Below are 57,054 nucleotides of genomic sequence, written 5' to 3'. Positions count from 1 at the left end.
TTCACTGGAAGCGCCGGCCTGGCGACTGTTCGGCTACTTCTTCCTGGGCGCCATACTGGTGGCGCTGCCCTCCTTCCTGGCTTTCGGGGACCGCGAGATGCTGCCCGCCACGCCCTGGCAGTGGCTGGTCCTCGGCTGGCTGGGCTTCGCCGCCTCCGGGGCCGGACTCTTCTTCTGGAACCAGGGAGCGCGGAAAGTGGATGCGGGGACGCTGGCGGTCATGAACAATGCCCTGGTACCGGCGGGGCTGCTGGTGAACCTGCTGATCTGGAACCGGGATGCCGACCTGTTCGCCCTGGCTCTCGGCGGTGGGCTGATTGGCGTCTCGCTCTGGGTTAACCAGCATTTCCGTCCTCGCCTGAAGGAAGCGGCGGCATGAGCACCGGCATGGACGAGCCCACCCGGGTCCACACCCTGCGGACTCCGGATAACCGGCAACTGGTGGGACTGGAAGCTGGCGCGGAGGCTGGCATCCCGGTGGTCTACGCGCACGGCATGCCCGGCTCGGCGCTGGAGGTCCTGTTCTTCCATGAACAGGCCCGGATCGCCGGGTTGCGGGTCCTCGCCCTGGACAGGCCCGGCATCCGCGGCTCCAGCTACCAGCAGGACCGGATACTGCTCGACTACCCCCGGGACCTGGCCCTGTTCCTGGATCACCTGGGTATTGAGCGCTGCGTCCACATGGGCTGGTCCAGCGGCGGATCCCGCACCCTGGCAGCCGCCCATGAACTGCCCGGGCGGATACGGCTGGCGGTACTGCTCTCCAGCTATACCCATTTCCGGGAGATGGCGGGCGCCCGCCGGCTGCTGCTGCGCACGCTCTGGCCCGGCCCTCTCATCGCGGACATCAGTCAGGCCCTGTTCCGGGCGACTGTCGCGCTGATCACCGCCATTGCCCAGCGGCGGCCGGACTTCTACATGGCCCGGGCACGCAGCCTGTTCAGCGATGCCGACCACGCCATACTCGCGGATCCGGGCCAGGTCCGGCGCTTCCGCGCCAGCCAGCTGGCCTGCCTCAATTCAGGCGCCCGCGCCATCGCCACGGACCTGCTCACGGAAATGGGCGACTGGGGGTTCCGCCTCGGTGATATCCGCACGCCGACACTGATCCACCAGGGGGCCGAGGACCAGCTTCTGCCCCCGGCCTATGCCCGGCACCTCGCCGCGACACTCCCTGATGCCGAACTCACCATGCTCCCCCACTCCGGCCATTTCTATCCCCTGAGCCGGCCCTTCCAGGGGGATCTGTTCCAGCGTATCCAGGAAGCGCTCAGCGCACCTCCCGTTCACCGATGAACAGATAGTAGGCCAGCGGCACCACGATCACCGTCAGCAGGGTGGACATGGCCAGGCCGAAGATCAGCGAGATCGCCAGACCGTTGAAGATCGGATCCGTCAGGATGAAGAACGCCCCCAGCATCGCGGAAACGGCAGTCAGCGCTATGGGCTTGATGCGCACGGCGCTGGCCATGACCACCGCCTCCTCCAGCGGCCTGCCCTCGTGCAGCAGGTCCCGGATGAACACCACCAGCAGGATGGAGTTGCGCACAATGATACCGGCCAGCGCGATCATGCCGATCATGCTGGTGGCGGTGAACTCCTTACCCAGCAGCGCATGGCCCGGCATGATGCCGATGAGCGTCAGGGGGATGGGCATCATCACGATCAGCGGCAACCCGTAGGAGCCGAACTGCGCCACCAGCAACAGGAAGATGGCAACGATTCCGACCCCATAGGCGATGCCCATGTCCCGGAAGGTCTCATAGGTGATCTGCCATTCCCCGTCCCACTTGATGGCGGCCTCGTCCGGCCACTCCGGCTGCTGGATGTAGTACTGCGGGAGGTCCTCCAGCTCACCGGACAGGCGGAACATGCCGTACAGGGGAGAATCCACCTCGCCGGCCATGTCGGCAGTGACATAGGTGACCGGCATCAGGTTCTTATGATGGATGACACCGGGCCAGCTGCTGGGTTCGATCGAGGCCACCTGCGCCAGCGGCACCATATCCCCGGAACGGCTCCGCACCTTGAGGGACAGCAGCGCTGCTTTCTGGGCCCTGTCGCCTTCATCCAGGATCACCCGTATCGGAACCGCGTATTTGGCGTTCGGATCGTGAAAGTATTCAAGATTGCGCTTGCCCAGTGTGGCGGAGAGCAGATCCACGACCTGGGCCTGGGAAACGCCCAGGGTGGCGGCGCGCTGGCGATCCACCACCACACGCCAGCGTTCCACGGGGGCCTCCACCGTGGTGTCGATATCCACCAGCCCCTCGACACCTTCCATGCGCCGTGCCAGTGACGCCGACTCCCAGGCACGCACCTCCGGACTGGGGCCGTAGACCTCGGCAACCAGCGGCGACAGCACCGGAGGCCCCGGCGGCACCTCAACCACCTTCACGGCGGCCCCGTAACGCTCACCGATCTCAGTAAGTGGGCTTCGCATGGCCTGGGCGATATCGTGGGAGGCCTTTTCCCGCTCGTCCTTCAGGTTGATCTGGAGGTCACCCTGCCAGGGTTCCTGGCGTAGATAGTACTGGCGCACGAGTCCATTGAAGTTGATGGGGGAAGCAGTGCCGGCATAGGCCTGCCAGTTCGTGACGGCCTCGTGGCCCTCCAGGTAACCGCCCATCTCCGTGAGAACCTTCTGGGTGGTCTCCATGGGGGTGTCCTCCGGCATGTCCACCACCACCTGAAGCTCCGACTTGTCATCGAAGGGGAGCATCTTGAGGATCACCAGCATGAACACCGGCAGTGCGGCTGCGCCCAGCGTGAGCGCGATGACCCCGGATGCCAGCCCGTGGCGCCGCCAGGGATGATTGCCCATGAAGGGCGTCAGGACTCGGCTGAAGAGACGGTAAAGGCGGGGGTTCACTTCTTCCGCTTCGACGACCTCCGTGTCTTTCGCCCGGTCACGGGGACGGACTAGCCGCAGTGCCAGCCAGGGAGTCAGGATGAACGCCACCAGCTGCGAGAGCACCATACCGGCCGAGGCATTGATGGGAATGGGGCTCATATAGGGGCCCATCAGGCCGGTCACAAACGCCATGGGCAGGAGCGCCGCCATGATGGTGAGGCTCGCCATGATGGTGGGGGTCCCAACCTCATCCACTGCCGTGGGAATCACCCGGATGGCCGGGTCATCAGAGTTATGGATGCGCCGGTTCACGTTCTCGACGATCACAATGGCGTCATCCACAAGGATCCCGATGGCGAAGATGAGCGCGAACAGCGAGACCCGGTTCAGGGTGAAGCCCCATGCCCAGGAGAACACCAGCGTCAGCAGCAGAGTCAGAAGCACCGAAAGGCCGACCACCATGGCCTGGCGCCACCCCATGAACGCCAACACCAGCAGCATCACCGACAGGGTGGCCATGATCAGGTCCGAGATGAGCTTACGCGCCTTGTCGCTGGCGGTCTGGCCGTAGTTGCGTGTGGTGAGCACTTCCACGTCGTCCGGAATCACCCGGCCCCGCAGCTGCTCCAGCCGGTCTGAGACAGCCGTGGTCACATCGATGGCGTTCTCGCCGGTTTTCTTGGCCACAGCCAGCGTCACTGCCGGATAGCGTTCTCCGGGCTTACGCTCACCTGCCGGCCCGAAGCCCAGCTGCACCGATGCATCCGGTACAGTCCCGCCACGGCTGACTGAGGCCACATCCGACAGGTGAACGGAAGCCCCATTGTTGCGCGCCACAACCAGCGACCTCAGTGCCTCAACCTGCTGGAGCGGCTCCCCGGGCTGTACCGGAATGGACAGGCCTCCGCGGGTAATCCGGGTTTCCTGGCCGGTGGCATTGGCGGCCCGGATCGCTTCCCGCAGATCATTGATGCCCAGGCCATAACCGGCCAGGCTGGCCGGCTCAACCCGCACATCGATGCGATCCGGCACACCACCGACGGTGTAGATATCCCGGGTACCGGGCACCCGCTTGAGCTCCGTCTCCAGGGTGTGGGCGAGGCGGGTCAGGTCCTCGCCACTCTGGCGCCGCTGCGGGTCATAGAGGGTCAGGGTCATGACCGGAACATCATCAATGCCCCTTGGCTTGACCACGGGTTCCCCCGCCCCCAGCCCCTCGGGGAACCAGTCGCGATTGGACTGGACCTTGTTGTGGATGCGGACCAGTGCTTCCCGCCGCGGCAGCCCCACCTCGAACTGCACGGTGATAACCGCCTGGCCCTGGCGTGACACCGAATAGATGTCCTCAACGCCCCGGATCTCGTCCAGGATCTGTTCGCCCGGGGTGGCGATCAGGCTCTCCACCTCCCGGGCACTGGCCCCGGGAAAGGGCACCATGACGTCCACCATGGTGACGTCAATCTGGGGCTCCTCCTCCTTGGGCGTGACGATGACGGCAACAATGCCGAGCAGCAGCCCGATCAGCGCAAGTAGAGGGGTAAGGCGGCTGTTCTGGAAAAGCCGCGCGATCTGTCCGGAGGGCCCCAGATTGCCATGCGGTGCCATCAGTACAGAGCCTCGCGACGCACGGATTCGCCCTCACTGACACCGGAGAGTACTTCGATCATCCCGTCCCGACGGCTTCCAAGACGCACCTGGCGCAGACGGGGCTCGTCATCCGGCCCCCGCACGAACACGGCGCGCAGTTCACCACGCTGGTAGATAGTGGATTCAGGCACCCAGAGTGCCTCGCGGGTTCCCGTCGGTATCCCCACACGCACCAGCATTCCAGGGAAGAGACGGCCTTCGGGATCGGCAAGCTCAAGCCTCAGCCGGAAGCTGTGGCTCTGCTGATCCGCATAGGGGTAGAACGTCATCCCGTCGGTTTCCAGCTGCTCACCGCTGTCGAGTGTAACCACCGCCTCGCGCTCGGAGCGCACGCGCTCCGCATACCGCTGGGGAAGAGCGACCACCACCCGAAGCTGCTCCAGCGACAGGCCCCGCATCAGCGGTTGGCCCGGCGAGACGGACTCGCCAACTTCGACCATGCGTTCGGTCACGATGCCGCTGTAGGGCGCCTTCACACGGGTGTAACTGAGTTGCTCCCGGGCTTCGGAAAGCGCGCCTTCGGCGCGTGACACACGGGCTTTGGCTGCATCGAAACGGTTGCGGGCCTGATCCAGATCCTGCCGGGTGGCGACATCACGTTCGTGCAGCTGCTCCACCCGGTCCAGGTTCTGGCGGGCATCGGTGAGCTCGGCCTGAGCCTCTTCCCGGCTGGCGCGTACCTGCTCCACGCGGGCCTGCTCATCGCTGTCCTCGAGCCGGACAATCAGGTCGCCTTCCGGAACAGTGTCGTCCACGTCATAGGGGAGCTCGACAACGGTTCCCGCTGTCTGGGCCGAGACCGTACTCTCACGCACCGCCTCGATCATGCCATCAAGGCGGAGGGTCTCGGTCAGGGTTTGCCGCTTCACCTCCACCCACTGCGCCGGGGCGGCCTGAGCTGCGCCCAGAAGGCAGAAGAAACAAACCATAAGGGCCCGGCGCATGCCTGCCTCCTTAAAATTAGTGTAACCTAATATTTAAGTCTAGCAGCCGCACGGCCAGGCCGGAAGGTCGCTCAGGCCACTTCCGGGCAACCTGAACGGAGATTTCTACCCACAGAGATTGCGGCCCGCATCGCCGTCCCCGGCACGGGCACAGATCCGGCTTCGCAGGAGCGTCAGCATAGCGCCGTAACCGATGAACAGGTACCCGAAAAGCTCGAGCCCTTCCTGGATCGCGCTCTTGTACTCGTGGCTGTAATTCGGCCCCATAAGGTCTTCCCAGAGGACGTTGCCACTGCCGAAAAGCCGGCTGAATATGATGACCGTTATAAGCCCGAACAGGGTAAAGAGGTAGGGCTTGGACTGCAGATAGAGCCGGAATGGCACCAGGAACGGGTGTTTCCGGGCAAACAGGGTGGCTGCGACAAAGGTGAGCAGCACCGGCCAGACCCAGAATCCCTGCCAGATGTAATCGAAAAGGTAGTCAAGCTCACGCAGGAGCATGCAGCCGAAAAGCCCCGCGGCAAGGACCAGAAAACCCCGTTCTTCCGGCCGGCGGTAACCGGCATAGAGAACGCTGCCCACAACAGCCAAAAGAATGAGTTCCTGAAGCGTTTCAGTTACTGACGCATCGGGTACACCATGACCAATGACGGCGAAATCCAGATAGAGCGCGAAAGGCACAATCGCCACCACCAGTGACAGGGCAACGCCTTCCATGAGAGCCCAACTGATGGAGGTAGATTCCCCGGCAGGGAACAGGCGCAACGCCCCTTTTCCCCTGCGCAGGGTCTCCGAAACAGGCTCCGGGTTCTGCGGACTGGAAAGTGGCGCCTGTACTGGCCCTTCCTGTACCTCACGCTGAGGCATCGACATATCGTCACTCCTGAACTTGATGGGCCAGCAAAGGGCCATCATCCAGTAACACCGGCGCCGCATTGCCACGGGCCGGCACGGTTAAAATCAGGACACACCAACAGACGCTGTGTTACCACTATACCGGTGGATTCCAGCGTCCTGCTCAGGAGTCTCCGCTCTCCGGATCAACGGCTTGGCCATCGGCCCAGCCGCCGCCCATCGCCTTGAACAGCGTGGCCGTGGCATTGAGCCGGTCACGTATGGCATTGGTGAGGGTCAGCTCCGCATCCAGCAGGACCCGCTGGGTGTCCTGTACGGTCAGGAAGTCCGTCAGACCTTCCTGATAGCGCAGCTCCGCCAGTTCCAGCGTTTTTTCCAGCGCCGCCACCTGATCCCGGAGCCGGCTCACCCGTTCATCCGTCGCCTCATACACGGCCAGTGCATCACGGACCTCGCTGAACGCCTGCTGCAGGGTCACCCGGTACTGGGTTTCGGCCTGGTCCCGCAGGCTTTGGGCCGCCTCCACACGTGCTTTATTACGACCAAAATCGACGATGGGGCCCAGCACGGAAGCGCCGATTTCCCAGGTTTCCGCGGGGCCGGTGAACAGGTCGTCCGACTCAATGGCAGTACTGCCGAAGGACCCACGGAGGTTGAAGCTGGGCAGGCGCTGGGCCTGGGCGACGCCGACCTCCTCAGTCGCCGCAATGATGGCCGCCTCGGCCGCACGGATGTCCGGCCGGCGCTCCAGAAGATCCGAGGGCAGCACTTCCGGAACCTCCTCGGGCAGCGTGATGTCACTGAGGCTGCCTTCGCCGAAATCCAGCTCGCTGGTGAGTTCGCGCGGGCTCATGCCCACGAGCACACCCAGGGCTGTCTTCAGCTGGGCGACCCGCTGACGCTGCTGGGGCACCAGTGCCCGGGTGGCTTCCAGCTCGGACTCGGCCTGACGCAGGGTCAGCTCGTCGGTATCGCCACCCTCGTAGCGTGCCCGCTCGATCCGCACGGTTTCCTCGCGGGTCTCCAGGGTGCGCTCGGTGATGGCAAGGGACCGCTGGGCCGCGCGCAGCTCCGTATAGGTGGCCACCACGTCCGCGATGGTGCTCAGACGTACCGAGTCATGGGTGAACACCGACTCCTGCAGCGCCGCCTCGGCAGCATCGCTCTGACTCTCCAGCCGGCCCCACAGGTCCACCTCATAGCTCAGCAGGCCGGTTACCGAAAACATGTTGTCGGTGGTACCGCCACCCAACGGGTTGGCAGCACCGGATTCACGCCCCCGGGCGGCATCGGCCTGGCCCTCGATGGTGGGCATCTGCTTGGCATCCGCCAGCCCCAGCTGAGCGCGGGACTCCTGCAACCGCTGGTACTGGAGCTGCATATTGAGGTTGTCATCCAGAGCCCGTTCCACCAGGCGGTTGAGCACGGGGTCGTCAAACCGGTGCCACCAGTTGGACCAGTCCGCACGCTCCTCGCCGGTCAGCAGAACCTCATCCGGCCACTCCTCCGGCAGGTCCACCTGCGGCTTCTCATACTCCGGGCCGACGGCACAGCCGGCCAGAAGCAGTGGAAATGTCAGTGTTGCAAGCAGCGCCCTACGCATCAGAAACCTCCCTGGAGCTGTTTTTGCTCCCACGATTGCTCAACCAGATCGAGAACTCCTCGAACAGGCGATAGAACAGCGGTACGAAGAACAGCGCCAGGGTACTGGCAACGATCATGCCGCCGACTACCACGGTGCCGATCTCCTGCCGGCTGGAAGCACCGGCGCCGGTCGCCACCACCAGTGGCAGGGACCCGATGATGAACGTCAGCGCCGTCATCATGATGGCCCGGAAACGCTGCTGGGCCGCGGCTATGGCCGCATCCTTGGGCGAAAGCCCTTCCTTGCGGTTCTGGGCCGCGAACTCCACGATCAGGATGGCGTTCTTCGCGGCCAGACCAATCAGGACAAGCAGCCCCACCTGGAAGTAGATGTCATTGGGGAAACCGCGCAGCAGGGAGGCCAGCGCCGCACCGAAGACACCGAACGGAATCGCCGTGGCCACCGCCAGCGGCAGAGTCAGGCGCTCGTACTGGGCCGCCAGGATCAGGAAGACCATCACCAGGCCGAGGGCAAAGGCAATGGTGCCCGCCTGCCCGGCCGCCTGGAGCTGGTAGCCCTGGCCTATCCATCCAAGCGGTGTGTTGGCGCCCAGGTTCTCGTCCGCCACCTCGCGAAGCGCGTTCATGGCATCGCCGGTTGTATAACCCGGTGCCGGATCCGCAGCAACATTGGCCGCGGGGTAGACGTTGAACCGGTTGATGATGTCCGCCCCGGTCTCACGGGTCAGCGTCACCAGCGAGCTGACCGGGATCATCTGACCGCTGTTGGAGCGTACGAAAACCCGCCGCAGATCCTCTGGGCGGCTGCGGAACTCGCCCTCGGCCTGCATGTTCACCTGCCAGTTGCGCCCCTGCATGGTGAAGTCGTTGACGTAAAAGGTGCCGAAGGTGCTCTGCATCGCGGAGAACACCTCACTGACTGGAACATCCAGTGCCCTGGCCTTCTGGCGATCCACCTCCGCCTCATAGCGCGGAATATTCACATTCAGGTCGGTTCGGGCATTCGTCAGCATCGGATGCTCATTCGCCGCCGTTACCACCTTCTGGGCAAGCGCATGGAGCTCCTTGGTGCTCATACCGCGTTGATCCTGGATGAACGCCTCGACGCCGCCGGTGAGCGACAGCCCCTGAATCGGCGGTGGGGAGAACGACATGACATTCGCCTCTTCCACACCAGCGCCCATGCCCATGATTTTCCTGGATACCGCAGATGCCGACTGCCCGGGCCCCTGACGTTCAGCCCAGTCCTTGAGCGTTACGAACGCGATTCCGGCATTGGAGCGGCTCGCTCCGGCAAGCAGGTCGTAGCCGGCAAAGGCCACGATGTTCTCGACTTCAGGCAGGTTAAGCACCTTCCCGACCAGCTCCTCGCGAACAGCCTCGGTTCGCCCGAGCGCCGATGCCGGAGGCAGGTAGGAGGCCATCAGCACATAGCCCTGGTCCTCCTGGGGCACCAATCCCGAGGGCAGACGATCCAGCATCCAGAGGGTGCTGGCGATGATCAGGAAGAAGAGGGCCACGCCAATGACGGCATGGTTCAGGATCCAGGTCACGCCCCCGACGAAGCCATTCGTGATCTTCTCGAACCCCGTATTGAACCACTGGAAGGGCTTTGAAACGTCCTTGGGTTCACCGTCCAGAAGACGGGCACACATTGCCGGAGTCAGTGTCAGCGCCACGATGCCGGAAATAACGATGGAAACCGCGATGGTTACCGCGAACTGGCGATAGAGCTCACCGGTCAAACCGCCTAGGAAACCAACAGGCGCAAACACCGCCACCAACACAAGGGTGGAGGAAATCACGGCGCCGGAGACCTGGCCCATGGTTTCGACGGAGGCCCCATGCGCCGTCATGCCGTGTTCCTGCATGAGCCGCTCGACGTTCTCCATGACGATGATGGCGTTATCCACGACGACGCCAATGGCCAGGATCAGACCAAACAGGGTCAGCAGGTTGACCGAGAACCCAAGCAGCGTCATGCCTGCAAAGGTACCGATCAGCGCCACCGGGATGGCGGCCAGAGGCACCAGCGTTGCCCGCAGGTGCTGGAGGAAGAGGAAGGTCACCAGCGACACCAGGACCAACGCGATGACCAGGGTGATCAATACCTCCTGAATAGAGGTCTCGATGAAAGTGGTCGTGTCGTAGGGAATGTCGTACTGGATGTCCTCCGGGAACCGGTCCTCCAGATTCTGGAGTGCTTCGCGCACATTGGTGGCCGTCTCGAGCGCGTTGGCACCGGGCTGCAGGTAAACCCCGACAGGGACGGCCGCCTGCCCGTTGAAGCTGGCCGTAAAGTCATAGTTCTGCGCGCCCAGCTCGACTCGTGCCACGTCCCCGAGACGCAACGAAGCGCCATCGCTCGTGGTCCGCAGCATGATGTCCTCGAATTCGCTGGGATCGCTCATCTGTTGAGGTGTGGAGACACTGAAGGTGAAGGCCTGGTCCATTGGCGCCGGCTGCCCGCCGAGGCGGCCCGCCGCGTATTGGGCGTTCTGGGAACGCAGCGCGCTGGCCACATCCATTGGGGAGACATCGTATTCCGCCATCTTGTCCGGCTGCAGCCAGATGCGCATGGAATAGTCCTTGGCACCGAAGAGCGAGGCGTTACCCACACCAGGCGTGCGGACCAGCTCATCGATGACGTTCAGAAGCGCGTAGTTGGAGATCTCGATGGTATCGGTGTCGCCCGACTTGGAGGACAGCGTCACCACCTGGAGGATGGACGTGGAACGGGCCTCGACCGTCACGCCCTGATCGCGCACAGCCTGGGGCAGGCTGGACATCGCCCGTTGGACCCGGTTGTTGACGTTGATCGTCGCCTGGTCCGGATCCGTGCCCACCTCGAACGAGACCGTGATCTGGACGCTGCCGGCATCGGTACTGCCGGACTCCATGTAGATCATGTCGTCAACGCCGTTGATCTCCTGTTCAAGCGGCGCGGCCACACTGTCCGCCAGGACCTCGGCGCTCGCCCCCGGGTAGCTCGCCTCGACCACCACCTCGGGCGGGACGACGTTCGGGTACTGCTTCACCGGCAGCCCCATGAGCGAGGCCGCGCCGGCGATCAGGATGATGATGGAGATGACCGCCGAGAAAATCGGGCGGTCAATGAAGAATCGGAACATCAGTTACTCTCCCCGCCGTTCTCGCCGTCTTTCTGGCCATCTTCACCGCCATCTTCGACTTTCACCTTCATGCCGGGCTGGCGGATACCGGCCATGCCTCCGATCACCACACGGTCACCGGCTTCGAGCCCATCCGTGATGATCCGGCGGCCATCAACCACCTGGCCGGTCTCAACCTGGCGTGGCTGCGCTTTGTTATCCTCGTCCAGCACAAAGACCTGAAGGCCACCGTTCTGACCGTCGCTTACAGCCTTGGCGGGCACGGTCACCACATCCTTGAGCGTCTTCAGCGTCACACGGATGCGCACAAACTGACCCGGCACAATGCGCTGCTCTTCATTGGGAAATACGGCACGGGCGGTGACGGTACCGGTCTCCACATCGATGGTGCTAGCGGTGAAGTCAATAGTACCCGTGTGTTCGTACTCGGAGCCGTCCGGCAGGATCAGTTTCGCGGTACTGCGGTGGTCGCCATTGCCTTCCGACTGCATGGCTTCCCGTGCGCGCCGGCGTGCCGCGGCATCGTTCTCCGGCAGCGCAAAGCGCACATGGACCGGATTCATCTGGGTGATGTGGGTGAGCTCGGTACCGCGCTCGATCAGGTTGCCTTCGGACTGGGTCTCGAGGCCGGTCACACCGGTTACGGGCGCCTCCACATCGGTATAGCCCAACTCAAGCTCGGCCCTTTCGACCTCAGCTTCGGCTACGGCCACCTGGGCCTGTGCTAATTCAAACGCGGACCGGGCGTTATCACGTTCACGTTCACTGATCGCGTTCTGCTCATACAGGCTGGAAACCCGGTTCCATTCCCGTTCGGCCTGATTGAGATCCGCCTGCGCGGACTGGCGCTGGGCTTTTGCGGCCTGGAGGGCCACTTCAAAGGGTTCCGGGTCGATCCGGAAAAGGGGCTCGCCCTTCTGAACCACCTTGCCCTCGTTGTAAAGACGCTCCTCCAGAACGCCCTCCACACGGGCCCGAACGGCCACTTCACGGGCACCCCGGACACGCCCGGCATAATCCTCGCGGATGGTGACATCCTCGGTCTGGACGTCAGTAACCGAAACCGGTGGAGGCGGCGTCCCACCGCCCTTCTGGCCCTGGCCACTGCCGCCACAGGCCGCCAGCCCCAGCATCAGTACCAGCACGGTACTAACTCCGCCAATACGACGGGCTCGGCTGCCCCCTTTGACTTCTGTCCGGGTTAACTGATTCATGGTTCCTTTCTCCGCAAAGTGACAATCGGTGTGGTAAAAAGTGGTTCTCAGCCTGAGTGGGAATCCGGCCTGAGGATGCCCCGGAAGAGCAGATCAACGATCTCGTCCGCCTTCCGGGAACGGGACTCCCGGTCACCCGCCAGGCGCTGCGAGAAGACAGCGCCATAGAGCAGATCGCTGAACACTTCCTGGGCCAGCGCCGGCGACATGTCGGACCGCATACGTCCCTGCTCAATCAATGTCTCGAATCGCTGGCGCCACTTTTCCCTGTGACTTTCCTGATAGACGAAATAGAGCGGCTTGCCGTTTCTGGGGAACTCAGCACGCTCCTGAATGAACAGCTCCACCGTCTCCGGGTTCTGCTCAAAGAACTCCAGATAACGGTGTATCCCCATCCGGAGCTGCTCCAACGGATCCTCCAGCGGATCCACGACGTCATTCACGTAACAGGTCAGATCCTCAAGTGCCTTTTCCACCGTGGCCATGAACAGCGCCTCCTTGCCCTGAAAGCAACGGTAAACCGTGCCCTTACCGGCACCGGCGCGTTCGGCAATACGATCCATCTCCGTACAGCGGAACCCCACCTCCGAGAATACCGCCGCGGCCGCCTCAAGGACCTCCCTGCGGCGTTGTTCCGGGCTCTTATGGATGCGTGTGGGGCGCTGTTGATCGTTCACGGGTTTGACACTTCCTAAGGTGGACTGACCAGTCCGTCTAATAATACGGAGTTTAATTTGGACTGACAAGTCCGTAATCCGGACAAAGGCTTTCTGGTAGAATCCGCACAAACCGATACACCCACCATGGAGCCGCCATGACGCCGGATTCTTTTACCCAGCGCTTCGGGGGCATGGAGCGCCTCTACGGCCAGGACACCGCCCGATCCCTCGCGGACGCCCATGTCGCCATTGCTGGCGTCGGCGGCGTGGGCTCATGGGCGGCCGAGGCGCTCGCCCGCAGCGGCATCGGCGCCCTTACCCTGATCGACATGGACGACATCTGTGTTACCAACACCAACCGCCAGGTCCACACGCTGGCGGACACCGTGGGGCGCCCAAAGGTTGAGGTGATGGCCGAACGGCTGCGCGCGATTAACCCGGAATGCCGGGTCACCTCGGTAACGCAGTTCGTCACGATACGGAACATGGACCAGGTGCTGCCCAGTGACTGTGATGCAGTGGTGGACGCCATCGACAGCGTCAACCACAAGGCCGCCCTTCTGGCTTACTGCCGCCGGCACAAACAATGGGTGATCTGCGCCGGCGGCGCCGGGGGGCAGATGGACCCGACCCGTATCCGCGTAGCCGACCTCAGCCGTACCACCCAGGACCCGTTGCTGGCCAAGGTCCGCAATCTGCTGCGCCGTGAATACGGCTTCTCCCGCAACCCGAAGCGACGCTTCGACATCCCGGCCATCTACTCCGAGGAGCAACTCACCTACCCGACGCCGGAGGGCGGCACCACCCACGAAAAACCCGGCGACGGCCCCACCCGGCTGGACTGCAGCACCGGCTTTGGGGCTGCCAGCTTTGTGACCGGCACCTTTGGTTTCGTGGCAGCCTCCAGGGTGCTTGAACACCTGGCCCGCCGCCATGAAAGAATGCGCAGAGCAATAAAAGAGGAAGGCGACTGATCATGGCCCGTGCTCCGGAGAGCCTCACAGCGCAACTGGATACGCCTGTTGCCACCACGCAGCCGATCGGCGGCGGCAGCATTAACGATGCCGCACGGCTGACACTTGAGGACGGCCGGATCCTCTTCCTCAAGACCCACCCCTCGCCACCGGCCGGCTTCTTCGAAGCGGAGGCGGCCGGCCTGCAGGCACTGGCCTCAGCCAATGCCGTGCGCATCCCCGAGGTCGTTGCGGTTGCCGAAGAAGGCCTGATCCTGGAGTGGCTTGATGGCCGGCCGGGCGGGGACTTCGCGCGCCAGCTCGGCGAACAGCTGGCGCAGCTGCACAGCACCACCGCCAATGAGTTCGGTTTTGAGCGCGACAACTACTGTGGCCTCACCCCCCAGCCCAACCCCCGGATGCGCGACGGGTTCCGGTTCTTCGCCGAGGCCCGGCTGCTGCACCAGGGGCGGATGGCGCGGGACAGCGGCCGCCTCGGCCAGGCGGATATCCGCCAGCTGGAATGGCTCGCCGGGCGCCTGGACCGCTGGATTCCGGAACAGCCCGCCAGCCTGATTCACGGCGATCTCTGGTCCGGCAACATCCACTGCGGCCCTGCAGGTGAGCCAGTCCTGATCGACCCGGCCACCCATTACGGCTGGCCTGAAGCCGATCTGGCCATGACAACGATGTTCGGCAGCCAGCCCCGCGGGTTCTATGAAGCCTATCTGGCCAACAGTTCCGTGGCTCAGGACTGGGAAGAGCGGGCGCCGCTGTACAACCTCTACCACGAACTCAACCACCTGAACCTGTTCGGCGGCCCCTGGGCCGGTGGGGTCCGGAAGACACTGAAACGCTTCAGCGCCTGACTGCTCCAGCAGTCATCTGGATGAGCATATAGTTGCAGCATTGAACCATCCTGCCTAGCCTTACGTAGATACAGCCGTATACGTAGTGGACATAAGCGCATGCAGAACCCCGCCATTGGCTGCCTCACACGAACTCCCGAGACACTTCCCACCAGGGGCGGACAAGGCTTCACCTCTGTCCAGTCACTCCTCGAGGCTGATGATGGTTTCGATATCATTCTGGTGGACCTTGAACACGACGCCGCTGCGGATGCGGTCTTTCTCTTGCGCTGTGACCCGCGCTATCGGCTGAGCCTGATCCTGGCCGGAAAGGGGGCAACCAACACACCCGCTCTCAGCGATGGCCCGGTTCCGGACGACCCTCACAGCATCACATCCTCCTGGCAGCGCCTGCATGAGCGCCTGGCCGCCTTCAATCAGGGCAATGTGCCGGAACGGTTTGACGACCATGTGCTGGCATGGCTCTGGAGCCGACCGGAGGGCACACTCCGCCCTCTGCGTCACCCCCATCACCCGCAGTTCTATTACTACCCACTGCTGAGCGCCTTTGCGGATGACGAACCGGTCAATGAAATGGTCTGGCTGCAACTCATGACCGAACAGGGATGGCTTGAGAGCCGCGACCTGGTGGACCGGATCAGACTCTGTACCCATTGCGGCTCCGCACGTCTCAACTATGTCGATGTGTGCCCGGACTGCCACGCGCTTGAGATCAGCCGCGAGCCTTCCCTGCACTGCTTTACCTGTGGCCACGTAGCGCCCCAGGAGCATTTTCTCAAACAGGGTCTGATGCTTTGCCCCAACTGTCTGACCCGACTGCGTCATATCGGCAGCGACTACGACCGGCCCCTTGAAAACTACCGCTGCCGGGCGTGCCAGAGCTTCTTTGTGGATGCCGAGGTGGAAGCCCGCTGCCTGGACTGTGACACCCACCACACCCCGGATGAGCTGCGGGTTCGCGAGATCCGGAACTACCGGCTTTCCGAACAGGGCCGGCTGCGCTGCCGCCGGGGCTTTTCCGGGGATGCCCAGGTCGAAAGCCACTTTGGCCGCCTCAACCTGATCAGCCCGGCAGCGTTCACCAACCTCCTGAGCTGGCAGATCCAGCAGAGCCGCCGTTACGGCGCTGACGCCACCGGTTCGGTGCTGCTGCTGCGTTTCGGCAATCTCGGGGAAACACTGGGGCAGGCGCGAGGAACGGCACTGCTCGAAAGCCTCATCGACCGAATCCGGGAAACCATCCGAGAAACGGATCGCTGCACCCGTATACAGGATGAACTGCTCTGGCTGCTGCTTCCCCACACGGGGCGCGCCGGCATGGATCGTCTGCGTGAGCGCCTTGCGGAACTCAACCGGCTATTCCACGAACAGGACCATGTCACCATTGATCTGCGAAGCAGCGGCCTCACGCTGCCCGACGAGCTCCTCCCACAGGAGGATGGTGAACTGCTGATGGCACGCCTCGGTGGCGAGGTAAGTTGATGCTGGAGGCCGTGACGGTATTCCTCGCAGAGATGGGTAGTGCGGGCACGGACGGGCTTGTCCGGCTGTTCCTTATGCTTTTCCCCTTTTTTGTACTTCTGGAACTGCCCCTGAGCCTGCTGGTAATCGGGGGAGTCATCCGCTGGTACACCCGGAATCTCGCCATAACACCCCGAACCAGCCTCTATCGCCCCCGCGTCTCCTGCATCATCACCTGCTACAGCGAGGGCCGGGACGTTGAGAAAACCCTGCTCAGTCTGTGCGAGCAGCTCTATCCAGGCGAGGTCGAACTCATACCAGTCGTTGACGGCGCCTCGATCAACACCCTGACCATGCAGGCCGTTCGGGACTTCCGCATTGATCCCGTGCGCTACCCCAACCGTTTCCTGAAGCCCATCGCCAAATGGCAGCGTGGGGGGCGCGTATCCTCGCTCAATGCCGGCCTGCAGCATGCCACCGGGGAAATCGTCTTTGCCATGGATGGAGATACCTCCTTTGACAATACCGTGATCGAGTCAATGGTGCGTCATTTTGAAGATCCCGCTGTCCCCGCCGTATCGGGGAGCCTTCGGGTGCGGAATACCTGGCATTCATTCGCCACCGTCATGCAGACGCTGGAGTACTTCCTGTCCATCCACACCTCCAGGGTCGGCCTGAGCGAGTGGAACACCGTGAACAACATCTCCGGTGCCTTCGGCGCCTTCCGGACTTCATTCCTGCGCCATATTGGGGGTTGGGACACGCACACAGCCGAGGACCTGGATCTCACACTCCGGATCAAGAGCTATTTCGGCCGTCACCCCCTGCGCATTCCCTTTGAGCCGGCCGCGATCGGCCACACTGACGTACCGGATACCCTGAAAGGGTTCTTTACCCAGCGTCTGCGCTGGGACGGCGACCTGTTCTTTCTCTACATCCGCAAACACCGACACAGCATTACCCCCCGCGTCCTGGGCTGGCGCAACTTCCTGATGACGCTGTTCAGCGGCTTTTTCTTCCAGCTGGTGCTGCCCTTCCTGATCGTCGGCTATACCCTTGCCGGGTTGGTGCTCCTGCCCCTGCCCGCCATTGCTGTCCTCGCCATCCTGATCTACACCGTCTATCTGCTGCAGACACTGGTGCTGTATCTGGCCGGGCTGCTCATGGTTTCCGAACGACCCCGCCAGGACCTGAAGCTGGCCATCGCAATCCCCATTTTTCCTGTTTTCATGTTTGTCCTCCGGAGCTGGGGCGTGGTCTGCACCCTCAACGAGATGTTCCGGCGCAGCCACGAGGAAACCAGCATGGCGCCCTGGTGGGTGCTCCGGCGGGGACGGAGGTTCTGAGGCATGATCAAGGCACATCATCGCGCCCTGACAATGGTTGCTGGACTGGTCATCGCACTGCCTACCATGGCGGTACCGCTTGACAGCCTGCTCGAACGAATGGAGAACGGACCTGAGGTGCAGGCTGCCCAGGCAGAACAACGCGCCCTCACGGATGAGCGCCGCGACCGCGCCGACGAGCGTGGCTGGTCCCTGTTCGGCGGTGCGACTGCCGGGCGCTTCCAGGAGCTGGAACCAAACGCGGGGCGGGTGGACTACACCGGCTATGGCGCCCAGGTGGGCCTGCGCTACCCATTGCTGGGAACCCTGCGGGCCCGCACCGAGGCGCTGGTTCGCGCCCGCACCGCGGAACAGCGCCAGAAGCATCAGCGTCAACTGGCCGAAACCGAGCAGCGCCTGCGACTGCGCATGACCTACATCGACTGGTGGGAGGCCCAGCAGTACCAGCGCCTGTGCCAGGAGCTGGTGCCACTGGCGGAGGATGAGCTGGCACTTGTTCGCCAGAGGGCGGGCAACCAGGATCTGCGCACCTCCGAACAGATGCTGCTCGAACAGCGCTGGTCACGACGCCTGAACAGCTGTAGGCGCCGGGCGGAACGCGAGGCCGAACTGCACCGCAGGCTGGAAGCCATCAGCGGTGTCTCGATGCCAGCCAACGCGCGAGCGGAGTCAGAACCGCTGCCCCTGGAGCCGGCAAGCGCCGAACAATGGCAACCCCTGATCCAGCAGCACCCGCTGATGGCAGCGCAACAGAGCACACTCGAAGCCGCGCGCCGAACACGCCACGACCGCTGGTACCACGATGTTGACGCCGACTTCACGCTGGCCCAGCAGTTCGACTGGCGCGACGACATCCCGGGAACGGGAACAGGCCTCGTGGCCGGCTTCCGCTTTGAGGTGCCGCTGGGCGCCCTCAGCGGGCGCGCGGGTGACGGGGCCGCGACTGAGCGCTTCCGGGCTGCTCGGCATGAACTGACGGCTACCCGGGATCGGCTCAGCCGCAATCTTTCCGACGCACTGGAACAGTACCGCAGCGCCCTGGCTGAAACACGCGACCAGCAACGCCAGGTCAAGCTCAGCCGGCGTGTTGAAGGGGAGCGGCAGGCACGGGATTCCGTGGACGACGGCGACGGCTTCATGGCCCTGCGGCTCGCACGGGTCCAGAGCGCCGGCGCCATGCATGACTTCATCCGCAGCTGGCGTAATGCCTGGCAGGAGGAAGCCCAGCTGCGCCTGCTTGCCAGTCATGCCGAAACCGATGCCCGCTATCTTGGCGAACAGGGGCTGCCCTGGCCCGGGGCGGATGCCCGTGGCTCGGACAAGCCGGTCCAAATGGCCAATGAGTCGGGTAGAGCCAATGACCGGTCGGGTTGGTCCCGCGCGGTCTATGTCTGGGACAGTACCCGTCTTCTCGCACCGGATACCCGTGCTTCCGAACTCACCGCGCTGCAGGAAGCCGGCTTCGATACGCTCCACATCGGCCTCAGTGCCAACCAGCTTTCCGGAACTCCCGAACTGGCCAAACGCCTGCGCGAGACACTGGCCGCCGCCCATGAGCGCGGCCTGAGGGTCACCCTTCTCCTGGGGGAGCCTGGCTGGATACAGCCGGATCAACGCTCACGGCTGCGGGATCTGATCCGGCGGCTGGCGGGCCTTGAGTTTGATGGCCTGCATCTGGATCTGGAAGTAGAACAGCTGGGGTGGCCGGTCGCGGATGAGCGCCTCGAGGACTGGCTGGCAACCGTTGCCATGGCGAAACGTGCCAGCCCCTGGCCCATCAGCCTTGTCAGCCATCGCCGCTGGTTCAGTCCCGACCCCGAAGGTCTCTGCATTCCGTGCCGCCTTTCGGACATGGGCATCAGGTCCATCACACTAATGATCTACACCACGAACGAAGCCAGCATGCTGGAGCGTACCAGGCGCATTGCCGCCCACTGGCCCAGCCTCCGCTTCCAGGTCGCACAGAGCGCGGAGACCGACCTGGCCGCCGAGAACAGCTGGCACGGCACCCCTGCTGATACGCTCCAGGCGCTCGAGCAGGACTGGCAGCGGACGCTGATGCCAGCGGGCGTCGCGGGCATTGCGTGGCAGGACTGGACCGGGTATCGCGCCATCGCCGACGAGGAACAGCCATGAAAGTACGGTTCTCGAGCCGCAAGGAATCCAACCCGACCGAGGACGGCGGACTGCGCGTTCTCTACGCACCCGGCAAAAGGGCCGCCTATCGGCTGCGCTGGTACCTGATCCTGCTGCTGGTGGCAGCGCCTTTCCTTTGGTTCCTCGGCCGTGTGGGCTGGGAAGCCGTGGTGATCGAGGCCCCCGGCCAGGTCATCCAGCCCGCAACCGAGATACGCGCACTTGAGACCGGGCGCGTCCTGCAGCTTCATGTGGACGAGCACGATCGGGTCAGCACCGGGGATGCCCTGGCCCAGCTGGACAATCCCGCCCTTCGGGCGGAACTCGCCTCACTGGGAAGCCAGATGGCCGATGATGCAACAGCCGCAGCCGCGTCACGGCAGAAGGCCAGCCTGGAGCGGCGCCTGGAACGGGCTCGGGGGCGGGTGCAGTCTCTATCTGAACTTGTCCAGCAGGGCGTGGCAACCCGGGGCGAGCTGGCGGCAGCCGAGAACGAAGTGGATACCCGCGAAAATGAACTCGCCGCTCTCGACCGTATGACGGCGCAGGAGAAGACCGGCAACGAAACCCTGATCACCAAGATTCAGCAGCAGCGTTCCTTGGTTGAGCAGCGTCTCGCGCAGCTGAACGTACGATCGCCAGTTAGCGGTACCGTCCAGACCATCGAGGTGGTCGAGGGCGAAAACGTGGGTCCAGGCACAACACTGATGCGCATTGAACCCGAAGACAGGCCCCGCATCCATCTCTACCTTGAAACCGATCAGGTCCACCTCGCGACCGCGGGGCAGCCGGTCAGGCTCCGCTTCCCCGATGGCCGTTGGCTGGATGCGCAGATCGCCGGCCCGCCCATTGATGTCCAGCGTCGCCCGCCGTCGCTGCGATCCGCATTTGGCGGCGACGAGCAGAGCCTGTTGGTGGCCGCCATCCCCCATGGCAACATCCCGGAACGCTGGCGGGTGAATGAGGCACCGGTCAAAGCCCGCTTTCCTAGCGCGCTGACCCAGTGGTTCTCAGATGGCCAGGGTATTGACGCCCGGTAACCGGGTAGCCTAAATTTCCGATCCAGACAGGATGTCAGCCACAGGACAGGGACATGGTCGGTACTCCCCTTTCGGTTCCATCTCAAACCCAGACCGGTGATCGCACAATGCCGGGGGTTCCGTGATGCCAAACCACCGCACCATTACCCGGAGTCTGTTCCCCCTGACACTTCTCCTGGTGGCTGCCAGCTATTTTCTCTATTCCAGCGAGGTCATGGCCGATATGTTCGGATGGTTCAAGCGTTATGACGTGCATCTTTCGCCGGAGGTGAAGGGGCGGATTCTGAAGGATGGTGAGCCGGTAGCCGACATCGAGGTTTACCGAGAACTTATGTATGCAAAACACTACACGGAGAAAACTGTCACGGACTCCGACGGACATTTTTCATTCCCAGAAAAAAACATACGGTCGCGTGAGCCGGGAAAACTCCTCGGTGTGGAACACATCACGCAGTCCATAACGGCCGACTACGGCCCAAAAACCTACCTCCTATGGCGAACCACAACTACCAGCAGAACTCCGGAAAAGGTAATAGAGGAAAAGCTGAGTCACATGGAATGTGATCTGGCCAACCCTGAAAAAATGCACCATTTCACTATCGCGGAACACCCGGACTTTACCCACAACATACGAGGCATCTGTCGTTGGCCAGATAGCTGATCCAAGGAAAACAACCCCCAAAAGGAATTGATATGAGTACGATCACCCCGAAGATAGCATCCGAACTCGCCGACGCTGTTTACCAAATCCGCCAGCCAGACCGTACGGGCAACTACGCGCTCGAAATCAATCCTGGCCTACGGAAGGCCTTTGATCTTGAACCCAAGAACAACCTCATCATTGGAGAAACTGGTGGTTTTTTCGGACTTTATACAAAGAAATCCGGATTCGCCGTTATCGGTGAGGGCCAGGACCGATTCCGTAAAGATACAGTAATAGCGGTTCGCGGCAGTAAAACGGATGCTGATTACCTTACTAACTTCGATGTTGGTATCTCGACCGGCACAAATAATCAGAGTGTTCATTCGGGCTTTGAGGAAACGTTTTCAAGCATGCGTCCAACCATGGAGAAAAAGCTCAAATCCCGCATGAAGCAAGTTCGGGGCGAGCATACCATTCACTGTGTGGGGCATAGCCTTGGTGGCGCCCTGGCATCTCTAATAGCAGATTGGGTTAAAGCTCAGTTTCAAACCCAAGTCAAACTCTATACATTCGGTGCACCCCGGGTTGGGCTGAATGGCTACGCGTTAACCAATACAGCCCGCATTGATAATCATTACCGCTGCACTCATGGAGCCGACCCAGTACCACTGGTGCCTGTCTGGCCATTCATCCATGCTCCAACAGAAGGCGCCGGCGAATACCGACTTGATGGTTCCGAAGGCATCAAGTTCACAGCCCACTCCATGGGAATTACTGGTACGCCGGGCTACCGGAATACAGCCAAGGCTGATGACTGGGGGGAACTCAAAAAGCAATCAACTCGCTTTCTCAATCAACCCGTGCGACTCCGGTACGAAGACCGCCTCCGAGCATCTTTCACAAACTACTGGTCAGAAAAGCTGAATGCTGCGTTGATCACGCTTCTGAAAGACGCCGGTCACTACTCCGCTATCGCCGGCCAGGCCACCGTCAGTTCCGCCCTGACGTTTTACGACCGACTTGCGCGTTCACTGGAAAAAATCGCGGAGGCATCAACCGAGTTTGCTGAGCAAACTGCAGGGCTTCTCGGCCACATGCTGGTATTCGCGGGGAAAGCTGCGGTTACCGTCACCAAGCTCACTTATCAGTTCATCCGGTGGGTATTTGAAACCACCATTGGAGCACTGAATCGTTGTGTCAAAAAAGCTTTGGAATCCCTTTGAGCGGGACTGACCTGCTTTCCTGCGCTCTAATTTTCCTGGCTGTCAGCTACATCAATGACTCAAATGAGGTTACGTCCAATATGGCTGGATTATTCAAAAGTTATAACGTGCAACTCTCACCGGCCGTGAGGGGACAGGTGCTGAAGGATGGGGAACCAGTACCGAATGTACGCATCATCCGTGAGCTCACTTACGAAAAGGAATACCTTGACCAGACAAGAAGTGATGGTAATGGGCACTTTCAACTGCCAGCGAAATGGATTCGATCACGGATTCCAGGCCGAATGTTTAACGAAACTCGAATCCGACAGATCATCGATGCGGAAAAAGACGGTCAGAGCTATCTGTTGTGGTACACAAATACACCAAGCATCGCCCCTGAACATAACGTAGTCGAAAAGCTGGATTCGCTTTCCTGCGACCTATCAAATTCCGAGAAACTTCATCACTTCCGCGTCGCCGAGAACCCTGACTTTACTCACGATGTTTACAGCATCTGTCGGTGGGAATGAGCAGTAAAGACAGCATGCTTCTGCACGGATCAAAGTCCAAAGACATCCATTCACTGGTAGTCAGGCCTAGGGCTGCAACACCAGCTTCCCCCGAACATGCCCATCCTCCTGCCGGCGATGGGCAGCGGCCGCGTCGCCCAGGGGGAAGGCGGCGGCGATGTGGAGTTCCGCGTCGCGGCGGTTGAGCAGGGCCAGGATTTCCTCGAGCTGCTCGGTGTCCGGTTCGACCACGTAGCCGGCAGCCTGGATGCCCTTCTCCGCCGCAAGGTCCTTGATCGCCTGGGCTGTTACCGTTGGAACGGTGACGAGCTTGCCGTGTTCGCCAAGGGTGCTGAGCGCGGCCTTGCCGGCTTCACCGCCGACCAGGTCGAGGACGGCATCCAGTCCGTAGCAGACGTCGTGAACGTCCTCGTTTTCATAGTTGATGACGTCGTCGGCACCCAGCTGGTGGAGAAAATCCTCGTTGGCCCCGGAGCCGGTGGTCACCACATGGGCCCCGTGCTGGGCGGCGAACTGGACCGCGAAATGCCCCACGCCTCCGGCACCGCCGAGAATCAGGAGTTTCTGGCCGGGTTGCAGCCCGAGATGGCTGAACAGCCCCTGCCAGGCCGTAAGCGCGGCCAGGGGAACGGCGCCGGTTTCATCCAGCTTCAGGCCATCCGGGACCCGGCAGAGTTCGTCGGCACGCACCAGAGTCTGCTCGGCATAACCGCCGCCGGCACGCGGGAAGCCGGTCATGCCCACAACCGGGTCCCCCGTGCGCCAACCGTCGACGCCAGCCCCCACCGCATCGATGGTGCCAGCCACCTCAAACCCCGGCACCCAGGGCAGGTGGTCGCGAATGGCGTTGGCTACGAACCCCTGGCCGGAGCGGGTCTTGAAGTCGATGGGATTGATCCCGGCACTGGCCACCCGCACACGCACCTGGCCCTCGCCGGGCTCGGGCAGCGCTGCTTCGCGCAGTTCAAGTACGCCGGCATCACCGAATTCGGGAATGACGATCTGGCGCATGACATGTCCTCCAGGGGTTACTGGTCGTGGCTGGCCTCTTTCAGCAGGTCAGCCATGGGCCTTGGGATGCGCGCGGGGCGCTGGGTTGCGGTATCAATGCAGACATGATGGGACTCCGCTTCCACCAGGGTGCGGCCATCGCTGGGCCGTACCAGCTGGAACTGCCGCCCGGAGCGAAGCTTGCCATCGAACTCGGTCAGCCAGGTGCCAAGGACCAGATCGTCCCCCGCAAGCGCCGCTGCCTTGTAATCAATCTCGGTGCGAACGATGGCCATGGCGCGCCCTAGTTCCTCCTGCAGCTCCCAGGTCAGGCCCACGGACTCAATGTGCGCCCAGCTGATCTCTTCCATCCACTGCAGGTAGATGGTGTTGTTGGCGTGCCCGAGGCGGTCCACGTCCTGTTCCGAGACCCTGATGTTCATCGTGAACGGGTCGGCCATCCGCCAGTGCCAGTCACTCATCCGGTTGCTCCCTCAGGGCTTGCATCGCCCGATCATAATCCAGTCGACCAATGCGGTCATTGTAGAGCGACCCGAAATAGAGCGCACCGTCACGGGCCTTCACGGAGGTTACCATTTGCAAACGCTCACCGGTCGGGTCATGCAGGCTGCCCAGCATCTGTCCCTGTTGGTCGAGGGCCAGCACCAGGCCATAGGGTTCAGGGCCAGGCTGCAGCGATTCCGGAAGCTTGGCGACCTGTTCCTTGAGCCAGGGACTTGGGTGGAAGGCGTCCATCTGCGGGTTGCGCTTGGTCGGCAGGGCGACCCAGATGATGCCGTTGTCATCCGCAGAGAGGTTGTCCGGGAATCCCGGCAGATTCCGGGCGAAGACCTCACTGGTACCGGCCTTGTCGCCTTCGAGCCAGTACTGCTGGATGCGGTAGCGCCAGGTCTCGTTCACCAGCACCGAGCGTTCGTCCTCGGTGAGCGCCACACCATTGGCGAAGTAGAGATCGTCCATCAGTGTCTCGGTTTCGCCGGTCGCCGGATCGTAACGGAGCAGGCGTCCATGCGGCCGGCTCTCGAGCATATCGAGGCGGTAGTCCGGTTGATGGAAACGGCTGCTGGCATCCGAGAAATAGATGCGCCCGTCCGAGGCAATGGCGAGGTCGTCGGTGAAGGCGAAGGGTGTGCCTTCGGATTCGGTGGTCAGCACCTCAATCGAGCCATCGGGGGCGACCGAAAGCAGGCCCTTCCAGGCGTCGGCCACGATCAGGTTGCCGTCCACGTCGAACTCCAGGCCCAGCGGGCGCCCGCCGGTATCCGCGAACGTCTCCACGTCCCCTTCCGGTGTCACGCGGATGATCCGACCGTCCTGCAGCCCCCCGTAGACATTCCCTTCATCATCCACCTCGGTGTCTTCCGGGCCCTGGATCCGGCCCTTCGCGAGCACGTCCGCATCCCGTAGCGCTTCATTCGGCTGCGCCGGGCCCTCCAGCCCAGGCGCTTCCGGTGGCTGCCAGGCGACGGAATCCACCGGGGATGGCCAGAGCAGGAAGCCCCCCACCAGCACCACGAGGACCAGAAGAACAGCAATTACCCCTTTTTTCATTCTTATCTCCCTGTAAAACGTTATCTGTTCATCGCCACTAGGGCCTTGCTCGGGTGGCCCTACGCTTCGCCTGCCAGAAAACGCTGGCAAATCCGCGCAAACAGTTCGGGTTTTTCCGCATGGAGCCAGTGCCCGACATCCGGAATCACCTTGAGCTCGGCAGACGGAAAGTAATGCAGAACGGCATACTGATGGCGGCTCTGGATGTAATCCGAGCCGCCGCCACGGATGAACAGGGTGGGCCCCTCGTAGACACCGTCGGTGGAGGGGCCCGCCATGATCTGCTCGTAACAGGCGAGGATACCGGGCACATTCATCCGCCACCGGAAACCGCCGTCCGACGGGACCAGGTTGGTCAGCAGGAACTGGCGTACGCCTTTTTCCCCAATGTATTCCGACAGCACCCCATCCGCCTCGCGCCGGGAGGACACGGAGGCCGGATCCAGCGCTTCAAGCGCCTGCTGGATCGCATCATGGTGCGGTTCATAGGCGACCGGCGCAATGTCGGCAACAATCAGTCGCTGCACGCGTTCCGGCGCCATCAGTGCCAGTTCCATGGCCGTCTTGCCACCCATGGAGTGCCCCAGGAGGTGGGCCTTCTCCACCCCCACCCGGTCCATGTAGGCCAGCACATCCGCTGCCATTTCGGGGTAACTCATGCTGCGGGTGTGCGGTGAATCACCGTGGTTGCGCAGGTCCAGGCTGTGCACCTCGTAGTCCGGCGCCAGACGTCTGCGTACGCCCCCGAGCGTATCACCGGCGCCGAAAAGACCATGCATGAGTATCAGGGGCGGGCCATCGCCCTTGACGCCCGCATTGAGTTCCACAGTGTCTGTCAAAACCGTTTCTCCGTTCCATACTGCGCACCCGTCACTGGCGAAGAGCGGGCGACAGGCTTAGACTCGTGACATCAAGCAGTGTAAGCCTAAACGGAACCTGACCCCATGGCCACAGCAGCACCCCTTCACGATGAACGCCGCCACCTGCAGCGCTTTCCTGCAGCGGAACTGGAAGCCCGGCTGAAGCCAGGGCGCAGCCGCTTCAGGCGGGGCGAACCAGTGGAAGCCGCCGATTTCACCCGCGAAGGTGTCGCCATCATCACGTCCCGGAAGCTGCGATTGGGTCAGAAGGTGCTGATTGACCTGACCCTGCGCCTGGACCGGAGCGAGCTGCATCAGAACCGACTGGTTGCGGTGGTCTCAAATGTGCACGCTGAGGGGGAACAGCACCGTTATGGCCTGAAATTCGACTTCCGGGCCAATGGGACGATGCGGGCCCTGGAAACCCAGGCACGTCTGGGGCGCATGGAGGGGATTCTGGAGCGCATACAAAAAATGAAGGCCCGCCACCGCAGCGGTGCGGACCTCATCAGAACCTATTCAGGTCAGGGAGAAGGCGGACCCCTCAGTTGAACGCGGGGATCTCGCTCAGATAATCGGACAGAGCCTTGATATTGGCTTTTTCTTCTTCAGTGTGCGGAACGCAGATTTCGAGGTTGGTATCCATATCCATGACGCGACTCCTTGGGTTTGTCAGGAATTCAGGTATTATCCTACGTTGCAATGCCTGAGCCGGCTTGACGCACCCGCTCAACCTTTTGACAGGTGGTAACAGTCGATGAAAGACAGCCCCACGGTGAGCGCCTCCGGCACCCTTGCCCTCACCCACTACCTGACCAGCCGGGGATTTGCTACCCAGGACCATATTGATGGCATTCTTGGGATCTCCTCAGACGAACTTGAGGATCCGGACTGCCGTGTGGCTGTACACAGCCATAACCAGCTCTGGCAGGAGGCACTTCTCCTGACCGGGGACCCGGCCCTGGGACTGCGCCTGGGTGAGATCGTGGACCCTGACCGCATGGGGCTGATGAGCCACATCGTGTTCAACAGTGACACCATTGAACACGCCCTGGAGGAATACATGCGGCTTCACCGGCTCGTGAATGAGGCGGTGCACCTCTACCAGACCAGGGAGGGCGACCGGATAAGGGTCACCTGGCACGTGCCGGATCCAGCGCTGTACTGTATTCCAGATATGGACCGGACCCTGTCCGCGGCCGTCACCCGAGCACGCCACTTCATCCATCCCAGGCTGGCCATCGAGCAGCTGAGCCTGGCGCATGAAGACCCGGGGTATCGTGCCCACTACGAACGGATCTTCCAGTGCCCGGTAACCTTCGGCGCCGGTGAGACCAGCCTGTGCTTTCCGGCCCGCTATCTGGATTCGCCTCTGCCCCACCGCAACCCCTACGTGCACTCGGCCCTGACCACGCACGTCAACCGGCTGCTGCGCCAGCTGCGCCCGCGCAAGACGGTGTCCGAGCGGGTCCGGCGGATTGTCCAGAAGCAGCTCCCACGCACCCCGGATGTGGACCGGGTGGCCTCGGCCATGCACATGAGCCGCCAGACGCTGTACCGCAAGCTGAAAAAAGAGGGTGAGAGCTTCCAGAACCTGGCGGAGACGGTGCGACGGGAAAGGGCACTGCAGTATGTGGCCGAGGGCGAATACGGGCTGACGGAAGTGGCCTTCCTGCTCGGGTTTTCGGAACTGAGCGCCTTCAGCAGGGCCTTCAAGCGCTGGACGGGGGAAAGCCCCGGCCACTACCGGGCACGGCACCGGGAAGAACGCGCCTCGACGATGGCGGATTAATCCTCGCCGAACTCCAGCACCAGATGATTCACCAGGCGCTGCAGGCGCGCCCGAACATGGCGCGCATTCATCGCCACCTGCTGCGCCGATCCCGGTTCCTCGAGATCCCAGGGTGACAGATCCGGCTGGTACAGCTCACACGCAAGCCCCAGCTTGGGGATGCGCCCACCCAGCAACCACGGCAGGCTCACCACACCGCTCTGGTTCACAGCCCGGCGCAGGTGTTCAGGCAGACGCTCTACCAGGAAACGGGCTGAAGCCGGAATGGGCACCGGCCGCCCCAGCCTTTCAGTGCCGCTGTGAGCAAGCAGCAGTACAGGCACTTCCGCCCGAACGGCCGCCTCTATGAACCGCTGGCTGCGGAAGGGCTGGATATCGATGCCGTTGCCGACATTGCTGTATTCGCCTTCCGGCATAATGCCACAGTCATTGAAGGTGCCGCCGCAAAGCTTGGCAACAACATCCTCCACCCCGGAATCCGCCGATGTCTGCACAAGGCGCTCCGCCAGGAGACCAACACCGGGCACCCGATGGAATCCCCGCCAGGTCACTCCAAACGGCACCCTGTCACCGCCACCGTGGCGCACCATGGTCCGCACCAGCGCTGCCAGTGCGGGCGCCGGGCCGAGCACGGGGCCATGGTTCATGATGATCATCAGCCGGGGATGGGCCTGGAGAATACCAGCAAGCTCATCCACGCCCTCGGCCTCTTCGCGGTAGAACAGCCGCGCCAGTCGATCAGCAGCGGGCAGAAGGTCCGTGTAGGTGCGCGCCATGGCTACCCCGTCATCAGCTCACTGCGCACGGTTTCCAGCCGGCGCCGGTTCACACCGAGATCCGAGTAGCCAAGCCGTGAGGCCGAACGCACCTGGATCACGCCCTGCTCCCGGTCACGGACGAAATCCAGGTCGTCCACAAACCGCAGCACGCGGGTACGGGCTTCGGCGCGGATGGTATCGGCCGTCTGCTCCACGATCCGGACACCGCCCAGGGCCTCAAGCACGCCCGGCAGCCGCTCCCAGGTGCCCTCATCACCCGGCAGGGGCTGGATGTACTGCTTCCCCCTACCCTGGCTGGAAACACAGTTGGGCTTGCGCGGGCAGGGCTTGAGCTGCGGACTTCCTGTATCAGTACTCATACGGACTCCATTCTGGACGACAGGATTGGGGTAAATCTGCTTCACTGGCACAAAGGTCAGACATTACCAGAGGCCAGCCATGGATCACACCGCATACCTTGAGGCACTGCGCAGCACAGCCGCAGGCACTGAACAGAGCTTCGACCCCGGGGAGTTCCGGGCGCGCCGGGAGCGTGTTGCCAGCGCCATGCGCGAAGCCGGCCTTGAAGCCCTGCTGGTGACCAACCCCGGCGAGATCAACTACCTGACCGGTTACCGGACCTTTGAGGTCTCGGTCCATGCAGCCCTGGTCTTCCGCCCAGAGCGCTGTTTCCTCCAGGTGCCCTCCATTGAAACCGGCCCCGCTGCGGCGACCGCCCTGGTGGACGAGGTGGATGGATACCGGTGGGAGTCCGTCCAGTCCGTGATCGGGCCCCTTGTGGACCAGCTCCGGGACTGCCAGGCCATCGGCATCAACCAGTGGGGCAACGGCCTGCGGCCCGGCGTCCTGGACGCCCTCCGGGCCCAGCTGCCCAATACGGCCTTCCATGAATCAAGCACCGTTCTGGACCGCGTCCGGCGCGTCAAGACAGCAGCGGAGCTGGAGCGCCTTCACGAGAGCGCCCGGATGACCATGGCGGGTCTGGATGCCGCCATGGCCGTGATTGAGCCGGGCGTGAACGAGAACACCATTGCGGCGGAGGGCGCGCGCGCCATGCTGGCGGCCGGCAGCGAGTTCATGAGCCTGCAGCCCATTGTGGTCAGCGGACCGCGCAGCAGCGTGATCCATCTCAACCACCAGAGCCGTGTTATCGAGCAGGACGAATCCGTCTTCCTGGAATTCGGTGCCGTCCGTCACCGTTACACCGCACCGCAGATGCGCACGGCGGCTGCCGGGCGGGCATCGGACCGCATGAAACGGCTCAACGACGTCTGCCACCGTCTTCACGACACGCTGGTCTCGGAGATGCGCCCAGGCCAGCGCTTTACAGACGCTGCCACAGCCGCCAACCGGGTCCTGGCGGAAGTGGCGGACGAGGTCTTCTTCTCCGGTGTCTTCGGCTACACCGTTGGGGCCCAGTTCCCACCAAGCTGGGTCGAGGGGACGGGCTTCATTGCCGAGGGCGAGGAGTCGCCCTTTGAGCCGGGCATGGTTTTCCACCTGCCCTTGTGCCTGCGGGCACCGGGTGAGTTCGGCATCGGCATGAGCAACACGGTTGTCGTGGGTGACAACGGGGCTACCCCCATCACCCGGAACGACTGGCAGCTGCGGGAGCCTTCCTCATGAGAGCACTGGTTATCGGCGCCGGCATTGTCGGTTTAACCACCGCCCGGATGCTGGCCCACAGGGGGTATTCAGTGACGGTGGTGGAAGCACACGAGGGCCCGGGCATGGAGACGAGCTATGCCAACGCGGGCCAGCGCTCTTACGGTCACGTCTCTCCCTGGGCGGCACCGGATCTGATCGGTGTGGGGCTGAAAGGCCTGGTGCGCCGGCAGGGTCCGCTGAAGATGCACATGCCGCCGGCCCCGAGAACCATCGGTTTTCTGTTTCAGACACTGCGCTATGCCTGGGAGAAAGGCCGCTACGACACCAGCAACCGGGCTATGCTCCAGCTCGGCCAGGTCAGCCGTAACGCCTTCCACGCCATCGACCGTGAACTGCCGGAAGGCTTCGACGGCCACCATGAGGGGCTGCTGGAAATCAGCCGCGATCCGGTTGAATACGCCGGCCTCCAGAGCAAGGCCAGGGCCCTGGCGGAACAGGAGATCGAGCATGAGTGGCTGAACGCAGGCGCAGTCAGCCGCCAGGAACCCGCGCTGGCGGCAACCGGGGACCTGCAGCCATCACTGCTGATCAATGGTGACGGTACCGGCGACTGTCATCGCCTTTCACAGCTAATCATGGCGCAGTGCCGGGAGGCGGGCGTCCGGTTCTTCTTCGGCACGAGCGTGACGCAATGGGAGCATAGCGGTGATGCCCTGGAGGGCGCACATGTTTCCGACGGCAACAGGAGCTGGCTTGAAGCGGCTGATGCCACCGTTGTCTGTGCCGGCTGCGCCTCGAGGGAGCTTGTCCGGCCACTTGGCCTCAAGCTCCCTGTCTATCCGGTCAAGGGCTACTCCCTGACGGCGCCCCTGGAAAATCCTGACAAAGCACCCCGCTCAACGGTCGTGGACCTGGACAACAAGGTTGCCATCACCCGTCTCGGGGACCGGATGCGGGTCACTGGCTTCGTGGAGCTGACCGGCTTCAACCGCCGGATACCGGAATCACGCTTGCAAGTGCTGCAGGAGGCGATCAACGAGCGCTTCCCGGGCGCCGCAGACTTCAACCATGCAGAACCCTGGACCGGCTTCCGGCCCATGCTGCCGGATGGCCCGCCGGCCCTCGGTGCCGGCCCTCTGCGCAACCTCTGGCTCAACACGGGGCACGGCACCTTTGGCTGGACGCTCTCGGCAGGCAGCGCGGAACTGCTGGGACTTATGATGCATGGCGAACCCACGCCCATTGATGTCAGTGCCTTCGACCCGTGCCGCTTCGGGAGCTCTGGCCGCTGACAGCCGCCCGAAGCCCGGTATTCCCCTCGATCACCGGCTGCACCAGCGGCAGGGGGATATCCGGATGACGCCGGACCTCAATATTGCTCATGTCAAAACCGGCCCGCTCGAACACCCGCCGGGTATCCCGGTTGATATTGCAGCCACAGGCAAGCGGTTTCCAAAAGGGATTGAGACGCTGCTGCCAGCGGGCCAGGCCCGGCTCGCGGGCGGCCACATGCTCGAAGAACAGCAACCGACCACCCGGCTTCAGTACCCGTGCCATCTCAAGCGCAGCCCGGTCCGCCTCGGGGATGGTGCAGAACACCAGGAAAGCCACCATAGTATCGAACCGGTTATCCTCGAAAGGCATGGCCTCAGCCCCCGCCTGAACCAGCTCCACCGGCGGCCCTTCATGATGTGAACCGACACACTCCCGGCACTCGTCCATAAGGATTTCCGAGGGCTCCAGACCCACAATCCGTTCCACGGCCGGCCCGTAATGGCTCAGGCTGAGGCCGGACCCGACGCCGATCTCCAGCACCTCCCCCGAAGCCTGACTGAGCAGCTCCCTGCGGACATCCGCCAGCGTCCGCTCGGCGAGTTTCAGCACGGGCGAAAAGACGTGTCGTTCGTAAAATCCAGCCAATGACACAGCGCCTGCCTCCCGGATGATGGGTGATTGCCAAGCATAACCCGGATCACCGCGACAGGTCAGACCCATGCGAACACGGACACTCAGGCGCCCTCAGACGGAACTCTATATTGTCGAGGAGGGCGACCCGGCCCGCCCTGCCATCCTCTTCCTGCACGGCTTCCCCGACTGCCACGACCTGTGGCTGCCGCACATGCAGGCACTGAGCAGCGATTTTCACGTGATCAGCTTCGATATGCGGGGTGCGGGGCAGAGCACGGCACCGAGGCGTGCCGAAGGCTACCGTATCCCATGCCTTCTGGAGGACATCGATGCCGTGATCACGGCAACCCGTGGGCGTGAGGGCTCAGCCCATCTGGTGGGCCACGACTGGGGCTCGATCATCGGCTGGAGCTTCGTTGCCGACCCGGTCTATGGGCGCCGGGCCAACTCCTGGACCAGCCTTTCCGGCCCGCATCTGGGAGCGGCGGCTGAGTGGGTCCGGAACGGGATCCTGAAAGGCGGTGGCGCCCGCAAACCGGCACTGAACCAGGTGCTGCACTCCTGGTACATGCTGGCACTGAATGTTCCCGGCCTTGGTCAGGCTGTGTTCAGCACCGTCAGCACGCCCGTCTACCGGGCAGCCCTGACCATGGGTGGCGTCCCAGCCGATCACCCTCACATGGCGCGCTCACGTGATGGGATTGCCCGCCTAACGCACCATACATTCCAGCTCTACCGCCAGAACGCGCTCAGCCCGCCGCCCACACCGCGCCCCGACAGCATCAGAACGCCCAGCCAGATACTAATCCTGGAAGAGGACGCCTTCGCGACTCTGGAAGTGTGCGAGGTCATGGTCCGTTACTGCCAACAGGTGACCTGCGAGCGGCTGGCGGCCAACCACTGGGCGCCCGTGACGCACCCTGAATGGGTTCAGGCGAGCATAAGGGGGCTGGTGGACAGCCTCCCATGAAACAGAAAACCCCCGCCGGGCAATCCCGAACGGGGGTTTAAGCGCGCCCCTGAACAGGGCGTGCAGGGCCGGTTTACGCCTTGTTGAGCTGCTCTTCAGCGTACTCGTAGTTGGCCAGGTTGTTGAGGAAGTTCATGACATAGTCCGGACGACGGTTGCGGAAGTCCAGATAGTAACTGTGCTCCCAGACATCCAGAGCGAGCAGGACCTTGCCTTCACCAGTCGCCAGCGGGTTCGCAGCGTTCGGCGTCTTGGTGACCTTCAGCTTGCCGTCATTACCAAGCACCAGCCAGCCCCAGCCGGAACCGAACTGACCCACGGCTGTGGTCTTGAACTGCTCCTTGAAGTCATCCACGGAACCGAAGTCCTCGACCAGCTTCTGCTCCAGCTTGCCCGGAATACCGCCGCCATTCGGGGACATGTTTTCCCAGAAGAAGTTGTGGTTCCAGTGCTGGCCCGCCTGGTTGAATACTTTCTGCAGGTCATCACGGCCATAGGCGAGCTTGACGATTTCCTCCAGCGACTTGCCCTGCAGGTTGCTGTCCTGCTCGACCAGGCTGTTCAGGGTCGTGACATAGGTGTTGTGGTGCTTGCCGTGATGGAGCTCAAGCGTTTCCTGGCACATCCCCTTTTCCGCCAGTGCGTTGTAGGAATAGGGAAGATTGGGGAGTTCAAAAGCCATAGTGTTTCCTCCTTAACGGCCTTCAGTATTGGGGGCTCGACCCCTCGGTGCCGACAAAGTCAACCGAGCCCCTTCGTTGGGGTCTACGTTACCACTTTGGGATCAGTTTGAGAGAAATCAAGGGCCGACTTGCACAACCGCTGATTTGTGCAACGATGACATGATACGGTCCTCCCATAAAAATGAACCCGAGTTCAGGCAATGCAGTCGTTCAAACCCCGTGAAACCCTGAGTGAACAGGTTGCCCGCCATCTAGAAAACATGATCGCCTTTGAACAGCTCCAATCGGGCGATCGCATCCATGAAAGCAACATGGCGAAAGAGCTGGACGTGAGCCATGGCGCCGTTAGGGAGGCGCTGCTGATGCTGGAGAAACGCCACCTGGTACGTAACGTGCCGCGCAAAGGTGCTTTTGTAACGACGCTGGACGAGAACTTCGTGCGCAGCCTTTACGAAGCGATGAGCCTGTTTCTGGGCCACACCGGGCGCAAGCTCGTCCGACAGTGGGAAGCCGAGGATATGGAGCGCCTGGAATCGCTCTACGAAAGCATGTGCGAGTCCTTCCACAGCGGCCGGCTCATGGAATTCCTGGATACCGGCATTGAGTACACCCAGGCCTCGCTGGCCTATGCCAACAACTACTTCGTCACAGCCGCCATCAATGACCTCTGGCCCTCCGCCAAACGCTGTGCCTTCGTTGCCCTGCGCCAGGGCAACCGGGTACTGGAGGACAACCTGAACCATATGCGTGAATCGCTCGACCTGTTGCGCGCCCGTGACGAGGAAGGACTGGTACAGAGTGTCCATGCCTACGCGATGAAACAGTGTGAGCAGGTCATTGCGTGTCTGCCGGAAAACGCGAACGGACCGGGGGCTCAGGGAGCGGCCGGATCATGAGACGACACCAGGTCCTGCTCCTTGCGATTCTGATACTGCCGATGGCCGGCTGCAGTCTGGTGCAGCCTGAGAACGAGCCTCCTACCGAGGCGGAAGCTGACGTTGACTGTGAATGGACGGCGGTGCGTGGCGTTGCGGAACTGATTGAAACGGTGCCTGACTCTGAGCGCGCCCGTTTTCGGTTCTATCCGGGCGACACGGAATTCTCAGCTTCAATGGCTGACAGTCAGGCCCGGAAAGGCGACGAGTTCAAGGTCGTTCTCGAGATACCGGATCCGATATCATGTGGAGATCCCCGAGTGCAGGAAATGCAGCCACTCGAACCCACTGATTGAACGGAGTCCGCATTGTCCTCCTCCCTTTCACAGTTCAGCACGGCTGTTACCGTGGCCCTTGTAGCTGCCTTTGCCAGCGCATTGATCACTGATTTTCTTCTGCCGGTACTGGTCGGAGCTCTCAGCCTCCTCGGCCTGGCTCTTATTGCTCGCCCCCGGGTTCATGGAACCCGCATACTTCCTGTGGCGGATCGCGAGATCAAGCTCATCGGCTTCGCCCTGAACTTTTTCGCGATTGTCAGCCTGGTCTCCTGGCTCTGGCGTGGCGCTTCCCCTGAGTACCTGCAGACTCTGGGCAGTCACCTGTTACTGCTTCTTTTCTGGCCTTTATTCGTGGTACTGAGTCATGCCCGCGTACGAACGATACCAGCGCTGCTGGGTGTGGCCCTGGGCGCCGCGGGGCTGCTCATGACCGGTAATGCGGCAAGCCCTCTTCAGGAGGACCCGCTCCAGATTGCTATGAGCCTCGGGGGGGCTGGACTCATCGCCTGGATGCTTCTGATCGGCATTCCCCTGGTGCAGTTCGGCCAGCTGCTTCGCCACCACAATCCCCGAGTCGCCGGGCTGGCGACAGCAGGCGCGCTCATCCCGGTAGCCTATCTGCTGCTGGGCTTTGGTACGCCACTGTTGGATGACCCCCTCTACGCCGGCTTCTACGTCGCCGCCCTCACAACACTGACCCACCTGACCTGGCGCGCAGTGGATACAAGCCTGTACCGGCAACGCGGACAACGCATCAGCACCACCATCATCACCTACAATGAGGCGGACAACATTGCTGCCTGCCTGGAATCCGTACAGCCGGTATCGGATGAAATCATCGTAATCGACAGTGGCAGCACCGACGATACGGTTCGCATCGCCCGCCAGTATACCGACAGGGTAACTGTGACTGACTGGCCGGGTTTTGGGCCCCAGAAGCAGCGGGCGCTGGAACAGGCAACCGGGGACTGGGTTCTCTCCATAGACGCCGATGAGCGGATCACCCCCTACCTTGCAAGGGAAATCAACCACCGGCTCAGTGACAACCCCGGTGCAGAGGCCTTCAAGCTCCGCTGGGCCGTCACCATCTACGGAAAGAGACTGGACTTTGGCCGAAGCGCCCGCGCGCCCCTTCGACTGTTCCGCCGGGAGGGGGCCGCTTTTTCCGATGCCCAGGTGCACGAGGCCATACTCCTGCCGGACGGCGCCCGCATCCGCACCCTTCGGGGCCGTCTGACCCACTACACACACCGGGATTACGGCCACGCCCTGGCCAAGAGCGCGCAGTATTCCTGGCTGAGCGCCCAGCAGAAAGCGGAGAAGGGAAAACGGACCCGCACTCTGATCTACCCAACTCTGCGGGCCATTACAACTTTCATTCAGGTCTATATACTACGGCTTGGTTTCCTGGATGGGCCCGTGGGATACCTGATGGCAGTGACCTACGCCCAGACCAGCTTTAACACCTACACGGGGCTCTGGACCCTGGGCCGGGGAACGTCGACTGACAATTACTCTGGAATGCAAGACGGCACGAATGAATAAGCTCCTTAGAAACCGAATCACTATTCCATGGACCCCCTTCTATCGCCGCTACCCCTATTCTGATGGCATTTCCATCAATAGCGCCGATGCACGGGGGCTGTTGGACTTTGACCTGGGGGTCTTCTGTAACCGGATCCCCAAGGCAGCCAACTCGTCCGTGGTTGTTAACCTCGCCTACCGACGATACGGAAGTGAAATCCCATCCAGAGAGGCAAAAAAACTATTCAGAGCGCCGTCCCAACTCAGGGGGCGCGAGGTCGAGCGTCTGCCTGAGCTTTTCCGGTTCGCGTTCGTCCGAAACCCCTACACAAGGGTTCTCTCGGCATTTCTGGACAAGGTTGACCGTCGGGAGCGGCAAAAGAACCGGGAAGCGTCATTCCTGGAATTCCTTGAGTATCTCGAGAAAGACGGCCTGTTCAGCAACGCCCACTGGGCTCCGCAGACATCACTATTGCTGATTCCTTTTGAGGAGTTCGATTTCTTCGGTAAAACCGAAAACCTTGATGAGGATATGAGCTTTGTCCTGGACCAGATCCAGGGCCATAAAGAAAACAAGAAAATACTGTCAGCACTGGGAAATGCGACGAGCGCGGCCAGCAAACTCGCCACCTACTATGATGATCAGGCGAAAGCCAAAGTGGAAAAACTCTACCGCCAGGACTTTGAACGCTTCGGTTACCCTACAACATTACCGACCAAACCTGAGCCCCCATCATCAGCCTCAACAACCGCAGCGCAGGGGCAGACCGAATAAAGTTCTCGGTGTGGCAAGCCTCCGATACAGTAGACACCTGAGAGCGGTACACTAACGCAAAGCCAGCAGGTGTTGAGAATGAGTGGGGCAGCTCTACTCGGAAGAGTGGCCTGTCCAAAATTCAGGGTCGATCTCTGGCATTGATAATAACTCGGCCCCAATGGAAAGCGGATTTCACTCTCTGACTGATTTATATACACAAGGGTTACCCGGTCTCCAGACCTCTTGCCGCCAGGGCCCGCAAGAGGTCCTTTACCTACGGGGACGAGCTGATTAAAGTTACTCTAGCGTCCACTCTCCCTGAACACCCACCGTGCCGGCGGTTAGATACCGATGCGGTACCGAGTAATTCAAGAAATTGGCAAACTTTCATGCGTGAGACAAAAATTTATCCGCCACGTTGGTACGATCCTATCCTGGCGGTTTTCTTTCGCCTGGCCGCGAGCGGCTATGTACCGGCGAGCTGGTTTCGGGCTCCCATTCCTGAACCGCAGTCAAGGAGCACCGTGGATGGCATCCCAACCCTGGAAGTGGTTAGCCATTGCTGGCAGTACTCCAACATGCTCGCCTATCAGCTGAGCTCTTTCGTCAACTACCCTCCGACGCGCCTGAAACTCATCGTCACCGTGTTCTATTGCGCCGAGGACGAGGGCACCTCTGCGCTACTAAACTTCATTGAAAAACATGATGTCGAGAATGTTACCTGGAACTGGCAGGCCCTGCCCAAAGAACAACTGTTCAGGCGGGGTATCGGCCGCAATAGGGCAGCAAAATCGACTCAAGCGGACTGGGTATGGTTCACCGACTGCGACATCATATTTCATCAAAACTGCATGGACTCTCTGGCCGACGAGCTTCAGGGGAGACGCGATGTACTGCTCTTTCCCCGCGAAGAGAGAACGACGCCCATGCTCGCCAGAGACGACGTCATGTTAAAGGCAGGAAGCAAGCCGCAGCTGGTAGACATAGAGGCCGCAAACTTTACCCGTTTTTCCCGGGATCGCGCGAAAGGCGCGTTTCAGATTGTGCACGGTGATGTCGCAAGAGCCATCGGCTATTGTGGGGGTATCTCCATCTATCAAACCCCCGCAGAGCACTGGTGCAAATGCTATGAAGACCGAGCATTCCGCTGGCTGGTGGGGACACAAGGGACGCCCATCAATGTGGATGGCGTTTATCAGGTCCGGCATATACACAAAGGTCGTTACAAGCAGAATTCCATCTGGTCCAGGATACGAAGCAAGATTCGCAGACTGAAGGAACAAGGTTAAGGCCTTTTCCGACCTGATTTAAAAATTGATTAAATTTCCGAGTTTATAATTCATGTACTTCTGCATATTTTCATTCAACCGCGGCCGCTTTCTAGAAAACTGCATTAAATCGATCGAGCAATGCGTTGAGGCCCCCGTCATTCTCATATTTGATGATGAGAGTAACGACCCGGAAACAGTTTCAATACTGAAGGAATTATCCAAGCGTTATCAGGTAATCCAGCCGGAAAAAACCGAAGCATTAACCCACAAGTGCGGCGGTTTATATAACAATATGCAATCCTCACTTTCCTATATACCTGAAGGCGAACTCGTATATTTTGTGCAGGATGATACCCAACTAGTGCGAAAGCTGAGCGAACAGGATATCAACGATATCGAACGTTTTTTCAGCGAGAGCCCTGATGCAGCATTTTTGCACCATGCCTTTGTGCGTCAGAAGAACCGCAGCCATAACCAAAAAACAATGGAATATCATCAGGACAGTCACGTCTATATCCGGAATGATTCCAACCGCAGCTCCGGAATTTATTTTTCCGCCTTATCAATAGCCCGCGTTGACCGATTAAAAGCCGCGAACTGGGTTTTCAAACCGACAGAAAAAGAGAACGAACTACAGGCGCGCACTAAGTTCAGTAAAATGGGGATAATGCGTAACCCCTTTGTTATGTGGCTTCCCAGTGTTCCCTGCTATCGAGGCAAGGTGAAAACACTGGCCCTGACACTGGCTGAAAAAAAACAAAATTGTGGTTTTTATCCGTTTGAAATTCTATCCGACGAACAGAACCAGGCTTTTAAAGCCAGAAACGCAAAGATACTGCCAACCGCGGAAGATTTTTTAACCGTAAGCAATGCCACTTTAAAGAAACCATGGATAACCCATCCACTTCAGGGTCAATCACTACTGAAGTGGCTTAACAAACTGGAATTAAAGTTTCGCAAACTGACTAAATAACCGAACCGATTCGCCGCTCCTTATCGGCATTTTAGGAGTACACAAAATTGGTTTTCCTTGAAAGACGAGAGAACACGTTATGCCGCCTTTAGTTTCCGTACTTATTCCTGCTTATAATGTCGCCCCCTACATCAGGGAAGCCGTCGACAGCATTATCAATCAAACCTATAAAAACTTAGAAATCATTATCACCAACGACGGCTCAACCGACGATACTCTGGAAATTGCGCAGGAATACACCAGCGACTCCCGCGTTAAAGTTTTTTCACAGGAGAACCAGGGGTTATCCAGTGCACGTAATAATGCGATTGCTCTGGCCTGCGGGGAGTATATTTATCACTTTGATTCTGACGATGTTCTAGAACCAACCACGATTGAAGAATGTGTTGAACATCTCGTAAAGGATGATCTGGATATAATTGGTTTTTCCGGAGCACCTTTTAGTGATGACGATATCGATTTCAAGTTTAAGACAGATCGTTATCAGCGTGAGAACACACCGATAATGAGCGGCCAGAATTTTATCGAGACCTACATTAAAAGCAAAACTTATGCGACTTCCGTGTGCCTTTATATTTCAAAAAAAAGTATTGTCACGGACAACAATATACAATTTATTGATCGCATCCCGCATCAGGATGAAACTTATACCTTCGATCTATTTTACCATGCCAAACGCGTAAAATGTTTATCAGATATTTATTTTAAGCGTCGTTATCGTTCCGGGTCGGTGATGACGAGCAAGAAAAGCGAAGTAAATGCTAAGGCCTTATTGAAAGTAAATGCTTATTTCGAGCAACACTACGACCACTATCCTCCAGGTCAACACCAGATTAAAAAACTTCATCGCCGTATCAGCCAGGTTATTATGAAAAACAATCTGCCTTACTCTGTGATGGAAGGGTTTGATTTCTCTATTCCCTTCAAATATTGGTTAAAGTATTTACCCAAACGGATAATTGCCAAACTCGGATAAGCCCCTTTATCACGATAAAAACAGTAGATCGCCATGAATGTCACCGTGTTATTCACCACCTATAATTCGCCGAGATGGCTTGAAAAAGTATTGTGGGGATTTAGCGCCCAGACCTATCGGGATTTCGATATTATCATTGCGGATGATGGTTCAACCGATGAAACTCGACAATTAATTGATCGAATGCGTTCCGAGACAGGCATCAGAATCAAACATGTCTGGCATGAAGATCATGGATTTCAGAAGTGTGAAATTCTGAACAAAGCGATTTTACAGGTTGAAAGCGACTACATTATTTTTACCGACGGCGACTGCATCCCTCGCGCGGATTTTGTTGAGGAACACGTAAAATGCGCCAAACCCGACTGCTTTTTAACAGGTTCAGTGGTCCGTTTACCCATGTCGACAAGTGAACGCATTGGCAAGGAGGATATTACTTCGGGCGCTTGCTTCAACTGGGATTGGTTAGTGGAGAACGGCCTTCCGGGCACCCGCAAAAATATAAAGCTTAGAGCCAGAAAATATGCCGGCAATGTTCTTAATCATCTTACGCCCGCAAGAACCAATTTTACAGGATGCAATGCATCGGCGTGGACTAAAGATGTGATCGCCGTAAATGGTTTTGACCAGCGCATGTCGCATGGTGGCCTGGATCGGGAATTTGGTGTTCGCTTAAAAAACCTGGGCATTAAAGGCAAGCATGTACGGTACAATGCCCAGATCATTCACCTGGACCATGCCCGTGGTTACAGTGACCCTGAAAACATACGCAAGAACAAAGCACTGCGTATTCATAATGCGAAGCGGAAAATAAAAATAACCGAATATGGTCTCAATCTAGTCAAAGACCAATTCGTACGGGTTACGGGATGACCATTATTTCGTGCAAGCCCAGGCGGCCTTAGCGCTGCCGTTATCAGACAGGCGCCACGCCAGGATCTCGCGAGTACAACTACCAACAACGTGGCGCGACGGGCTTTCAGAAACGGAAACAAGCCGAATTACGGAACTCTTCAAAGGTGAGATCGAACTGATGGGCCACGAGTTATAGCGAGCTCTTTACGTAGACGCAGCCAGACTTTCAACTTCCGCCACAGGTTCAACGGTTTGCGCCTGATCCGATGGCGCTTCTCCCGAAGAAACCAGTCAACCGCCTCAAGTAGGCGCTCACTCGAGCGCCCATCCATGTAGCTGTGCAGCTCGCGGCTGTACGCCCGCATGGAAGAAAGCAATGCTTCCGGTCGCTGCAGTGCCCGCTCCAGGGCAGGTTCCACCTCTGACGGCTCCGCCACATCAATCAGCCAGGGTCCCGGCATCCGGGTATTGAGGGTGACCACCGGCCGGTCCAGGAACATGAATTCGAACATGATGGAAGAGGTGTCGCAGAGCATGACATCCGCCTGCGGGAGGTACTGGATGAGATCCTCGTCACTCTCGATGAAGGTCAGATTTGGCCCCGCCAGGGCGCGGTAGCGAGCCACCCACTCTGGATCCATCTTGGGGTGAAGCGTGACCAGAAAGTGCCAGCGGCCGGAGTCCGCCATGCGGGCAATCTCGTCATACAGCTCTGGTGCTGCGGTTACGCTGCGGCTGAAGGTGGAAGCGAAGAATACGGTGGGTCTTCCGCCACGCTCTTCCGGGCAGCCTGAGTTCGCCGCCTCCTTCAGCAGCGGGTCCAGCTTGGGCCAGCCGGTGTGAGCCACGGAGAAGAACCCCTTCTCCCGGGCCAGCTCCCGAAAGCGTTCCGTATCCCCCTCGGCATGGGTACAGTAGAGATCGAACCAGCCGCGTATCCGGTAGTGATCGCTCTCGGCCTCGCTCTCGTGGCCACGTTTATTGCGGGCGAGACCGTGAAACACCTCCACCTTTATACCGGGAAAGAACCACGGCACCCAGTCACCCGGCACAAAGGTGGCGACTGCACCGTAGGCCATGACTTCCCGCACCGTCTCCAGCCTCAGTTCGTCCTCGCGCAGGGGGGCCGTGCTGCACCCCGCCACGAACCAGGCCAGCTCGTCCCCGCGGGCGCGGATGGCCTCCTGCAGGGGGCGCAGGATGGAGTAGGAATAGGGTTGGTTCACGAAGAAGAGATAACGCGCCATCAGGCCTCAACCTTCTCGAAATAGCGCCTCATGACCAGCAGCGAGATCAGCCATTCGCGGCGCGTGTCCATGAACCGGGCCACATGGGCCTGTGCGTTGCGGATAATGGCCTCTGCCGCCTCCGGGTGGGCACTGTAGTAGCGGATCTGTTCTTCCAGGTCCGAATGGTCGTCCGCCAGGCAGGCGTAGTGCACATCGGGTTCCAGCGCCCCCTCCATGAACCAGGTCTCGTAACGGGGGCGCCGCATCAGGCACAGGGAGTTGGAGGCCAGAATCCATTTCAGGTTGGTGGCCACATCGTTCCCTTCAATGCTCACAATGTAGCGGTAGTTCAGCTGTTCAGAGGCGGGCATGAAGCCCGTATGCCAAGGCTTGCCGATCGACTCCTCATGGTTGCAGCCGACATCACAGAGCGGGCTGTCGTGATAGCGCTCGAGAAATGCCTTCCGCTGGGGCTGGCTGCCCTTGCCCCGCCAGATGGCGACGGGCTCTTTGTCCCGGAACGACAGATGGTCCGGCACCATGAAGTAATGGCGAACCTGGTTGAGCTTGAGCAACACGGAGTTCGCGTTCTCTCCCGCTGACGCAACAGGGCGGCTTTTCACGAAGCTCGGGTATTCCGGCACCCAGGTCACATCTGCGAACTCATAGCGGAAGGGCCGGTCATCGGGAAGGCAGCGGAGCAGGCGCTTGAAGTCCAGATAGTAGGCGGAGCGCTGGCCCCGGCGTGAAAACTGCTTTGGCCGTATCGCCTCGGGGCCCGGGTTGAACGGTGCTTCCAGCCGGTTGTACCAGGCCACCCGCGCATCCACTTCCGCCTTCGCTTCCGGCTCCAGCGCCGCGTATTCCTCCATCAGACGCTGACCGTGCCACAGCCAGTAGGAACGGGGCACCACCAGGTCAAACAGTGCAGTGAGGTAATAGCCCAGCTTGTGCAGATTCCGTTCATACCGGGTCATCAGCTTCATGGGTGACCGGCTCCTTCACTGTAGCCCGCAAGAACATGCTCCCAGGCTGCATCCAGCCCCAGCGGGGAGTCACTCCAATCCAGCTTCAGCAATGACCGGTGAAGGCGGTCCAGGTTGCGACGCTGCCAGCGTGTTCCGGTAAGGCCCTGGGCCCGCTGTCGTCCCTTGTCGAAATCAATCACGTAGACCGAACCTTTGAACCAGAGAATATTGAAGCCATTGAGGTCCGCATGATCGATGCCCTCATCGTGAAACCAGCGGACGGTTCGACCCACCGCTGTCCAGTGTTCCGCTGCCAGGGTACCGAGCACGGACGGTAGTGGCCGGGCGGATTCCAGGCGCTCTACCAGGATTGCAGCCTGGTAGAGAGCCCCTGCCCGCGGCCAGAACGCAGCCGCCACCGGCGCCGGGACGGGAAGCCCCCGTTCGACCATCCGCTGCAGCAGATCGAATTCCGCAAAGGCCCGGCTCCGGGCAACCCCGGTGCGGAGATAGGCATCCCTGGAAAGATGAGCCATCAGCCCACCGCGCTGGTAGAAACGCAGCACCAGTTCACCACCCGGCGCTGTCACGAACCAGGCACCACCACGGCCGCCTGCGTCCACCGGCCGGGCATCACTGCCCCATGCACCGGGGCGGAACCACTCTGGGTCAAATGAATGCGACCAGACGGCGCTCACCCGGTAACGGGCACCATCATCGCCGGAAAGGTCCTGGGAATGGCTCATGGGGGCTGCTCTGATCGGGTTAGCTCGCGTCGATTTCCTGCGGGAAATGGGACGTCACAGGCATACTGCGTTATCATATGCCCATCGTTGATGCAGACGGGTGATGGGGCGCCCGCTGCCTGCAGCATTCTAGCAAGCAATAATAAGACGACTCCAACCCGGGCCAGTCCGACCTAATCCATGCTGAATGATTCATCCGGCACATCCGTCAACTCCATCTGCATCCTCCGCCTTTCCGCGATCGGCGACGTGACTCATGTACTGCCGGTCATACACAGCCTCCAGAAGCAGATCCCCGGCGTACGCATCACCTGGATAATCGGTAAGATGGAAGCGCGCCTGCTCGAGGGTCTGCCCGGTGTCGAATTCATTGTATTCGACAAGAGCGCCGGTCTCCGGGGTTACATCGACCTCTGGCGTCAGCTGCGGGGCCGGCGCTTTGATGTACTCTTCCACATGCAGGTGGCACTGCGAGCCAATGTTGCAGCCCTTCTAATACCTGCGAACGTCCGGGTTGGCTACGACCGGGCGCGCAGCAAGGACCTGCACGGCCTTTTCATCAACCAGCGGATCCCCAGAAGGAGCGGTCAGCACGTACTCGACTGCCTGGCCAGCTTCCCTGCCGCTCTGGGGCTCAAACCGACAGAACCAGAGTGGTATATCCCGGTTTCGGAGACGGACACCGCGTTCGCGGAGCGTGTACTGGATCCAGCCCGCTTGAACCTGGTCATCAGCCCTGTCGCCAGCCATGAGCTCCGGAACTGGCCCACGGGACGATACGCAGCACTCGCGGATTACGCGGTACGCAAATACGGGATGCGCATTATCCTGGTCGGTGGGCCTTCAGAGCAGGACCAACAGTACTGTCGGGCGATCGAGCAGGCGATGCAGGAAGAGGCGCTCAACCTCTGCGGGCAGGATACCCTCAAACAGCTCGCGGCCCTGATGGCCAGGGCGGATCTTGTCATCGCGCCGGATACCGGCCCGGCACACATAGCCAATGCCATGGGCACCGACGTTCTAGGGCTCTTTGCTGGCTCCAACCCCTACCGCTCAGGCCCCTATAACTCACTCGAGTGGTGCGTTAACCGCTACCCGGAGGCACTGGAGCGCTTTACCGGCAAGCAGGTCGAAAGCGCACGCTGGGGGGCCAAGGCGGAGTTCAACGGTGCGATGGAACTGATTACGGTTGCCGACGCCACCGCTATGCTCGACCAATGGATGGCACAGCGTCGCCAGAGCGCCTGAGCCTCAGTCGGGGCTGTAATCACGGTAGGACTTCTCTTCCACGAAACGTGACCCCAGGGTGAGGTTGACCCGTTTCTTGATGGCCGCGCGCTCGTCGTTGCTGAAATAGACTGACCGGGCGAGCTCAATGAAGCGCTCACCAAAACGCCCAGCCGCCTCCTCTTCCCGGATGGCATCCTCAATCTCCCAGAGCTTCTCGTTGACGGCTTTCAGCTCCCGGCGCTCCACAGCAACACGGTCGGGTTCGGTAATGGCCTCCTGCCAGTGCTGATTAAGAGCGTCCAGTTCCGCTTGAACGTGCCGCAGTTTCTGCGTGTCCCCGATGCGTTCGGACTTGATCTCAAGGATTGTGATCTTATCCAGTACTTCACCAAAGGAAACCGGTATCCGGATCGTGTCAGTCATTGGTTTTCTGTCGTACCCTCGATGGCATGAAATCGAGCGCGGGAGTCTATCATCCGTTGCCTGCCTGTGGTTCATCAGCCAATGACAGATGCGAAACATCAGGCGCTGGCGGCTCCGGTTTCTCCTCGCCGGCTCCAAGATCCTCACCGGGCGGCGCCACTGACCATTCCTCCAGATGCTCGAACACGGGCTCCGGCTCTTCCCGTGTATCCCCGAGCTGCTCCCCCGGAGCACCCAGGCTGAGATCAGAGCCGGCCAGAATGGAATCCACCTTCTCACCCGCCACTGGCAGGCGATCACCCGGCTCCACGGGCACATTACCGCCCGAAGGCGCAGTGTCACGGCCCTCATCCCGGCTGGCTTCCGGCTGCTCCGCCGTCCCGACCTGCTGCATAGGCTCAATATGCGCCACCAGCCCATTCTTCTTCATGGCGGCCTGGTACTTGTGTGCCGTGGCCTCATCAAGCCGGTTCCTGATCACCACGCGCTCACCGGAGAACATCTTCTCCAGCTGGGCATCATTGGCCTTGAACAGCCCCCTGGCCCGTTCGCGCGCCGACTGTTCGTCGAGACCTGCTTCCCTTTCCCCGCGAAACACCAGCTGATACATAGCGTTTGCCCATCGTTTGCCTGCGTCTGTTTCACAGCATAGCGCACATGGCGCCCGTGAGCCCTGTAGCAGAGCGAGCACCGGAATATTGAAAAGCTGTCAAACCGGCTGCATTAACCGGGACACCCGGTGATAATGCAACCGTTACGTTCTGTTACGTTGAATGCGATGATGACTCGGGTTTCCACAGGATACTGGCTTACGTTTCTGGCGGCCACGCTGCTGCTCAGCCCGATTACGGTGGCGGGCACCAGCGACAGCCTGGAGGAGCGCCTGGCCACGACCCTGAAGCAGCTGCATGCCAGCTACGAGGGCTACGAGCAGGCCACGGTCCCCGAGGATGGACATCCCAAAACCTACCTGCTTCTGGACTTTGAAGGCGACAACCTAAGCCGGCGCGAGCAGCGCCAGGAGCGCATCCACCACATCTGCAGCCGCATACTCACCAACCGCGATCTGGTGGAGGATCTCTCCAGGCGCGGAGTGCACATGGTATCGGTAGCCTTCGACCGCCAGCACCAGTACGACTGCCTCTGAACCGCGCTACTCTGGCTCTGGCAGAACCTCTTCCCCCACGAACTGCTCCAGAAGCTGCTGCACCCGGTCCAGCTCAAAGCCGGCAACCGCCTCCGCCAGCTGGTCGGCAAAGGCCACCAGTTCCTCAACACCATGCTCCCGCGCCTGTGCCTGCAGATCTTCTGCAAACGACTGCAGCGCTTCCGGGTCGCCACTGTCGACCAGAGACGTGGCCTGGGGAATCAGAGAATAACGCAGCGCCCGCATCACCCGTTTCTGCTGTTCCTCACTGATTGAGCGCCAGGATGTAAGATCCGCCCGCTCAGCATCTCCATCCGTCTGATCCAGATCAATACGTTCATGGGTAAGGTAATGTGCGAGCTCCCCGAGTAGAATTTCGCGGCTCACGGGTTTGTGCAGATAGCCATCAAACCCTGCCTCGCGGATACGCGCCGCCTCGCTGGTCATCACCGAGGCCGTTAGCGCTACGATCGGAATGTCGCTGAGCCGCCGGTCATCACCAAAGGCCCGCAGTGCCGCAAACCCGTCCATTTCCGGCATACGGATGTCCATCAGCGCCAGATCCGGACGGGAAGCCCGGGCCTTTTCAAGGGCCTGAACCCCGTTTTCGGCCTCTTCGACGGCAAGCCCTTCAGGCTCAAGCACATCCCGGACCAGCTGACGGTTCACCGGGTTGTCATCCACGATCAGAACCCGACTGCAATTGAAGCGGTAACGCACTTCCACCGTCTCGTCATTCACATCCGGGGCGGCCAACGCTGTTTCCACATCACTCAGGTGCACGCGGAAAGTTGTGCCCTGGCCGGGCTGACTGTACACACTGAGCTCCCCGTTCATCATCTCGACCAGCTTGCGGCTGATCGCCAGCCCCAGACCAGTGCCGCCGTACTGGCGACTGCTCTGCCCGACCTGCTGCTCAAAGGCCTCGAAGATCCGCTCCTGCTGCTCCTCGGGAATGCCGATGCCGGTATCGACCACCTCGATGCACAGCTCAGAGGCCTCACTCTCCTTCCAAGCCACACGTACCCGGACCTCACCATGGTCGGTGAACTTGATGGCGTTACCCACCAGGTTGAACAGCACCTGGCGCAGGCGGGTTTCATCCAGCACCATCACCGGCGGCATGTTCTCGTCCATTTCAAAGACCAGTTCCAGCCCTTTCTCGCGCGCCCGGATTGTGAAGATATGGCGCACATCCTCCAGCAGCCGGTTGAGATCCAGCGGCCCGTACTCAAGCCGCATCTTGCCCGCCTCCACGCGCGACAGGTCCAGAATGTCGTTAATCAGCGTCAGCAGACTGCGGCTGCCGGCCTTGATGGATTCCAGATAGCCACGCTGGCGCTCATCCGTGATGGTGCGCTCAAGCAGTTCCGTGTAGCCGATGACCGCATTCATGGGGGTGCGGATCTCATGGGACATGTTCGCAAGGAATTCGCTCTTGGCGCGGTTCGCCTCCTCCGCCTGGTCCGCCAGGTCCTCGGCCCGCTGCTTGGCGTCCAGCAGTTCTTCCTCGCTGCGCTTCAGGGCCTGTTCCGAACGGACCCGTTCACCCACTTCCCGGGAAAGTTTGCGGTTCCAGTAGAAGAAAGCCGCCAGCACCAGCAGGGCGATGATTCCCACACGGCGGACCACGGTGTAGTCCGCCTGCTGTTCCACGTCGAGCTTGATCCAGCGGTTGTAGACCTCGTCCAGCGCCGAGCGGTCAATGCGGCTCAGGGCCTTGCCCAGGATCCCAACAAGTTCCGGATGTTCCGCGCGGACAGCCAGCCTGAGATCGTACTGAAAGGGCGCGATACTGGTGATCCGGAGGTTATCCAGACCCAGCCGTGAAATGTTGTAGCTGACGCCGGGGATGTGGGTAATCATCACATCCAGCTCATTACTGGCCACCCGCCGCAGTCCCTGCTCGATGGAGGCGACTTCCGTGATGGCCAGTGCCGAGTGGTGACGGCTGAGATACTCTCCGGCGGCCATACCCCGGACCACACCGACCCGATCGCTGTCGTCGAGCTCGGAGAGATCACCCACGAACCTATGGTCATCGCGCACCACTATCGCCACCGGCAGACTGAGATAGCTGCGCGTGAACAGGTGCTCGTCCTGGCGGTCCGGTGTGCGGGGAAGTGCGGGCACCGCATCCACTGTCCCATCAGCGAGCATCGAATCCACAGTCTCGCCAGGGGGAATCGGCACCTGCTCAAAGCTGTAATCAAGCTCGTCTTCAATCAGTGACAGAAGATCCGGAATCACACCTTCCAGTTCCTCGCTGTCGCCCCGGAACTCAACGGGAGGCCAACCGGTGCGCATGGCTACTTTCAGTTCCGGGTTGTCTTCCAGCCACTGGCGTTCATTGGCAGTGATCGCCACCTCTTCCTCGGTGTCCCCGAAGATCTCCTCGTGGCCTATCCAGGCCCCCTGGATATTGCGGTGTTCCAGGGTGGTCATCGAATCAATGGCGGCATCCAGAATGCCCCGCAACTTCCCTTCCTCGAAAGGGACGGCATAGGACATGGGCAGGGGGCGCTCCTCCATGACCTGCACCCTCTGGATGGCGCGCAGATCGTTGTTCTCCAGATACTGATCTCCCACGGGCACGGGCGCGAGCAGCGCATCCGCTTCCTCGCTGCGCAGCATGTCCATGGCCTCATCCAGCGTCAGTGCCGCCAATGGCGTGAATGACGGGATACGATCCAGAAGCTGGAACGGGTAGCGATCGCCGTCCAGAAAGACCACGCGCCTATCCTCGAGGCTGCCGAGCCGGCTGATGCTGGCGTTGTCACGGCGCGCATAGATGCCGTAGCGCACCCGCATGTAGGGTCTGGTAAAGCGGTACTGGCCGGTTGAGCGGTTAGCGAAGCGCATGCTGATCGCATCGATCTGGCCCTGAGCCAGCATACGTTCAAGAAGCAGCGGATTGCCGCCGACCATTTCCACACGGGTACCCAGCTTGCGCTCCAGAAGCCGGGCATAGCCGGACTCAGTACCCAGAACCCGACCGAATTCATTGCGATAGGCCAGCGGCGGGCGGCCTGAGGGGATGCCCAGGCGGATGCGCTCCTTGTCCTGCAGCCAGAGCTTCTGATCCACACTGAGTTCCGGCAGATTATCGGTGGCCGGGAAGGGGATGGCCGGGGTCGGCACCGGAATGCCCAGTGCCAGCAAAGCCATCAGAACCACCAGCAGCCGCATCAGCGCTCCCCTCCTGAGCGTTTATCCTCCTCGGCAGCGGGCAGGACGCGGTTACGGCCCTGCTCCTTGGCGCGATACAGGGCACGGTCCGCACTATCCAGAAGCTCGTGCGGCCCATCAACCTCCATAAAACCAGTGATACCACCGGAAAAGGTCACCTCAACCCGTTCATGACGGAAATGGAACGGCAGTGACTGGATCCGCTCGCGCAGTTTGCCCATCACGGTAACAGCGGTCTCCAGCGGCGTTGCCGGCAGCAGAACAATGAACTCCTCGCCCCCGTAACGCGCGATGTAATCCGTCTCACGCAGATTCTCCCGCAGGGATTTGGCCAGAAGCTGGAGGACCTTGTCCCCAGCCAGGTGGCCGTAGGTGTCGTTGATGTCCTTGAACCAGTCAATGTCGATGATGGCCAGACTTGTGGGCTCGCGATAGCGATACCAGCGCCGGTACTCCTGGTCCAGCCGTTCCTCAAGAGCTTCGCGGTTGGGCAGCTGGGTCAGCATATCGGTGGCAGCCCGCTCCCGCTCCTTTCTCAGCTCCTTCTGCACTTCCCGGGACTCGGCCTCCATGGCGGTCACTTTCTCCTGAAGATCCTGTACCTGTTCCCGCAGGGCCTTCTCACGATTTGTTTCAGCCTCGCGATACTCGGTCAGCGTGGCATTGAGGCGATCAACGTGATCACGAACCGCCTGCTGCAGGCCGCTGAGTTCGGTCGCCCCCAACGCGCTGCTTCCCATCTCATCCAGTTCCTGATCGATGCGCTGATCGAATTCCTCGGATACTTCCTGCCAGTGCCCGAAGTCCAGGGCGCCGGTCTCAAACTGGGTACGCAATCGGACCAGTCGCTGATCCAGACCTGCCAGGAATTGCTCGAACTCCCGCTGCCCCCGGCCCACGGCCGCCACAACCAGGTGCACGACTTCATCAAGAACCGCCTGGATCTGGCCCCAGTTCTGACTTTCGCGGACCCTTTCCTGAAGGAGCTCAATCCGGTTCTGGGCCGGTTCCGGCAGCACGATATGCTGCTGGATATGACGCAGCAACTGGAGAAGACGGGCACTGAGATTACGGAACTGCCCGTCGTCGACCCTGGGCTCACCACTGTCCAGATCGAGTCCGTCAGCCAGTTCTCCGGTCTCCGGTTCCTCAGAGTCACTATCCGGAAAAGACGCTTCGGCTGCCTCTTCCCTGACGTCGGTTCCGCCCCCAAAAACCCGCTGCCAGAAAGAGCCCCGCTTCTGTGTCTCTCCGGACTCGGAAAGAATCCGCTGCTGGAACTCCGCCAGCTGCTCCAGGATGCCGGGCAATGCACTGAACCGCCCGACTGTCTCGGCCGGGGTGCGCTCCAGCGCCTTGAGCTGCCTGCGGTCATCCCGCCCTGCACGGGAACGCAGCGGATCGACCAGACGCTGCAGCGCCTCCTGGAGCCGGCGAACAACCGCCTGACGTTCCTCGTCGAACCCGGAAACATGCGCTTCCAGCGCGTCCTGGAGACGCAGCAGGTCGCTGGTGTCCGGATTACCTTCCCGGGCCAGTTCGCGCAGCTCGCCCAGAACCCGGTCCAGTCCACTGTCCTGCCCCTCGGCAACCAGCGAGACACGCACCAGAAGCCGCTGTAGACTGTGCTGGCGCTGCTGCCGTTGCTGTTCATCCTGCTCATGCTGTTCCAGCGCGGCAAGATACTTCTGCCGCCAGTCCTGGTCACTCATGCCGCCCCTGCTCCGTCCTGGCTCCGCGGTCACCGGCCTTGCGCCGTCGCGCACGCGGATGCGCGCTGTCGTACACCTGGGCCAGATGCTGGAAATCCAGGTGAGTATAGATCTGTGTGGTGGCGATGTCCGAATGCCCCAACAGTTCCTGTACGGCCCGCAGATCGCCACTGGATTCCAGCATGTGGCTGGCAAAGGAGTGGCGCATCAGATGCGGATGCAGGCCCTGGTCCGCGTGGCAGTGCTGCCCCCAGCGCCGCAGGCGGGCCTGCACCGTGCGGCGATGGATGCGCTGCCCTCTGCGGCTGACGAATACCGCCGGCTCACTGGCCGGCGCCAGCGCCGGACGCTGTTCCAGCCAGCGGTCCAGTGCCGCCAGCGCCGCGCGGCCAACAGGCACGATGCGGGTTTTGCCGCCCTTGCCGGTGACCCGGACGCTGGCATCACGGCGATCGATGTCGGACCCATCCAGCGCCACCAGTTCCGCCAGCCGCAAGCCCGAGGAATACATCAGCTCGATCATGGCCAGGTCACGCATTTCCAGCGGATCCTCAGGAGACTGCTCGAGCAGATGGTGCAGCTGGTCCACGTCCATCACGCTGGGCAGCGGACGCTGGTTGCGCGGTGGGCGGATATCCAGGGCAGGGTTGTCGGCCACCATACCTTCCCGGATGAGGAACCCGTAGAACCGCCGGATGGCGGAAAGGTGGCGTGCGATGGTGCGACCGGAACGCCCCTCACGGGCCAAGCCGGCGACGTAATGGCGGAGCTCCGCCTGGCTGAGCGCTACAGGGTCGCGCTCCTGGTTGTCACACCACTGGCAGAGCCGGCGCAGATCCCGGCCGTAGTGTTCGCAGGTCCGCTGGGCACTGCGTTTCTCAGAGGCCATATAACGCAGGAAGCGTTTTACAGGCTCCGGCAGCTCCCCGGCAGCCTCGACCCGTTCCGCGTACGCATCAGTGGACGCCATGCTGGAGCTCCCGGAGTGATGGGTCAGTGGCCGGCTTCCGCATCGGGCATGGCAATCCGGCCTTCCGGCGCCAACAGCGGCGGAAGCAGCCGGCCAAGGGTATCGCTGATGTAGGTCATGAACAGCGACCCCATGCTGCTGTGGAAATACCCTTCGTCCTCACTGGCAATGGCGATCAGGCCAACGCACTCATCCCGGCGCACCGGGATCACCGCGGCTGACCCCACCCGTTCGGGCGAGGAGAACAGGGCCTCACGGTGGCTGTCACGCAGCCGGCCGAACAGCGGCTGGCTTTCATCCAGTACGTCACCGAACACCTCCCGGGCCTCGCTCCGTTTAAGGTAACGCACGGCCCCGCACTGGGAAGGCGGCTCGCCATCGGTCAGCACCGTCAGGGTCGCGCTCTGGAGCTGGAATTCCCCACGAATGGTCTCATCCAGAACCGCTGCTACCTCCTCCACGGAGCGGGCGTCCAGAAGCGCCATGAGCAGGCGCTTACTGCGCGCAAACAACTGGTCGTTCTGCCGGGCAATGCCGATCAGGCCGGACAGCTCCTCACGCAGGGCATCCCGCTGCTCGCGGAACAGGTGCACCTGACGCTCCACCAGCGAGATCGCCTGACCACTGTCATGGGGAAGTGTCAGCTTCTGCAGGAGATGCTCGTGACGCTCGAAGAAATCCGGGTTGGCCTCCAGGTACTCAGCCACATCGGCTTCGGAAACCCCGGTGGTTGCCGGTTCCGCTGTCGGGTCTGTCATGCATTACCCTTCTTTTTCCTGTTGTTCTGCGGGCGACCACCACCCTGACGGGAGCGGCGTCCGTCACCGGGTGGCTTGATCCGCCCTTCGAAGACCCGCGTGGCGGGCCCTTCCATCGTAACAGCTACCCCATCACCCGGCCACGAAATGGTCAGGGGACCCCCAAGCAGCTCTACCGTGACACGCTCGGTCAGCAACCCCCGCAGCCGCCCGGCCACAACCGCCGCACAGGCGCCACTGCCGCAGGCCCGGGTTTCGCCCACACCCCGTTCGAACACCCGCAGCCGTATCCGGTCCGGCGCCACCACCTCCATGAAACCGGCGTTGGCCCGGGCCGGGAAACGTGGATGAGCCTCGATCAGCGGACCGAGACTTTCGACCGGGGCTGTATCCACATCGTTCACCACCAGCACCCCATGGGGGTTACCCATGGAAACCGTGGAAATGCTTAATTCCTGGCCGTCCACCGTGATCGGGTAGGTCACCGCCTGTTCGTCGGCAGCAAACGGAATCGCCGCCGGAGCCAATTCCGGCACGCCCATGTCCACCCGTACCAGCCCCTTCTTCGTGACCTCCAGGGTCATGATGCCGGTGGCCGTCTGTACCCGTATCCGGTGCTGGCGGGTCAGCTGCTGGTCGCGCACGAAGCGCGCGAAACACCGGGCGCCGTTGCCGCACTGCTCCACCTCGGAGCCATCCGCGTTGAAGATGCGATAGCGGAAGTCCACGTCCGGGCGCTCCGGGGGTTCCACCATCAGCAGCTGGTCAAAGCCCACCCCCTGATGCCGATCCGCCATTTGCCGGATCTGGCTGGCTTCAAGCTGCACCGGCTGGGTGATGGCATCCACCACCATGAAGTCGTTGCCAAGCCCGTGCATCTTGGTAAAACGCAGCCCGCCGCCACGCGCCCTGCGCCCGTCACCGCTCATGAGCCCAGCTCCGGCAGCGGTATCTCCGGTGCCAGCTGCTCCTCCAGTGTCTCCCGCCGGCGCACCAGGTGCACATCCGTTCCGTCAACCAGGATTTCCGGTGGCCGGTTACGAGTGTTGTAGTTTGAACTCATGACAAAACCGTAGGCGCCAGCCGAGCGCACGGCAAGCAGATCGCCCGCCTCAATGGCCAGCTCGCGCTGCTTACCCAGAAAATCCCCTGTCTCGCAGACCGGCCCCACCACGTCGTAGACCGCCGGCTGGATGCCGTCGTGATCCGCCACCGCCTCGATCCGCTGCCACGCGGAATACAGGGAGGGCCGGATCAGGTCGTTCATGGCGCCATCCACGATGGCGAAACGGTGCTCATCGCCGCCCTTGATGCCTTCCACCCGGGTCACCATGATCCCGGCATTGGCGGCAATGGAACGCCCCGGCTCCAGGAGCAGCTCCAGATCCCGGCCCGCGACCCGCTCCTTCAGGGCTTGCCCGTAGGCGCCAGGGCTGGGTGGCTGCTCGTCGCCATAGGGCACACCGAGCCCGCCGCCCATATCCAGGTGCTGGATGGCGATGCCCTCCTCAGCAAGGTCATCGATCAACGCCAGCATCCGCTCGAGCGCATCCATCAGCGGATCCAGGCTCTGCAGCTGGGAGCCGATGTGGCAGTCCGCCCCCACCACCTCGAGGCCGGGCATCGCCGCCGCCCGGCGGTAGAGTACCCGCGCCTGCTCAATCTCGACGCCGAACTTGTTCTCCTTCAGGCCGGTGGAGATGTAGGGATGGGTCTGAGCGTCCACGTCCGGGTTCACACGCACGGACACCGACGCGATCCGGCCGCGCTCCGAGGCCACCTCGCTGATCATGGCCAGCTCGAAGTCGGACTCCACGTTGAAGCAGCGCACACCGGCCTCCAGGGCACGCTCAATTTCCCAGCGCTGCTTGCCAACGCCCGAGAAAACGGTCGCTCCTGGATCACCACCGGCCCGGATCACGCGCTCGAGTTCGCCACCGGAGACAATGTCAAAACCCGCCCCGAGCCGGGCAAGCACATTGAGCACGGCCAGGTTGCTGTTGGCCTTCACCGCGTAGCAGATGCGGTGCGCCATGCCCTCCAGTGCCCGGTCATAGGCGTGGAAATGGCGCTCCAGTGTGGCCCTTGAATAGATGTAGCAGGGCGTGCTGTAATCCGCTGCGATCCGGCTTACCGGTACGGACTCAGCGTAGAGCTCACCGTCGTGTCGGTTGAAAAAATCCATGGTCGGCGTCTGCCCTGATTAGCAAAGATGACTGGGGGTGGTATGCGGCGTCGGTGCCTGTGCACTGTCCGGCGCTTCCGGGTCGCCTTCCCGGTAGAGCGGCCCCTTCTGCCCGCAGCCGGCCAGAACCAGCATGAGCGCCAGAAGCGCCAGGATCGATCCGCGCATAAGCCACCTCCCCAAAGAAACCCGGTATTATAACGCCACAGTTGAAGGATCTCACACACGGATGTCACCCGGCCGCCATGCTTTCTGCTAATCTCGGGCGCTATGAGGGAATATCTGATCAAGCGGGTTCGCACCGAACCGGGCAGCAACGCCAATGCCGAGCCGGCCAGCCTGCAGGTCGACGATGAAGGCGTCATCCAGGCCGCGGATGACGCCGCCGAGGCCCTGTTCGGCTACGGCATCCTGGAGATGCAGGGGCTGCCCGTACACCAGCTTGTGGCCAGCCGCGAGGACAACCCTCTCATGCCCCCGCTCAACGAGGCCCTGGAGCAGGGCCAGAGCGCTCTGATCACCGTCCGCCACGCCTCCGGCTATTTCTTCTCCATCAGCCTGCGCCGCTCCACCAGTGATGCCACGGCCAGCACCGAGGAGGCCATGCGCATCCGCCCCCGCCAGGCCACCCCCCTGGACACCCGCGTGTTCCGCCTGGCCGAACAGAGTGGCGG

Annotated in this window: 54 protein-coding genes (1 of these 54 cut by a window edge); 27 read left to right on the top strand and 27 right to left on the bottom strand. The window is 61.3% G+C overall.

The features are described from left to right. Both H4I92_RS08820 and H4I92_RS08815 read left to right on the top strand, forming a co-directional pair. A protein-coding gene (locus H4I92_RS08820) for an EamA family transporter (protein ID WP_077530231.1) crosses the window boundary here: on the top strand, positions 1-379 show its 3' end. 491 nt of this gene lie to the left of the window's left edge; only the last 379 of its 870 coding nucleotides appear in the window; the start codon falls outside the window, past its left edge; it ends in the stop codon at positions 377-379. Next, entirely contained in the window at positions 376-1,296 is a 921-nt protein-coding gene (locus H4I92_RS08815; protein WP_077530230.1) for an alpha/beta fold hydrolase, read from the top strand. The genes H4I92_RS08820 and H4I92_RS08815 overlap by 4 nt, the downstream gene beginning before the upstream one ends. Here H4I92_RS08815 and H4I92_RS08810 read toward each other — a convergent pair. The 7 genes from H4I92_RS08810 to H4I92_RS08780 form a co-directional block, all read right to left on the bottom strand. Beyond that, positions 1,271-4,459, bottom strand: coding sequence for an efflux RND transporter permease subunit (locus tag H4I92_RS08810; protein ID WP_077530229.1), 3,189 nt, complete (start codon positions 4,457-4,459; stop codon positions 1,271-1,273). The genes H4I92_RS08815 and H4I92_RS08810 overlap by 26 nt on opposite strands. Continuing rightward, positions 4,459-5,445 (bottom strand): efflux RND transporter periplasmic adaptor subunit, encoded by a 987-nt coding sequence (locus H4I92_RS08805; protein ID WP_077530228.1) that lies wholly within the window; start codon positions 5,443-5,445, stop codon positions 4,459-4,461. The genes H4I92_RS08810 and H4I92_RS08805 overlap by 1 nt, the downstream gene beginning before the upstream one ends. Before the next feature lie 105 nt (positions 5,446-5,550). Further along, on the bottom strand, positions 5,551-6,318 hold the full coding sequence (locus tag H4I92_RS08800; RefSeq protein WP_077530227.1) for a hypothetical protein: 768 nt from the start codon (positions 6,316-6,318) through the stop codon (positions 5,551-5,553). Positions 6,319-6,463: 145 nt separating this feature from the next. Continuing rightward, positions 6,464-7,903: an efflux transporter outer membrane subunit gene (locus H4I92_RS08795; RefSeq protein WP_077530226.1), complete on the bottom strand. Its 1,440-nt coding sequence runs from the start codon at positions 7,901-7,903 to the stop codon at positions 6,464-6,466. Next, the gene (locus H4I92_RS08790; RefSeq protein WP_077530225.1) at positions 7,896-11,036 is read right to left on the bottom strand and encodes an efflux RND transporter permease subunit; all 3,141 of its coding nucleotides are present in this window, start codon (positions 11,034-11,036) and stop codon (positions 7,896-7,898) included. The genes H4I92_RS08795 and H4I92_RS08790 overlap by 8 nt, the downstream gene beginning before the upstream one ends. After that, a complete protein-coding gene (locus H4I92_RS08785) occupies positions 11,036-12,250 on the bottom strand; it encodes an efflux RND transporter periplasmic adaptor subunit (RefSeq protein WP_077530224.1) in 1,215 nt (404 codons plus the stop codon). Before H4I92_RS08785 ends, H4I92_RS08790 begins: the two co-directional genes overlap by 1 nt. A 47-nt stretch (positions 12,251-12,297) precedes the next feature. Continuing rightward, positions 12,298-12,927 carry a TetR/AcrR family transcriptional regulator gene (locus H4I92_RS08780; RefSeq protein WP_179105667.1) on the bottom strand — a complete coding sequence of 210 codons (630 nt, stop codon included), beginning with the start codon at positions 12,925-12,927 and terminating at the stop codon, positions 12,298-12,300. A 137-nt stretch (positions 12,928-13,064) separates the two neighbouring features. On the opposite strand from H4I92_RS08780, the gene tcdA reads away from it, so the two are divergent. From tcdA to H4I92_RS08735, 9 genes are all read left to right on the top strand, one after another. After that, positions 13,065-13,883, top strand: coding sequence for a tRNA cyclic N6-threonylcarbamoyladenosine(37) synthase TcdA (gene tcdA, locus H4I92_RS08775; RefSeq protein ID WP_077530222.1), 819 nt, complete (start codon positions 13,065-13,067; stop codon positions 13,881-13,883). 2 nt (positions 13,884-13,885) lie between these two features. Further along, positions 13,886-14,731, top strand: coding sequence for a fructosamine kinase family protein (locus tag H4I92_RS08770; RefSeq protein WP_077530221.1), 846 nt, complete (start codon positions 13,886-13,888; stop codon positions 14,729-14,731). A 99-nt stretch (positions 14,732-14,830) separates the two neighbouring features. Further along, a complete protein-coding gene (locus tag H4I92_RS08765; RefSeq protein ID WP_077530220.1) occupies positions 14,831-16,213 on the top strand; it encodes a TackOD1 domain-containing metal-binding protein in 1,383 nt (460 codons plus the stop codon). Then, on the top strand, positions 16,213-17,538 hold the full coding sequence (locus H4I92_RS08760) for a glycosyltransferase family 2 protein (protein ID WP_077530219.1): 1,326 nt from the start codon (positions 16,213-16,215) through the stop codon (positions 17,536-17,538). Before H4I92_RS08765 ends, H4I92_RS08760 begins: the two co-directional genes overlap by 1 nt. Positions 17,539-17,541: 3 nt before the next feature. Further along, the gene (locus tag H4I92_RS08755) at positions 17,542-19,674 is read left to right on the top strand and encodes a TolC family protein (protein WP_077530218.1); all 2,133 of its coding nucleotides are present in this window, start codon (positions 17,542-17,544) and stop codon (positions 19,672-19,674) included. Beyond that, entirely contained in the window at positions 19,671-20,714 is a 1,044-nt protein-coding gene (locus H4I92_RS08750) for an HlyD family secretion protein (protein WP_077530217.1), read from the top strand. The genes H4I92_RS08755 and H4I92_RS08750 overlap by 4 nt, the downstream gene beginning before the upstream one ends. Before the next feature lie 124 nt (positions 20,715-20,838). Then, positions 20,839-21,375, top strand: coding sequence for a DUF4198 domain-containing protein (locus tag H4I92_RS08745; protein WP_218668185.1), 537 nt, complete (start codon positions 20,839-20,841; stop codon positions 21,373-21,375). Positions 21,376-21,407: 32 nt separating this feature from the next. Further along, positions 21,408-22,580, top strand: coding sequence for a lipase family protein (locus H4I92_RS08740; RefSeq protein ID WP_077530216.1), 1,173 nt, complete (start codon positions 21,408-21,410; stop codon positions 22,578-22,580). Then, positions 22,577-23,092: a DUF6795 domain-containing protein gene (locus H4I92_RS08735; RefSeq protein WP_218668184.1), complete on the top strand. Its 516-nt coding sequence runs from the start codon at positions 22,577-22,579 to the stop codon at positions 23,090-23,092. The genes H4I92_RS08740 and H4I92_RS08735 overlap by 4 nt, the downstream gene beginning before the upstream one ends. A 66-nt stretch (positions 23,093-23,158) precedes the next feature. Here H4I92_RS08735 and H4I92_RS08730 read toward each other — a convergent pair whose 3' ends face one another. Genes H4I92_RS08730 through H4I92_RS08715 form a run of 4 tightly spaced genes read right to left on the bottom strand, consistent with a single transcriptional unit; the run spans position 23,159 to position 26,493 of the window. Continuing rightward, a complete protein-coding gene (locus tag H4I92_RS08730; protein ID WP_077530214.1) occupies positions 23,159-24,103 on the bottom strand; it encodes an NADP-dependent oxidoreductase in 945 nt (314 codons plus the stop codon). Positions 24,104-24,120: 17 nt separating this feature from the next. Further along, entirely contained in the window at positions 24,121-24,564 is a 444-nt protein-coding gene (locus H4I92_RS08725; protein WP_077530213.1) for an acyl-CoA thioesterase, read from the bottom strand. Continuing rightward, on the bottom strand, positions 24,557-25,654 hold the full coding sequence (locus H4I92_RS08720) for an SMP-30/gluconolactonase/LRE family protein (RefSeq protein ID WP_077530212.1): 1,098 nt from the start codon (positions 25,652-25,654) through the stop codon (positions 24,557-24,559). The genes H4I92_RS08725 and H4I92_RS08720 overlap by 8 nt, the downstream gene beginning before the upstream one ends. 59 nt (positions 25,655-25,713) lie before the next feature. Beyond that, entirely contained in the window at positions 25,714-26,493 is a 780-nt protein-coding gene (locus tag H4I92_RS08715; protein ID WP_245800866.1) for an alpha/beta fold hydrolase, read from the bottom strand. A gap of 105 nt (positions 26,494-26,598) precedes the next feature. Between H4I92_RS08715 and H4I92_RS08710 the strand changes: the two genes are divergently transcribed. Next, a complete protein-coding gene (locus H4I92_RS08710; RefSeq protein ID WP_077530211.1) occupies positions 26,599-27,066 on the top strand; it encodes a PilZ domain-containing protein in 468 nt (155 codons plus the stop codon). 205 nt (positions 27,067-27,271) lie between these two features. Next, positions 27,272-28,306 carry an AraC family transcriptional regulator gene (locus H4I92_RS08705; RefSeq protein WP_077530210.1) on the top strand — a complete coding sequence of 345 codons (1,035 nt, stop codon included), beginning with the start codon at positions 27,272-27,274 and terminating at the stop codon, positions 28,304-28,306. Here H4I92_RS08705 and H4I92_RS08700 read toward each other — a convergent pair. After that, complete coding sequence (locus H4I92_RS08700; protein ID WP_077530209.1) at positions 28,303-29,082, bottom strand: hypothetical protein; 780 nt, start codon at positions 29,080-29,082, stop codon at positions 28,303-28,305. The genes H4I92_RS08705 and H4I92_RS08700 overlap by 4 nt on opposite strands. A gap of 2 nt (positions 29,083-29,084) precedes the next feature. Then, positions 29,085-29,444, bottom strand: a complete 360-nt coding sequence (locus tag H4I92_RS08695; protein WP_077530208.1) for a DUF1499 domain-containing protein — start codon at positions 29,442-29,444, stop codon at positions 29,085-29,087. A gap of 79 nt (positions 29,445-29,523) precedes the next feature. On the opposite strand from H4I92_RS08695, the gene H4I92_RS08690 reads away from it, so the two are divergent. Then, positions 29,524-30,711, top strand: a complete 1,188-nt coding sequence (locus H4I92_RS08690; protein ID WP_077530207.1) for a M24 family metallopeptidase — start codon at positions 29,524-29,526, stop codon at positions 30,709-30,711. Continuing rightward, positions 30,708-31,985: a D-amino acid dehydrogenase gene (locus H4I92_RS08685; protein WP_077530206.1), complete on the top strand. Its 1,278-nt coding sequence runs from the start codon at positions 30,708-30,710 to the stop codon at positions 31,983-31,985. The genes H4I92_RS08690 and H4I92_RS08685 overlap by 4 nt, the downstream gene beginning before the upstream one ends. Here H4I92_RS08685 and H4I92_RS08680 read toward each other — a convergent pair. After that, entirely contained in the window at positions 31,942-32,613 is a 672-nt protein-coding gene (locus H4I92_RS08680) for a class I SAM-dependent methyltransferase (RefSeq protein ID WP_179105666.1), read from the bottom strand. The two genes, H4I92_RS08685 and H4I92_RS08680, sit on opposite strands and share 44 nt — an antisense overlap. A 73-nt stretch (positions 32,614-32,686) precedes the next feature. On the opposite strand from H4I92_RS08680, the gene H4I92_RS08675 reads away from it, so the two are divergent. Beyond that, on the top strand, positions 32,687-33,571 hold the full coding sequence (locus H4I92_RS08675) for an alpha/beta fold hydrolase (protein ID WP_077530204.1): 885 nt from the start codon (positions 32,687-32,689) through the stop codon (positions 33,569-33,571). Positions 33,572-33,644: 73 nt separating this feature from the next. Here the strand turns inward: H4I92_RS08675 and H4I92_RS08670 are convergent, their stop codons facing one another. Then, positions 33,645-34,253: a superoxide dismutase gene (locus H4I92_RS08670; RefSeq protein ID WP_077530203.1), complete on the bottom strand. Its 609-nt coding sequence runs from the start codon at positions 34,251-34,253 to the stop codon at positions 33,645-33,647. A gap of 201 nt (positions 34,254-34,454) precedes the next feature. Here H4I92_RS08670 and H4I92_RS08665 point away from each other — a divergent pair, with 201 nt between their 5' ends. From H4I92_RS08665 to H4I92_RS08630, 8 genes are all read left to right on the top strand, one after another. After that, the gene (locus H4I92_RS08665) at positions 34,455-35,150 is read left to right on the top strand and encodes a GntR family transcriptional regulator (protein ID WP_077530202.1); all 696 of its coding nucleotides are present in this window, start codon (positions 34,455-34,457) and stop codon (positions 35,148-35,150) included. Continuing rightward, complete coding sequence (locus H4I92_RS08660) at positions 35,147-35,485, top strand: hypothetical protein (RefSeq protein ID WP_077530201.1); 339 nt, start codon at positions 35,147-35,149, stop codon at positions 35,483-35,485. The genes H4I92_RS08665 and H4I92_RS08660 overlap by 4 nt, the downstream gene beginning before the upstream one ends. Before the next feature lie 12 nt (positions 35,486-35,497). Next, positions 35,498-37,012, top strand: coding sequence for a glycosyltransferase family 2 protein (locus H4I92_RS08655; RefSeq protein ID WP_218668183.1), 1,515 nt, complete (start codon positions 35,498-35,500; stop codon positions 37,010-37,012). Next, a complete protein-coding gene (locus H4I92_RS08650; protein ID WP_077530200.1) occupies positions 37,005-37,766 on the top strand; it encodes a sulfotransferase family protein in 762 nt (253 codons plus the stop codon). Before H4I92_RS08655 ends, H4I92_RS08650 begins: the two co-directional genes overlap by 8 nt. Before the next feature lie 371 nt (positions 37,767-38,137). Beyond that, positions 38,138-39,037, top strand: a complete 900-nt coding sequence (locus H4I92_RS08645; protein ID WP_077530199.1) for a glycosyltransferase family A protein — start codon at positions 38,138-38,140, stop codon at positions 39,035-39,037. A gap of 52 nt (positions 39,038-39,089) precedes the next feature. Next, complete coding sequence (locus tag H4I92_RS08640; RefSeq protein ID WP_077530198.1) at positions 39,090-39,992, top strand: glycosyltransferase family 2 protein; 903 nt, start codon at positions 39,090-39,092, stop codon at positions 39,990-39,992. A 79-nt stretch (positions 39,993-40,071) separates the two neighbouring features. After that, positions 40,072-40,968, top strand: a complete 897-nt coding sequence (locus H4I92_RS08635; protein ID WP_077530197.1) for a glycosyltransferase — start codon at positions 40,072-40,074, stop codon at positions 40,966-40,968. A 33-nt stretch (positions 40,969-41,001) separates the two neighbouring features. Continuing rightward, complete coding sequence (locus H4I92_RS08630; protein WP_077530196.1) at positions 41,002-41,841, top strand: glycosyltransferase family 2 protein; 840 nt, start codon at positions 41,002-41,004, stop codon at positions 41,839-41,841. A gap of 140 nt (positions 41,842-41,981) precedes the next feature. Here H4I92_RS08630 and H4I92_RS08625 read toward each other — a convergent pair whose 3' ends face one another. From H4I92_RS08625 to H4I92_RS08615, 3 genes are read right to left on the bottom strand one after another with little or no spacing between them, the layout of a single operon-like run. Beyond that, on the bottom strand, positions 41,982-43,070 hold the full coding sequence (locus H4I92_RS08625; protein ID WP_077530195.1) for a CDP-glycerol glycerophosphotransferase family protein: 1,089 nt from the start codon (positions 43,068-43,070) through the stop codon (positions 41,982-41,984). Next, positions 43,070-44,038 (bottom strand): glycosyl transferase family 90, encoded by a 969-nt coding sequence (locus H4I92_RS08620; protein ID WP_077530194.1) that lies wholly within the window; start codon positions 44,036-44,038, stop codon positions 43,070-43,072. The genes H4I92_RS08625 and H4I92_RS08620 overlap by 1 nt, the downstream gene beginning before the upstream one ends. After that, positions 44,035-44,766 (bottom strand): 3-deoxy-D-manno-octulosonic acid kinase, encoded by a 732-nt coding sequence (locus tag H4I92_RS08615; protein ID WP_077530193.1) that lies wholly within the window; start codon positions 44,764-44,766, stop codon positions 44,035-44,037. Before H4I92_RS08615 ends, H4I92_RS08620 begins: the two co-directional genes overlap by 4 nt. A gap of 180 nt (positions 44,767-44,946) precedes the next feature. On the opposite strand from H4I92_RS08615, the gene H4I92_RS08610 reads away from it, so the two are divergent. Continuing rightward, positions 44,947-46,014 carry a glycosyltransferase family 9 protein gene (locus H4I92_RS08610; protein ID WP_077530192.1) on the top strand — a complete coding sequence of 356 codons (1,068 nt, stop codon included), beginning with the start codon at positions 44,947-44,949 and terminating at the stop codon, positions 46,012-46,014. A gap of 3 nt (positions 46,015-46,017) precedes the next feature. Here the strand turns inward: H4I92_RS08610 and H4I92_RS08605 are convergent, their stop codons facing one another. Both H4I92_RS08605 and H4I92_RS08600 read right to left on the bottom strand, forming a co-directional pair. Further along, positions 46,018-46,419 (bottom strand): DUF6165 family protein, encoded by a 402-nt coding sequence (locus H4I92_RS08605; protein ID WP_077530191.1) that lies wholly within the window; start codon positions 46,417-46,419, stop codon positions 46,018-46,020. A gap of 49 nt (positions 46,420-46,468) precedes the next feature. Continuing rightward, positions 46,469-47,029: a hypothetical protein gene (locus H4I92_RS08600; RefSeq protein WP_077530190.1), complete on the bottom strand. Its 561-nt coding sequence runs from the start codon at positions 47,027-47,029 to the stop codon at positions 46,469-46,471. A gap of 171 nt (positions 47,030-47,200) precedes the next feature. Between H4I92_RS08600 and H4I92_RS08595 the strand changes: the two genes are divergently transcribed. Further along, positions 47,201-47,566, top strand: a complete 366-nt coding sequence (locus H4I92_RS08595; RefSeq protein ID WP_077530189.1) for a hypothetical protein — start codon at positions 47,201-47,203, stop codon at positions 47,564-47,566. Between the two features lie 6 nt (positions 47,567-47,572). Here H4I92_RS08595 and H4I92_RS08590 read toward each other — a convergent pair whose 3' ends face one another. From H4I92_RS08590 to lptM, 7 genes are read right to left on the bottom strand one after another with little or no spacing between them, the layout of a single operon-like run. Beyond that, complete coding sequence (locus H4I92_RS08590; protein ID WP_077530188.1) at positions 47,573-50,755, bottom strand: ATP-binding protein; 3,183 nt, start codon at positions 50,753-50,755, stop codon at positions 47,573-47,575. Beyond that, a complete protein-coding gene (locus H4I92_RS08585) occupies positions 50,755-52,467 on the bottom strand; it encodes a diguanylate cyclase (RefSeq protein WP_077530187.1) in 1,713 nt (570 codons plus the stop codon). Before H4I92_RS08585 ends, H4I92_RS08590 begins: the two co-directional genes overlap by 1 nt. Beyond that, entirely contained in the window at positions 52,460-53,437 is a 978-nt protein-coding gene (gene xerC, locus H4I92_RS08580; protein WP_077530186.1) for a tyrosine recombinase XerC, read from the bottom strand. Before xerC ends, H4I92_RS08585 begins: the two co-directional genes overlap by 8 nt. A 23-nt stretch (positions 53,438-53,460) precedes the next feature. Further along, positions 53,461-54,195, bottom strand: a complete 735-nt coding sequence (locus H4I92_RS08575) for a DUF484 family protein (RefSeq protein WP_077530185.1) — start codon at positions 54,193-54,195, stop codon at positions 53,461-53,463. Then, on the bottom strand, positions 54,192-55,124 hold the full coding sequence (dapF, locus tag H4I92_RS08570; protein WP_077530184.1) for a diaminopimelate epimerase: 933 nt from the start codon (positions 55,122-55,124) through the stop codon (positions 54,192-54,194). The genes H4I92_RS08575 and dapF overlap by 4 nt, the downstream gene beginning before the upstream one ends. After that, complete coding sequence (lysA, locus tag H4I92_RS08565; RefSeq protein WP_077530183.1) at positions 55,121-56,380, bottom strand: diaminopimelate decarboxylase; 1,260 nt, start codon at positions 56,378-56,380, stop codon at positions 55,121-55,123. The genes dapF and lysA overlap by 4 nt, the downstream gene beginning before the upstream one ends. Positions 56,381-56,398: 18 nt before the next feature. Beyond that, the gene (lptM, locus tag H4I92_RS08560) at positions 56,399-56,548 is read right to left on the bottom strand and encodes an LPS translocon maturation chaperone LptM (RefSeq protein ID WP_077530182.1); all 150 of its coding nucleotides are present in this window, start codon (positions 56,546-56,548) and stop codon (positions 56,399-56,401) included. 102 nt (positions 56,549-56,650) lie between these two features. Between lptM and H4I92_RS08555 the strand changes: the two genes are divergently transcribed. Further along, on the top strand, positions 56,651-57,054 hold a 404-nt coding region (locus tag H4I92_RS08555; RefSeq protein ID WP_179105665.1), incomplete at its 3' end, for a PAS domain S-box protein.

Source organism: Vreelandella halophila, from assembly GCF_019903425.1.
Lineage (GTDB): Bacteria > Pseudomonadota > Gammaproteobacteria > Pseudomonadales > Oleiphilaceae > Halospina > Halospina halophila.
Note: the sequence above shows the minus strand (reverse complement) of the source record. Positions and strands in the feature narration are given on the sequence as shown.

Bases quoted from the DNA above. Each gene is read 5' to 3' on its own strand.
- H4I92_RS08815 (WP_077530230.1), top strand. From the start codon at position 376: ATGAGCACCGGCATGGACGAGCCCACCCGGGTCCACACCCTGCGGACT.
- H4I92_RS08810 (WP_077530229.1), bottom strand. From the start codon at position 4,459: ATGGCACCGCATGGCAATCTGGGGCCCTCCGGACAGATCGCGCGGCTT.
- H4I92_RS08805 (WP_077530228.1), bottom strand. From the start codon at position 5,445: ATGCGCCGGGCCCTTATGGTTTGTTTCTTCTGCCTTCTGGGCGCAGCT.
- H4I92_RS08800 (WP_077530227.1), bottom strand. From the start codon at position 6,318: ATGTCGATGCCTCAGCGTGAGGTACAGGAAGGGCCAGTACAGGCGCCA.
- H4I92_RS08795 (WP_077530226.1), bottom strand. From the start codon at position 7,903: ATGCGTAGGGCGCTGCTTGCAACACTGACATTTCCACTGCTTCTGGCC.
- H4I92_RS08790 (WP_077530225.1), bottom strand. From the start codon at position 11,036: ATGTTCCGATTCTTCATTGACCGCCCGATTTTCTCGGCGGTCATCTCC.
- H4I92_RS08785 (WP_077530224.1), bottom strand. From the start codon at position 12,250: ATGAATCAGTTAACCCGGACAGAAGTCAAAGGGGGCAGCCGAGCCCGT.
- tcdA (WP_077530222.1), top strand. From the start codon at position 13,065: ATGACGCCGGATTCTTTTACCCAGCGCTTCGGGGGCATGGAGCGCCTC.
- H4I92_RS08770 (WP_077530221.1), top strand. From the start codon at position 13,886: ATGGCCCGTGCTCCGGAGAGCCTCACAGCGCAACTGGATACGCCTGTT.
- H4I92_RS08765 (WP_077530220.1), top strand. From the start codon at position 14,831: ATGCAGAACCCCGCCATTGGCTGCCTCACACGAACTCCCGAGACACTT.
- H4I92_RS08760 (WP_077530219.1), top strand. From the start codon at position 16,213: ATGCTGGAGGCCGTGACGGTATTCCTCGCAGAGATGGGTAGTGCGGGC.
- H4I92_RS08755 (WP_077530218.1), top strand. From the start codon at position 17,542: ATGATCAAGGCACATCATCGCGCCCTGACAATGGTTGCTGGACTGGTC.
- H4I92_RS08750 (WP_077530217.1), top strand. From the start codon at position 19,671: ATGAAAGTACGGTTCTCGAGCCGCAAGGAATCCAACCCGACCGAGGAC.
- H4I92_RS08745 (WP_218668185.1), top strand. From the start codon at position 20,839: ATGCCAAACCACCGCACCATTACCCGGAGTCTGTTCCCCCTGACACTT.
- H4I92_RS08740 (WP_077530216.1), top strand. From the start codon at position 21,408: ATGAGTACGATCACCCCGAAGATAGCATCCGAACTCGCCGACGCTGTT.
- H4I92_RS08730 (WP_077530214.1), bottom strand. From the start codon at position 24,103: ATGCGCCAGATCGTCATTCCCGAATTCGGTGATGCCGGCGTACTTGAA.
- H4I92_RS08725 (WP_077530213.1), bottom strand. From the start codon at position 24,564: ATGAGTGACTGGCACTGGCGGATGGCCGACCCGTTCACGATGAACATC.
- H4I92_RS08720 (WP_077530212.1), bottom strand. From the start codon at position 25,654: ATGAAAAAAGGGGTAATTGCTGTTCTTCTGGTCCTCGTGGTGCTGGTG.
- H4I92_RS08710 (WP_077530211.1), top strand. From the start codon at position 26,599: ATGGCCACAGCAGCACCCCTTCACGATGAACGCCGCCACCTGCAGCGC.
- H4I92_RS08705 (WP_077530210.1), top strand. From the start codon at position 27,272: ATGAAAGACAGCCCCACGGTGAGCGCCTCCGGCACCCTTGCCCTCACC.
- H4I92_RS08700 (WP_077530209.1), bottom strand. From the start codon at position 29,082: ATGGCGCGCACCTACACGGACCTTCTGCCCGCTGCTGATCGACTGGCG.
- H4I92_RS08695 (WP_077530208.1), bottom strand. From the start codon at position 29,444: ATGAGTACTGATACAGGAAGTCCGCAGCTCAAGCCCTGCCCGCGCAAG.
- H4I92_RS08690 (WP_077530207.1), top strand. From the start codon at position 29,524: ATGGATCACACCGCATACCTTGAGGCACTGCGCAGCACAGCCGCAGGC.
- H4I92_RS08685 (WP_077530206.1), top strand. From the start codon at position 30,708: ATGAGAGCACTGGTTATCGGCGCCGGCATTGTCGGTTTAACCACCGCC.
- H4I92_RS08675 (WP_077530204.1), top strand. From the start codon at position 32,687: ATGCGAACACGGACACTCAGGCGCCCTCAGACGGAACTCTATATTGTC.
- H4I92_RS08670 (WP_077530203.1), bottom strand. From the start codon at position 34,253: ATGGCTTTTGAACTCCCCAATCTTCCCTATTCCTACAACGCACTGGCG.
- H4I92_RS08665 (WP_077530202.1), top strand. From the start codon at position 34,455: ATGCAGTCGTTCAAACCCCGTGAAACCCTGAGTGAACAGGTTGCCCGC.
- H4I92_RS08660 (WP_077530201.1), top strand. From the start codon at position 35,147: ATGAGACGACACCAGGTCCTGCTCCTTGCGATTCTGATACTGCCGATG.
- H4I92_RS08650 (WP_077530200.1), top strand. From the start codon at position 37,005: ATGAATAAGCTCCTTAGAAACCGAATCACTATTCCATGGACCCCCTTC.
- H4I92_RS08645 (WP_077530199.1), top strand. From the start codon at position 38,138: ATGCGTGAGACAAAAATTTATCCGCCACGTTGGTACGATCCTATCCTG.
- H4I92_RS08640 (WP_077530198.1), top strand. From the start codon at position 39,090: ATGTACTTCTGCATATTTTCATTCAACCGCGGCCGCTTTCTAGAAAAC.
- H4I92_RS08635 (WP_077530197.1), top strand. From the start codon at position 40,072: ATGCCGCCTTTAGTTTCCGTACTTATTCCTGCTTATAATGTCGCCCCC.
- H4I92_RS08630 (WP_077530196.1), top strand. From the start codon at position 41,002: ATGAATGTCACCGTGTTATTCACCACCTATAATTCGCCGAGATGGCTT.
- H4I92_RS08625 (WP_077530195.1), bottom strand. From the start codon at position 43,070: ATGGCGCGTTATCTCTTCTTCGTGAACCAACCCTATTCCTACTCCATC.
- H4I92_RS08620 (WP_077530194.1), bottom strand. From the start codon at position 44,038: ATGAAGCTGATGACCCGGTATGAACGGAATCTGCACAAGCTGGGCTAT.
- H4I92_RS08615 (WP_077530193.1), bottom strand. From the start codon at position 44,766: ATGAGCCATTCCCAGGACCTTTCCGGCGATGATGGTGCCCGTTACCGG.
- H4I92_RS08610 (WP_077530192.1), top strand. From the start codon at position 44,947: ATGCTGAATGATTCATCCGGCACATCCGTCAACTCCATCTGCATCCTC.
- H4I92_RS08605 (WP_077530191.1), bottom strand. From the start codon at position 46,419: ATGACTGACACGATCCGGATACCGGTTTCCTTTGGTGAAGTACTGGAT.
- H4I92_RS08600 (WP_077530190.1), bottom strand. From the start codon at position 47,029: ATGTATCAGCTGGTGTTTCGCGGGGAAAGGGAAGCAGGTCTCGACGAA.
- H4I92_RS08595 (WP_077530189.1), top strand. From the start codon at position 47,201: ATGACTCGGGTTTCCACAGGATACTGGCTTACGTTTCTGGCGGCCACG.
- H4I92_RS08590 (WP_077530188.1), bottom strand. From the start codon at position 50,755: ATGCGGCTGCTGGTGGTTCTGATGGCTTTGCTGGCACTGGGCATTCCG.
- H4I92_RS08585 (WP_077530187.1), bottom strand. From the start codon at position 52,467: ATGAGTGACCAGGACTGGCGGCAGAAGTATCTTGCCGCGCTGGAACAG.
- xerC (WP_077530186.1), bottom strand. From the start codon at position 53,437: ATGGCGTCCACTGATGCGTACGCGGAACGGGTCGAGGCTGCCGGGGAG.
- H4I92_RS08575 (WP_077530185.1), bottom strand. From the start codon at position 54,195: ATGACAGACCCGACAGCGGAACCGGCAACCACCGGGGTTTCCGAAGCC.
- dapF (WP_077530184.1), bottom strand. From the start codon at position 55,124: ATGAGCGGTGACGGGCGCAGGGCGCGTGGCGGCGGGCTGCGTTTTACC.
- lysA (WP_077530183.1), bottom strand. From the start codon at position 56,380: ATGGATTTTTTCAACCGACACGACGGTGAGCTCTACGCTGAGTCCGTA.
- lptM (WP_077530182.1), bottom strand. From the start codon at position 56,548: ATGCGCGGATCGATCCTGGCGCTTCTGGCGCTCATGCTGGTTCTGGCC.